Annotated in this window: 48 protein-coding genes (1 of these 48 running past the window's edge); 27 read left to right on the top strand and 21 right to left on the bottom strand. The window is 72.6% G+C overall.

The genetic code is table 11. The features are described 5' to 3' along the window. Positions 1–53 precede the first annotated feature (53 nt). Positions 54–1,361 carry an Ig-like domain-containing protein gene (locus tag ACFVT2_RS26245; RefSeq protein ID WP_390021823.1) on the bottom strand — a complete coding sequence of 436 codons (1,308 nt, stop codon included), beginning with the start codon at positions 1,359–1,361 and terminating at the stop codon, positions 54–56. A 412-nt stretch (positions 1,362–1,773) separates the two neighbouring features. Then, positions 1,774–2,112 carry a hypothetical protein gene (locus ACFVT2_RS26240; RefSeq protein ID WP_390021821.1) on the bottom strand — a complete coding sequence of 113 codons (339 nt, stop codon included), beginning with the start codon at positions 2,110–2,112 and terminating at the stop codon, positions 1,774–1,776. Between the two features lie 108 nt (positions 2,113–2,220). Here ACFVT2_RS26240 and ACFVT2_RS26235 point away from each other — a divergent pair, with 108 nt between their 5' ends. Further along, entirely contained in the window at positions 2,221–2,643 is a 423-nt protein-coding gene (locus ACFVT2_RS26235) for a hypothetical protein (protein WP_390021820.1), read from the top strand. Positions 2,644–2,737: 94 nt separating this feature from the next. Here the strand turns inward: ACFVT2_RS26235 and hutH are convergent, their stop codons facing one another. The 5 genes from hutH to ACFVT2_RS26210 form a co-directional block, all read right to left on the bottom strand. Beyond that, positions 2,738–4,282, bottom strand: a complete 1,545-nt coding sequence (gene hutH, locus ACFVT2_RS26230) for a histidine ammonia-lyase (RefSeq protein ID WP_390021819.1) — start codon at positions 4,280–4,282, stop codon at positions 2,738–2,740. 130 nt (positions 4,283–4,412) lie between these two features. Continuing rightward, positions 4,413–5,525, bottom strand: a complete 1,113-nt coding sequence (locus tag ACFVT2_RS26225; protein ID WP_390021831.1) for a diguanylate cyclase domain-containing protein — start codon at positions 5,523–5,525, stop codon at positions 4,413–4,415. A 167-nt stretch (positions 5,526–5,692) separates the two neighbouring features. Next, positions 5,693–6,487, bottom strand: coding sequence for an enoyl-CoA hydratase/isomerase family protein (locus ACFVT2_RS26220; protein WP_390021817.1), 795 nt, complete (start codon positions 6,485–6,487; stop codon positions 5,693–5,695). A gap of 99 nt (positions 6,488–6,586) precedes the next feature. Further along, complete coding sequence (locus tag ACFVT2_RS26215) at positions 6,587–7,900, bottom strand: adenylate/guanylate cyclase domain-containing protein (RefSeq protein WP_390021816.1); 1,314 nt, start codon at positions 7,898–7,900, stop codon at positions 6,587–6,589. A 239-nt stretch (positions 7,901–8,139) separates the two neighbouring features. After that, positions 8,140–9,009 (bottom strand): biotin--[acetyl-CoA-carboxylase] ligase, encoded by an 870-nt coding sequence (locus ACFVT2_RS26210; protein WP_390021815.1) that lies wholly within the window; start codon positions 9,007–9,009, stop codon positions 8,140–8,142. 131 nt (positions 9,010–9,140) lie between these two features. Here ACFVT2_RS26210 and ACFVT2_RS26205 point away from each other — a divergent pair, with 131 nt between their 5' ends. From ACFVT2_RS26205 to ACFVT2_RS26175, 7 genes are all read left to right on the top strand, one after another. Then, a complete protein-coding gene (locus ACFVT2_RS26205) occupies positions 9,141–10,730 on the top strand; it encodes an acyl-CoA carboxylase subunit beta (RefSeq protein ID WP_390021813.1) in 1,590 nt (529 codons plus the stop codon). A gap of 26 nt (positions 10,731–10,756) precedes the next feature. Further along, positions 10,757–10,972 carry an acyl-CoA carboxylase epsilon subunit gene (locus tag ACFVT2_RS26200; protein WP_390021811.1) on the top strand — a complete coding sequence of 72 codons (216 nt, stop codon included), beginning with the start codon at positions 10,757–10,759 and terminating at the stop codon, positions 10,970–10,972. Between the two features lie 109 nt (positions 10,973–11,081). After that, a complete protein-coding gene (mmpB, locus tag ACFVT2_RS26195) occupies positions 11,082–11,210 on the top strand; it encodes a morphogenic membrane protein MmpB (RefSeq protein ID WP_257980847.1) in 129 nt (42 codons plus the stop codon). A 215-nt stretch (positions 11,211–11,425) separates the two neighbouring features. Continuing rightward, a complete protein-coding gene (locus ACFVT2_RS26190; protein WP_390021809.1) occupies positions 11,426–12,910 on the top strand; it encodes a peptidoglycan D,D-transpeptidase FtsI family protein in 1,485 nt (494 codons plus the stop codon). A 180-nt stretch (positions 12,911–13,090) separates the two neighbouring features. Next, on the top strand, positions 13,091–14,047 hold the full coding sequence (locus tag ACFVT2_RS26185) for a tyrosine-protein phosphatase (protein ID WP_390021807.1): 957 nt from the start codon (positions 13,091–13,093) through the stop codon (positions 14,045–14,047). A 14-nt stretch (positions 14,048–14,061) separates the two neighbouring features. Further along, on the top strand, positions 14,062–14,565 hold the full coding sequence (locus tag ACFVT2_RS26180; RefSeq protein WP_390021806.1) for a hypothetical protein: 504 nt from the start codon (positions 14,062–14,064) through the stop codon (positions 14,563–14,565). Between the two features lie 28 nt (positions 14,566–14,593). Then, positions 14,594–15,205: a Maf family protein gene (locus ACFVT2_RS26175; protein WP_390021804.1), complete on the top strand. Its 612-nt coding sequence runs from the start codon at positions 14,594–14,596 to the stop codon at positions 15,203–15,205. 33 nt (positions 15,206–15,238) lie between these two features. On the opposite strand, the gene ACFVT2_RS26170 is transcribed toward ACFVT2_RS26175, so the two are convergent. The 5 genes from ACFVT2_RS26170 to ACFVT2_RS26150 form a co-directional block, all read right to left on the bottom strand. Further along, on the bottom strand, positions 15,239–15,637 hold the full coding sequence (locus tag ACFVT2_RS26170; protein WP_390021803.1) for a hypothetical protein: 399 nt from the start codon (positions 15,635–15,637) through the stop codon (positions 15,239–15,241). 140 nt (positions 15,638–15,777) lie between these two features. After that, complete coding sequence (locus ACFVT2_RS26165; RefSeq protein WP_390021802.1) at positions 15,778–17,910, bottom strand: PQQ-binding-like beta-propeller repeat protein; 2,133 nt, start codon at positions 17,908–17,910, stop codon at positions 15,778–15,780. A 43-nt stretch (positions 17,911–17,953) separates the two neighbouring features. Continuing rightward, the gene (locus ACFVT2_RS26160) at positions 17,954–20,191 is read right to left on the bottom strand and encodes a protein kinase (RefSeq protein WP_390021801.1); all 2,238 of its coding nucleotides are present in this window, start codon (positions 20,189–20,191) and stop codon (positions 17,954–17,956) included. A gap of 5 nt (positions 20,192–20,196) precedes the next feature. Continuing rightward, complete coding sequence (locus ACFVT2_RS26155) at positions 20,197–21,279, bottom strand: serine/threonine protein kinase (RefSeq protein WP_390021799.1); 1,083 nt, start codon at positions 21,277–21,279, stop codon at positions 20,197–20,199. Positions 21,280–21,440: 161 nt separating this feature from the next. After that, positions 21,441–21,887: a hypothetical protein gene (locus ACFVT2_RS26150; protein ID WP_390021830.1), complete on the bottom strand. Its 447-nt coding sequence runs from the start codon at positions 21,885–21,887 to the stop codon at positions 21,441–21,443. Positions 21,888–22,344: 457 nt separating this feature from the next. Here ACFVT2_RS26150 and ACFVT2_RS26145 point away from each other — a divergent pair, with 457 nt between their 5' ends. Next, positions 22,345–24,114 (top strand): acetyl/propionyl/methylcrotonyl-CoA carboxylase subunit alpha, encoded by a 1,770-nt coding sequence (locus ACFVT2_RS26145; RefSeq protein WP_390021798.1) that lies wholly within the window; start codon positions 22,345–22,347, stop codon positions 24,112–24,114. A 78-nt stretch (positions 24,115–24,192) separates the two neighbouring features. Here ACFVT2_RS26145 and ACFVT2_RS26140 read toward each other — a convergent pair whose 3' ends face one another. Beyond that, on the bottom strand, positions 24,193–25,377 hold the full coding sequence (locus ACFVT2_RS26140; RefSeq protein ID WP_390021797.1) for an alpha/beta hydrolase: 1,185 nt from the start codon (positions 25,375–25,377) through the stop codon (positions 24,193–24,195). A 500-nt stretch (positions 25,378–25,877) separates the two neighbouring features. Here ACFVT2_RS26140 and ACFVT2_RS26135 point away from each other — a divergent pair, with 500 nt between their 5' ends. Next, positions 25,878–26,447 (top strand): TetR/AcrR family transcriptional regulator, encoded by a 570-nt coding sequence (locus ACFVT2_RS26135; protein WP_390021828.1) that lies wholly within the window; start codon positions 25,878–25,880, stop codon positions 26,445–26,447. A gap of 119 nt (positions 26,448–26,566) precedes the next feature. Here the strand turns inward: ACFVT2_RS26135 and ACFVT2_RS26130 are convergent, their stop codons facing one another. Further along, positions 26,567–27,541 carry a DeoR/GlpR family DNA-binding transcription regulator gene (locus ACFVT2_RS26130; RefSeq protein ID WP_390021796.1) on the bottom strand — a complete coding sequence of 325 codons (975 nt, stop codon included), beginning with the start codon at positions 27,539–27,541 and terminating at the stop codon, positions 26,567–26,569. A gap of 282 nt (positions 27,542–27,823) precedes the next feature. After that, complete coding sequence (locus tag ACFVT2_RS26125) at positions 27,824–29,269, bottom strand: NAD(P)H-quinone dehydrogenase (protein ID WP_390021795.1); 1,446 nt, start codon at positions 29,267–29,269, stop codon at positions 27,824–27,826. A gap of 140 nt (positions 29,270–29,409) precedes the next feature. Between ACFVT2_RS26125 and ACFVT2_RS26120 the strand changes: the two genes are divergently transcribed. The 3 genes from ACFVT2_RS26120 (at position 29,410) to ACFVT2_RS26110 (ending at position 32,627) form a co-directional block, all read left to right on the top strand. Further along, complete coding sequence (locus ACFVT2_RS26120) at positions 29,410–29,847, top strand: gamma-glutamylcyclotransferase (RefSeq protein ID WP_390021794.1); 438 nt, start codon at positions 29,410–29,412, stop codon at positions 29,845–29,847. A 129-nt stretch (positions 29,848–29,976) separates the two neighbouring features. Then, positions 29,977–30,792, top strand: coding sequence for a purine-nucleoside phosphorylase (locus tag ACFVT2_RS26115; protein ID WP_390021792.1), 816 nt, complete (start codon positions 29,977–29,979; stop codon positions 30,790–30,792). Positions 30,793–30,944: 152 nt separating this feature from the next. Next, on the top strand, positions 30,945–32,627 hold the full coding sequence (locus ACFVT2_RS26110) for a phospho-sugar mutase (protein WP_390021791.1): 1,683 nt from the start codon (positions 30,945–30,947) through the stop codon (positions 32,625–32,627). Between the two features lie 140 nt (positions 32,628–32,767). Here the strand turns inward: ACFVT2_RS26110 and ACFVT2_RS26105 are convergent, their stop codons facing one another. Beyond that, complete coding sequence (locus ACFVT2_RS26105) at positions 32,768–33,397, bottom strand: PH domain-containing protein (protein WP_390021790.1); 630 nt, start codon at positions 33,395–33,397, stop codon at positions 32,768–32,770. 155 nt (positions 33,398–33,552) lie between these two features. Here ACFVT2_RS26105 and deoC point away from each other — a divergent pair, with 155 nt between their 5' ends. From deoC to ACFVT2_RS26090, 3 genes are read left to right on the top strand one after another with little or no spacing between them, the layout of a single operon-like run. Further along, positions 33,553–34,548, top strand: a complete 996-nt coding sequence (deoC, locus tag ACFVT2_RS26100; protein ID WP_390021788.1) for a deoxyribose-phosphate aldolase — start codon at positions 33,553–33,555, stop codon at positions 34,546–34,548. 2 nt (positions 34,549–34,550) lie between these two features. Beyond that, positions 34,551–35,981, top strand: coding sequence for an aldehyde dehydrogenase family protein (locus ACFVT2_RS26095; protein ID WP_390021786.1), 1,431 nt, complete (start codon positions 34,551–34,553; stop codon positions 35,979–35,981). Further along, positions 35,974–36,834: an aldehyde dehydrogenase family protein gene (locus ACFVT2_RS26090; protein ID WP_390021785.1), complete on the top strand. Its 861-nt coding sequence runs from the start codon at positions 35,974–35,976 to the stop codon at positions 36,832–36,834. The genes ACFVT2_RS26095 and ACFVT2_RS26090 overlap by 8 nt, the downstream gene beginning before the upstream one ends. 129 nt (positions 36,835–36,963) lie before the next feature. Here ACFVT2_RS26090 and ACFVT2_RS26085 read toward each other — a convergent pair whose 3' ends face one another. Then, positions 36,964–37,392 carry a hypothetical protein gene (locus ACFVT2_RS26085; protein WP_390021784.1) on the bottom strand — a complete coding sequence of 143 codons (429 nt, stop codon included), beginning with the start codon at positions 37,390–37,392 and terminating at the stop codon, positions 36,964–36,966. Positions 37,393–37,574: 182 nt separating this feature from the next. Between ACFVT2_RS26085 and ACFVT2_RS26080 the strand changes: the two genes are divergently transcribed. Next, a complete protein-coding gene (locus tag ACFVT2_RS26080; protein ID WP_390021782.1) occupies positions 37,575–38,258 on the top strand; it encodes a uridine kinase in 684 nt (227 codons plus the stop codon). Between the two features lie 180 nt (positions 38,259–38,438). Here the strand turns inward: ACFVT2_RS26080 and ACFVT2_RS26075 are convergent, their stop codons facing one another. Continuing rightward, on the bottom strand, positions 38,439–39,221 hold the full coding sequence (locus ACFVT2_RS26075) for a SigE family RNA polymerase sigma factor (RefSeq protein ID WP_390021781.1): 783 nt from the start codon (positions 39,219–39,221) through the stop codon (positions 38,439–38,441). A 270-nt stretch (positions 39,222–39,491) separates the two neighbouring features. On the opposite strand from ACFVT2_RS26075, the gene afsQ1 reads away from it, so the two are divergent. The 5 genes from afsQ1 to ACFVT2_RS26050 all read left to right on the top strand — a co-directional run bounded on the left by afsQ1 (position 39,492) and on the right by ACFVT2_RS26050 (position 43,418). After that, the gene (gene afsQ1, locus ACFVT2_RS26070; RefSeq protein WP_383421165.1) at positions 39,492–40,169 is read left to right on the top strand and encodes a two-component system response regulator AfsQ1; all 678 of its coding nucleotides are present in this window, start codon (positions 39,492–39,494) and stop codon (positions 40,167–40,169) included. Further along, on the top strand, positions 40,166–41,914 hold the full coding sequence (locus tag ACFVT2_RS26065; RefSeq protein ID WP_390021779.1) for a sensor histidine kinase: 1,749 nt from the start codon (positions 40,166–40,168) through the stop codon (positions 41,912–41,914). The genes afsQ1 and ACFVT2_RS26065 overlap by 4 nt, the downstream gene beginning before the upstream one ends. Further along, a complete protein-coding gene (locus ACFVT2_RS26060; protein WP_390021778.1) occupies positions 41,911–42,543 on the top strand; it encodes a hypothetical protein in 633 nt (210 codons plus the stop codon). The genes ACFVT2_RS26065 and ACFVT2_RS26060 overlap by 4 nt, the downstream gene beginning before the upstream one ends. Positions 42,544–42,649: 106 nt before the next feature. Continuing rightward, positions 42,650–43,162, top strand: a complete 513-nt coding sequence (locus ACFVT2_RS26055) for a VanZ family protein (RefSeq protein WP_390021776.1) — start codon at positions 42,650–42,652, stop codon at positions 43,160–43,162. 46 nt (positions 43,163–43,208) lie between these two features. After that, positions 43,209–43,418 carry a PspC domain-containing protein gene (locus tag ACFVT2_RS26050; RefSeq protein WP_100605028.1) on the top strand — a complete coding sequence of 70 codons (210 nt, stop codon included), beginning with the start codon at positions 43,209–43,211 and terminating at the stop codon, positions 43,416–43,418. 104 nt (positions 43,419–43,522) lie between these two features. On the opposite strand, the gene ACFVT2_RS26045 is transcribed toward ACFVT2_RS26050, so the two are convergent. Together ACFVT2_RS26045 and ACFVT2_RS26040 are read right to left on the bottom strand one after the other, a co-directional pair. Beyond that, positions 43,523–43,807 carry a hypothetical protein gene (locus ACFVT2_RS26045; RefSeq protein WP_390021774.1) on the bottom strand — a complete coding sequence of 95 codons (285 nt, stop codon included), beginning with the start codon at positions 43,805–43,807 and terminating at the stop codon, positions 43,523–43,525. Between the two features lie 141 nt (positions 43,808–43,948). Beyond that, positions 43,949–45,109 (bottom strand): adenosine deaminase, encoded by a 1,161-nt coding sequence (locus ACFVT2_RS26040; RefSeq protein WP_390021773.1) that lies wholly within the window; start codon positions 45,107–45,109, stop codon positions 43,949–43,951. Between the two features lie 103 nt (positions 45,110–45,212). On the opposite strand from ACFVT2_RS26040, the gene ACFVT2_RS26035 reads away from it, so the two are divergent. The 4 genes from ACFVT2_RS26035 (at position 45,213) to ACFVT2_RS26020 (ending at position 50,622) form a co-directional block, all read left to right on the top strand. After that, a complete protein-coding gene (locus ACFVT2_RS26035; RefSeq protein WP_390021772.1) occupies positions 45,213–45,980 on the top strand; it encodes an alpha/beta hydrolase in 768 nt (255 codons plus the stop codon). A gap of 106 nt (positions 45,981–46,086) precedes the next feature. Further along, positions 46,087–48,549 carry a hypothetical protein gene (locus tag ACFVT2_RS26030; protein ID WP_390021771.1) on the top strand — a complete coding sequence of 821 codons (2,463 nt, stop codon included), beginning with the start codon at positions 46,087–46,089 and terminating at the stop codon, positions 48,547–48,549. Next, positions 48,546–49,553, top strand: coding sequence for a phosphotransferase family protein (locus tag ACFVT2_RS26025; RefSeq protein WP_390021770.1), 1,008 nt, complete (start codon positions 48,546–48,548; stop codon positions 49,551–49,553). The genes ACFVT2_RS26030 and ACFVT2_RS26025 overlap by 4 nt, the downstream gene beginning before the upstream one ends. Before the next feature lie 7 nt (positions 49,554–49,560). Further along, entirely contained in the window at positions 49,561–50,622 is a 1,062-nt protein-coding gene (locus ACFVT2_RS26020) for a phosphotransferase family protein (RefSeq protein ID WP_390021768.1), read from the top strand. Here ACFVT2_RS26020 and ACFVT2_RS26015 read toward each other — a convergent pair. Further along, positions 50,579–51,595 carry a LysR family transcriptional regulator gene (locus ACFVT2_RS26015; RefSeq protein ID WP_390021767.1) on the bottom strand — a complete coding sequence of 339 codons (1,017 nt, stop codon included), beginning with the start codon at positions 51,593–51,595 and terminating at the stop codon, positions 50,579–50,581. The genes ACFVT2_RS26020 and ACFVT2_RS26015 overlap by 44 nt on opposite strands. A 63-nt stretch (positions 51,596–51,658) precedes the next feature. Between ACFVT2_RS26015 and ACFVT2_RS26010 the strand changes: the two genes are divergently transcribed. After that, positions 51,659–51,997 carry the beginning of an MFS transporter gene (locus ACFVT2_RS26010; RefSeq protein ID WP_390021765.1) on the top strand. Its footprint extends 984 nt past the window's final position, so only the first 339 of its 1,323 coding nucleotides appear in the window; it begins with the start codon at positions 51,659–51,661; its stop codon lies beyond the right edge, outside the window.

The raw sequence follows: 51,997 nt of genomic DNA, 5'->3' as shown, positions 1-51,997 counted from the left end.
GCCTCGCGTTCACCGCGAGGCACCGGGCGCCGTCGTGCCGGAGTCGTGCCGGGTCAGACCGCGCTGCCGGCGACCCACTGGGTCCACGACATGTTCCAGCCGTTGAGCCCGTTGTCCGGCTTGATGGTCTTGTCCGGGGAGTTGATCACCGTGACGACGTCGCCGATCTGCGAGTTGTTGAAGAACCACGCGCCGTCGGTGGACGCGTCCTTGGCGCCCTTGACGTCCTTCAGACCGATGCAGCCGTGGCTGGTGTTGGTCTTGCCGAAGATGCCCTTGCCCCAGTAGTTGCCGTGGATGAAGGTGCCGGAGTTCGACAGCCGCATGGCGTGCGGGACGTCGGGGATGTCGTACTCGCCCTTGCCGTCGTTGTTGGTGAAGCCGACGGTGGAGCCGTCCATCCGGGTCTGCTGGAACTTCTCGGAGATGACCATCTGACCGTTGTAGGTCGGGTGGTCGTCGCTGCCCGAGGAAATCGGGATGGTCTTGATCGTCTTGCCGTCGCGCACCACGGTCATCAGGTGGGTCTTGGTGTTCACGGTGCTGACCTGGGAGTGACCGACGGTGAAGCGGACGGTCTTGTTCTGGATGCCCTGCACGCCCGGCGACGCCTCGACGCCGTCCAGGGCGAGCTTCAGGGTGACCTGGGAGTTCGGCTTCCAGTAGCCCTGGGGGCGGAAGTCCAGCCGCTTGTTGCCGAACCAGTGTCCGACGACCTGCTGGTTGCTGCTGGAGGCGACCTTGATCGCGGACTGGACGGCCTGGCGGTTCTTGACCGGCTTGTCGAAGTTGATCGACACCGGCATGCCGACGCCGACCGTCGAGCCGTCCTCGGGGGTGAAGCTGCCGAGGAAGCTGTTGGTCGGGGAGACCGTGGTGAAGGTGGAGTTCTCCACCGCGGTGCGGCCCTGGGCGTCCACGCCGTGCGCGGTGATCTTGTAGGTGGTCGCGCGGGACAGTGCCTGCCGGGGCTTCCAGGAGGTGCCGTCGGCGGACAGGGTGCCCTTGACGGTCTTCTGCTGGGTCTGCTGGGTCTGGTGCGCGGCGACCGTGGTCATGGTGACGTCGGTGAGCTTGCCGCCGCTGGCGGTCACCCCGACGTCGTTGAGGCCGGTGTCCGTCGAGCCGTCCCTCGGCGAGATGGTGATCTTCGCCTGTGAGGCGTCCTGGGCCGCCGCCTCGTCCACCTGCTGGGTGCTCTCGTGCTGGGTGCCCTCCTGGCGTCCGGTGTTCGCACCGCCGCCGTGACCGGTGGCACTGCTGGCACCACACGCGGCGACCGTGAGAACGCCCCCGAGCAGCGCGGCACTGGCTATGAGGCCCTTGCGGCGCTTGCGGTCCGTCATCACACGCTTCTCCATTGCTACCGATTGTGGGAAAAATCCCCGAGCGAGCCGCCAACTGAACGCAGGCATATCTGGACGCAGGCATTCCGGCCGACTTCATTGGTACGCCTTATCCCTTTCATCCGCTTCATTCCTGGCGGAATTGTGGGGAAGGACACGCAATGGCACCAAAACGCCCATCGGCCAAATAATGATGCAGATCACGCATATGGCTGCGGAGTGCTGCATGACGTACGGCTTACGTCATGACGGGTGGCGAACGGCCTGAATCCGGCCGCCCGGCGGGCGTCGCGGCCTTTTCCCCGCGTCGTCCGAGAAAGCGACCCGGCTGCATAAACGACCCGGCGTCGTAGACGTATCGGCCCCCGTGCGGCACTGATCCGCACGGGGGCCTCGATGGGGGTGAGTGGGGGCGACGGGACCGCGGTCAGCCCTCCTCGGCCGCGTCGTCCGCCAGGTCCCACTCCGCCGCGTCCCACTCGGCGTCCGGGTCGTAGTCGGTCATCTCCTCGCTGCTCCAGGACGCCTGGGCGAGTTCGGTGCCGGGTACCTCGGCGACCAGGTCGAAGGGGTCGATGAGGTGGGCCAGTGCCTCCGCCGGATCATCTCTGACCGTTTCCAGGGACTGCCTGCGTTCGTCGTCGGGGAGCGCGGGGTCGCCGTTGATACGGCCGACGGCGGCGCCGGTCAGCTCGTCGGCGTCGGTGACCTCCATGACCAGTTCGACGTGAAGCCGTACAAAGCGTGATGTCTCGCCATTGCTCATGGACGGAGGGTAAGCACCTCCGGGTCCCGACTACCGCGCGACCCGCGGCGGTCACTAACATCTGCGGTCAACGGCCAATTCGCCGAACCCACAAGGGGGATAGCTTTCGTGACCGCACGACGACCACTACTGACCGCCGCTGCCGCGGGATCGGTGCTGTTCGCCCTGTGGTTCGTGCCCTCCGCGAATGCGATCGTGGGAGAGGGCGGAGCGCCGCATTCCGGCCTCGGGGCGGATTCCGCACCGGTCAGTCCGGGGCGGGCGAATGTGTCGGACGCGGCCCACACCGACGGTCACGCCGGCGGCCCGGCCGCCGAAAAGCACAACTCCGGTGCGCGCGGCTCCGACAGCGGTTCCACCACGACCCGGCCCGGCGGCGATCCGGCCGAGGGCAGCGGGGCGACCCACTACCTCGCCGACACCGGCAGCCTGGACACCACGCCCTACGTGGTCGGCGGCGCGGCCTGCCTCGCGCTCGGCGCCGCACTGGTCGGCTACTCCGTACGCCGCACCCGCGACGAGACCGCCTGAGCCCGGGACGCACCCGCGACGGGGACGGCGGGCCGGGCGTCGAACAGCGCCGGCCGCCACCGATACGGGGCGGCCGGCGCCGATTGACGAGGCGTCAGGCCAGTTCGCCGGTGACCGACTCCGCCGCCGCCACCAACTTCCCGTCCCGGACGAAGGCGTACGCCGCCTCCAGGTCCGGCGCCAGGAAGCGGTCCTCGCCCGGGCCCTGGACGCCCGAGGCGCGCAGGGCGTCCAGCACCGCGCGGGTCGCCGGGGCCGGCGTCAGGCCCTCGCGCAGTTCGACGGCGCGGGTCGCGGCGTAGAGCTCGACGGCGACGACCCGGGTGAGGTTGTCCACCGCGGTGCGCAGCTTGCGCGCCGCCGACCAGCCCATCGAGACGTGGTCCTCCTGCATGGCGGAGGACGGGATGGAGTCCACCGATGCCGGGGCGGCCAGCCGCTTCAGCTCGCTGACCAGCGCGGCCTGGGTGTACTGGGCGATCATCAGGCCGGAGTCGACGCCCGGGTCCCCGGCGAGGAAGGCGGGCAGCCCGTGCGAACGGTTCTTGTCCAGGAGGCGGTCGGTGCGACGCTCGGCGATCGAGCCCAGGTCGGCCGCGGCGATGGCCAGGAAGTCCAGGGCGTAGGCGACCGGCGCGCCGTGGAAGTTGCCGTTGGACTCCACCCGGCCGTCGGGCAGTACGACGGGGTTGTCGACGGCGGCGGCCAGCTCCCGCTCGGCGACCAGGCGGGCGTGCGCGAGGGTGTCCCGGCCGGCGCCGGCGACCTGTGGGGCGCAGCGGATGGAGTAGGCGTCCTGGACGCGCGGGGCGTCGTCCTGGTGGTGGCCGGTGAAGCCGGAACCGGCCAGGAACGCCAGCATGTTGGCGGCCGACGCGGCCTGGCCCGGGTGCGGCCGGATGGCGTGCAGCTCGGGTGCGAGGACCTTGTCGGTGCCGAGCAGCGCCTCCATGGAGAGCGCGGCGGTGATGTCCGCGGAGGTGAACAGCCGGGCCAGGTCGGCGCAGGCCATCACCAGCATGCCGAGCATGCCGTCGGTGCCGTTGAGGAGCGCCAGCCCCTCCTTCTCGCGCAGCTCGACGGGCTCGATGCCGTGCGCGGCCAGCAGCTCGCCGGACGGCCGGACGACGCCGTCGGGGCCCTCCGCCTCGCCCTCGCCCATCAGCGTCAGCGCGCAGTGCGAGAGCGGCGCCAGGTCGCCGGAGCAGCCGAGCGAGCCGTACTCGTGGACGACCGGGGTGATGCCGGCGTTCAGGAGGGCGGCCATGGTCTCGACGACCAGCGGGCGGACCCCGGTGTGCCCGGAGGCGAGGGTCTTCAGCCGCAGGAACATCAGGGCGCGGACCACCTCGCGCTCGACCCGCGGGCCCATACCGGCCGCGTGCGAACGCACGATGTTGCGCTGGAGCTGGGCGCGCAGCTCGGGACTGATGTGGCGTACGGCGAGGGCGCCGAAGCCGGTGGAGACGCCGTAGACCGGGTCCGGTTTGGCGGCGAGCTCGTCGATGAAGGCGCGGGCGGTGGCAACGGCCGCGCGGGCCTCCTCGGACAGCTCGATCCGGGCCGCGCCGCGGGCCACCGCGATGACGTCCTGTGCGGTGGTGCCGGACGTCCTCAGCACCACAGTGTGCATATCCATATTCAGGCACCCTAGAGACTGAATCGCCAGATGTCACCACCGGATTTCGGGATCACCCCTTACCGATCGTCACCGCCTCCGCTACCGATCATCGCCCGAGCCGGCCGCACCCGGCACCCGGCGCCCGTGCTCACCTCCGGAACTTCCGCCGCTCCGGCCCCGGCGGCGGCTCCGGCTCATCCGCCAACCGCACGACCGGATCGTCCGCACCACCGTGCCGCCCGGCCACCACCGGTTCGCCCGACTTCGCCGCCTTGGCCCGGTACTGGGCGGCGTCCGCCAGCCGGAACAGCCGCCGGGCGCTGTGCACCGGGCCGATCGGATCGCCGGTCGAGGCCACCCCCACCGCGACCCCCTCGCCGAGGTCCAGCTCCGCGGCCCGCCCACACAGCTCACCGGCCACCTTGACCACCTCGTCGGACACCGGGCCGACCGCCAGCAGACAGAACTCGTCCCCGCCCAACCGCGCCGCGAGCGTCCCCGGCAGCATCGCGCCGCACAGCGAAAGCACCGACCCGAAGCGCTCCAGCAGTCGGTCGCCGACCGCGTGCCCGCGCGAGTCGTTCACCTGCTTCAGCCCGTTCAGATCGCACACCACCAGGCTGACCACCGCCCCGTCGGCACGGTGCTGCTCCAGCGCCTCGTCCAGCCGCATATCGACGGCCCGGCGGTTGGCCAGACCGGTCAGCGCATCGGTGAACGCCAGCCGACGGGCCTGGGCCAGCCGCTCGGTCTGGGCGATCCCGGCGGCCGTGACCGCGGCGAGCACGGTCGCGAAATCGGCGTCCGCCCGCCCGAACACCGGCTCCCCGGGCCGCCGCGCCACATACAGCTCGCCCCACGCCCGGCCGTGCAGCACCAGCGGCGCCACCACACAGCAACCCCGCCCCCGCCGCCGCAGCGCGGCCACCCGCCCCCGGCGGCCGGGCGGCACCTCCGGGCCGTCGGAAGGTTCGCCGCCCGGCTCCCCCTCCGCCACGTCCACCCAGGCGCTCGGCGCCCCGCCGCCCGCCCACTGCTCGTGCAGGAACCCGACGATCTCCGAGAACTCGTGCACCGGATACGCCTCGTCGTCCGGGAACTCCCGCTCCCCCGGGGCGAGTTCGCCGACGTTCACCAGTACCCGCAGCTGCCCCCGCTCGCGCTCCCACTTGGAGATCGCCGCGAACGAGCCCCCCAACGCCTTCCGCACCCCCTGCGCCGCGGCCCGGGCCGAGTCGCGCAGCGCCGGCGCGGCCGCCATCGCCTGCGCCAGCTCCACTACGGCCCGCAGCCTCGCGTCACCCTCGCCCGTCACCGGATCCTCACATTCCGTAGCCGTGCGCACGCTCCGTATTACAGCGTAGGAATGATGGGCCCAATGTGCCCCTTCCGCCGGTCGACCACCACCGGAAGGAGCGGATGGGGCGGTCACTCCCCCGGCCAGTCCGGGTCCCGCTTCTCGTTGAACGCCGCGACCCCCTCGGCCCGGTCCCCGGAGAACGCCACGCTCCGCCACGCACCGTCCTCAAGATCCAGTCCGGCCCGGAGGTCCAACCCCTGCCCGAGCCGCATGGCGCGCTTGGCCGCGCGCAGCCCGACCGGCGAATTGCGGGCGATCGCGGCGGCCAGCGCCAGCGCCTCCGCCCGGTCCTGCCCGTCCGCCACGACCCGGTCCACCAACCCCAGCTCGCCCGCCTCGGCCGCCGGCACCCGGCGCGCGGTGAACACCAACTCGGCGGCCCGCGCCGCCCCCACCCGGCGCGGCAGCAGCTGCGTGCCGCCCCCGCCGGGAATGACGCCCACCGACACCTCCGGCAGCCCGACCACCGCGGTCCCGTCCGCGACGATCAGATCGCAGGCCAGCGCCAACTCGTAGCCGCCACCGAGCGCGAAACCGTGCACGGCGGCGACGGTCGGCATCGGCAACTCCAGCACACCGGTGTACGCGGCCCGGGTGCGCGGCCGCTGCCGCATCAGATCCGCATCGGTGAAGGAGTTCCGCTCCTTGAGGTCGGCGCCCACGCAGAACGCCCGCTCATGGGTGGAGGTGAGCACCACCGCCCGCACGGAGCGGTCGGCGGCCAGCGCGGCACACGCCTCCGCCAGCGCGTCGGCCATCTCCGTCGACACCGCGTTCATCGCCTTCGGCCGGTCCAGGACCAGCTCCGCCACGAAGCCGTGGCGCGCCACGCCGACCCATTCCTGTGCACCGAACCGCTGCATGCCGCCCTCCCGATCGCCGGTTAACGCTCGTTGACCTGACGACGAGGATCATGTCAGCTCAACGACGATTCCGGCAGGGCCACCGCGGCCGCACCCGCCTCACCTGCGGCGGGTCAACATCCACGGCTCGACGACGCCCAGCCCGCGCACCGGCCGCTGCCACATCGGCTGCAACGCGAAGCGGTACGGGGGCGGCGGGCTACCGGTGCCCTCCTGGGCGGCCTTCTCCGCGGCCGCGGCGTCCGCCTCGGAGACCGGTGCGTCGCCGGTACGCCCCAGCTCCACCGCGAACGCCTCGTCCACCAGCACGGTGTCCTTCGGCGCTATCGAGGTCAGCCGGCTGGCCAGATTGACCGTCGTCCCGAAGACATCGCCCATCCGGGTCGTGACCGTGCCGAACGCGATGCCGACCCGCAGCTCGGGCATCGTCTCGTCGTGGCCCATGGTCTCGATCAGCCGCAGCCCGATCTCGGCCGCGATGCCCGCGTCGTCCGCCGAGAAGAGCACCTCGTCGCCCAGCGTCTTGATGAGCCGGCCGCCGTGCGCGGCGACCAGGTCGGCGGCGGTGGTCTCGAACGCCTCGACCAGCTCGCCCAGTTCCTCCTCCTCCAGCCGCCGCGTCAGCCGGGTGAACCCGACCAGGTCGGCGAACCCGACGGCCAGCCGCCGGTCCACCATCTCCACGTCGTCCTGCGCCTGGACAACCCGCCCGGTGGCCGCGGCGAGCTGCCGCCGCCAGACGTAGACCAGGAACTCCTCCAGCTCCGGGAGCAGCAGCTCGACCAGCGGATAGGTGATCTCCGTACGGGTCAGGCCGGAGTCCTGGGGCTCGGTCAGCCCCTCCAGGAAGGAGTCGATCTGCCAGTCGGCGAGCCGGGCCGTGGTCTGACCGGTGGAACGGGCGACCTGCACGGCCATCGCCTCGCTCAGCAGCCCCGCCTCGACGAGGCCGGCGAGGCGGCGCAGGGCCAGCACGTCGGCCTCGGTCAGGGCCTTGACCTGGCCGATGTCCGCAAAGCCCATGGCCCGCCAGAAGCGGGCCGCGAGATCCATGGAGACGCCGGCGCTGCGGGCCGCCTGGAACGGTGTGTAGCGGCGGTCGGCACCGAGGATGAGCTGTTCGAGCTTGACGGCGATGTTGTTCTCGCCGTTCTCCCCGCCGCTCTCGTTGCCGCCGTCGCTCTCGTCGCCGCCGTCGCTCTCGCCGTCGTCGTTGCTCTCGCCGCTGGCCTTGTTCTCGCCGCTGCCGTCGGAGTGCTCGTTGCCGCGCTCGACGCTGCCGCCGTCTGCCCCCTCGGGGCCGCCGTCGCTCCTTGCGGGGTCGCCGGTGGGCTCGCCCGCAGGCGCCTCGCCCACCGCCTCACCCTCGGCGTCCGCGCCGCGCGGGGTGGCCCCCGGCTCGTCGACGGTCACCGACCGCTCCCTGTCCGTTCCCTGCGCACGGCCCTTCCGATCTTGCTGCTCGCCCATGATCCGCTGCCTGCCGACGGACCGCCTCAACGATACGGCAGGTGTGCTCTGCCTCACGTAGTCGCTGCGCTCGGCTCGTGGCCCGCGGTGGGGTTCCGGTCGGTGGCGCATGCCGCCGGGCCCGGCCGGCGGGTGGGTCCGGCGGAAGGGCTCCCGCCGGAACCGCAACGGGTGAGGCGCGACTACGACGCCGGTCGGAGGTGGACGATGTCGCCCGCGTCCACCGCCTGTTGGGTGCCGTCCGGGGTGGCCAGGACGAGGCGGCCGTCGGCGTCGAGGGCGACCGCTTCGCCCTCGATGGAGCGGTCGCCCGGGAGGTCCGCCCGCACGTTCCGCCCCAGGGTGGCGCAGCCCGCCGCGTACGCCTCCTGGAGGCGGCAGGTGGCCGGGTCGCCGTTGGTCGCCTGCCAGGCGCCGTACCAGTCCTCCAGCGAGCGGAGCACGGCCCGTAGCAGGGGGTCCCGGTCGGTGTGCTCGGCGCCGGCGAGGGCGAGGGAGCCGGCGGTGGTGACGGGGAGTTCGTCGGCGGTGAGCGAGACGTTGAGGCCGATGCCGACGACGACGCCGTCACCGGCGCGTTCGGCGAGGATGCCGCCCGTCTTGCGTTCGTCGCCGTCGACCGTGACCAGCAGGTCGTTGGGCCACTTGAGTGCGGTGTCGACGCCGGCGAAGCGGGCGATCGCGGCGGCCGTGGCCACCCCGGTGAGGAGCGGGAGCCAGCCCCAGCGGGCGGGCGGCACGGTCGGCGTGAGGTAGACGGAGAAGAAGAGGCCGGAGCGCGGCGGCGCCGACCAGCGGCGGTCCAGGCGGCCGCGGCCGGCGGACTGTTCCTCGGCGACGAGGACGGTCCCCTCGCGCAGGCCGCCGGCGGCCGCGCGCTCGGCGAGGTCGGTGTTGGTGGAGCCGGTGGCGGGGACGACGTCCAGTGCGGACCAGAGCGAGTCGGGTCGGATCAGGGCCCGGCGCAGCGCGTTGGCATTCAACGGCGGGCGGCTCAGATCACTCCAGCGACCGGCGTCTTTGTCCCGGTTTTCCGGTGGTTGAGGCGTCATGGCCCCAGCCTAGGTGTGGTCAACGACGCAGTGCCGGAGAGCAGTCCCGCCGATACGCTACGAGTCGGTAGCCACACCCGTACTCCCCTCCGTACGAGTGCCAGTCCAGGACGAGCAGGAGCCGCATCCCGATGTCCGAACCGGAAGCAAACATCCACACCACCGCGGGCAAATTGGCGGATCTACAGCGACGGGTCGAGGAAGCCACTCATGCCGGCTCCGCCCGTGCGGTGGAAAAGCAGCACGCCAAAGGGAAGTTGACGGCGCGTGAGCGTATCGATCTCCTTTTGGACGAGGGCTCGTTCGTCGAGCTCGACGAGTTCGCCCGGCACCGGTCGACGAATTTCGGGATCGAGAAGAACCGGCCCTACGGAGATGGCGTCGTCACGGGCTACGGGACCGTCGACGGCCGTCCGGTGTGCGTGTACTCGCAGGACTTCACGATCTTCGGCGGGTCGCTCGGCGAGGTCTACGGCGAGAAGATCGTCAAGGTGATGGACTTCGCGCTGAAGAACGGCTGCCCGGTCATCGGGATCAATGACGGCGGCGGTGCCCGGATTCAGGAGGGGGTGGCCGCACTCGGGCTGTTCGCGGAGATTTTCCGGCGCAATGTGCATGCGTCGGGAGTGGTGCCGCAGATTTCCCTGATCGTGGGTCCGTGCGCGGGCGGCGCGGTGTATTCGCCGGCCATAACGGATTTCACGGTGATGGTCGACCAGACGTCACACATGTTCATCACCGGACCGGACGTCATCAAGACGGTGACGGGCGAGGACGTCGGCTTCGAGGAGCTGGGCGGGGCCCGTACGCACAACACGACCTCGGGCGTGGCGCACCACATGGCGGGTGACGAGAAGGACGCCATCGAGTACGTCAAGGGGCTGCTGTCCTACCTGCCGTCCAACAACCTCTCGGATCCGCCGGCCTTCCCGGAGGAGGCGGACCTGACGGTCTCCGACGCGGACCACGAGCTGGACGTGCTGATCCCGGACTCGGCCAACCAGCCGTACGACATGCACACGGCGATCGAGCATGTGCTGGACGACGGCGAATTCCTGGAGACCCAGGCGCTGTTCGCGCCGAACATGCTCACCGGGTTCGGACGGGTCGAGGGGCATCCGGTCGGCGTGGTGGCCAATCAGCCGATGCAGTTCGCCGGGTGTCTGGACATCAACGCGAGCGAGAAGGCCGCGCGGTTCGTGCGCACCTGCGACGCGTTCAACGTCCCGGTGTTGACGTTCGTCGACGTCCCGGGCTTCCTGCCGGGGACGGACCAGGAGTACGACGGGATCATCCGGCGCGGCGCCAAGCTGATCTACGCCTATGCGGAGGCGACGGTTCCGCTGATCACGGTGATCACCCGGAAGGCGTTCGGCGGGGCGTACGACGTCATGGGTTCCAAGCACCTGGGTGCGGATCTGAACCTCGCGTGGCCGACCGCGCAGATCGCGGTGATGGGCGCGCAGGGCGCGGTGAACATCCTGCACCGCCGGACGCTGGCCGCGATCGAGGACCCGGCCCAGCAGGAGTCCCGGCGCCAGGAGCTGATCCAGGAGTACGAGGACGCCCTGCTGAATCCTTACGTCGCGGCCGAGCGGGGCTATGTCGACGCGGTGATCATGCCGTCCGAGACCCGGCGGCACATCGTCCGCGGACTGCGCACGCTGCGCAACAAGCGGGAGGCGCTGCCGCCGAAGAAGCACGGCAACATCCCGCTGTAGTCCCCGCCGTAGGAGGTCGGTCGACGATGATCAAGGTCGTACGGGGCAATCCCACCCCTGAGGAGTTGGCCGCCGCACTGGCGGTGGTGCAGGCCCGGGCGGCGGCGGTGGCCGCCGGTGCCGCCCCGAAGGAGGGTGGGCACGGTAGCGAGTGGTCGGATCCGGCGGCGACGGTTCCGGCCCGGTCCCGGCTGCCCCATCCGGGACCGCGGGCCTGGCGGACCAGCTTCTGGCCGCGGTGACCTGGCGAAATCCGGTCGGTGCATAGTGCACTGACTAGTCCTTCGTGGTGCGGCGCCTGAGTACGCGTACTCAGGCGCCGTTGCCGTGGGGGACGGGAGGATCGACGCCATGCTGTGGTCCGATCCGCCCGATGAACCGCCCGAGGAGCTGCACGAGGTGCAGGCGAAGCTCCGTCGGATGGGCTTCGTGCTCGCCACGGCGATCATGGTGGGGACCCTGGTACTCCTGGTGAGGTGACGCCCCTTCCGGGGGCTCCGGTTCCCGGAACCCGGATGGGATGCGGCGCCCCCTCGCCCCTCCACCCCCTCACCCCGGGAACCTCTTCCACCCCCCGCAACTTCACCCCCTGCAACCGCAGGGCCCTAAATTGCATCTTTCTCTCTCGACAGTGCAATTCGGGCATGCGGCGGTGCGGTGACCGGCCGGCCGCCTGCCGGGCTGGAGGGGAGACCATGAACAGGCCGCTCAGACACATAGCCGTCTTCTGCGGGGTGTTGGTGCTCGCCCTGCTGGTCCGGGTGACCTGGGTGCAGTTCGTGCAGGCTGATCAGCTCGCGAACGACGACCACAACCGACGGGTCAAGATCGAGGCGTACTCGTACCCGCTCGGCAACATCATCGTGGACGGCAAGCCGGTCACCGGGTCGGTGGAGACCAGCGGCGACTTCAGGTACAAGCGGACCTACACCGACGGTGCGATGTACGCCCCGGTCACCGGATACGCCCGGCAGGCGGCGGGCGAGACCATGCTGGAGGGCGTCTACAAGAAGGTGCTCAGCGGCAAGGACGACCGGCTGTTCTTCAACCGGGCGCGGGGGATGCTGACGGGTGAGAAGCCGCGCGGCGGCGACGTCCTGACGACCATCAGCGAGAAGGCACAGAAGGCCGCGTACAAGGGGCTGACCGATCTGCACGCCAACGGCGCGGTGGTCGCCCTCGACCCGCGGTCCGGCAAGATCCTGGCGATGGCCAGCACGCCGTCGTACGACCCGTCGGCCTTCGCGGGGCTGTCGGACGCGGAGGGCAAGAAGTACCTGGCGCTCGACGCCGACAAGAGCAAGCCGATGAACAACCGGGCGCTGCGCGAGATCTACCCGCCGGGGTCCACCTTCAAGGTGCTCACCGCGGCCGCGGCCCTGGAGCACGGCACCGTCACCGACATCAACGCCTCCTCCGGCGCCCCGGCCCCGTACACCCTTCCGCAGACCCGTACCCAGGTGGGCAACGACGTCGTGGGGGCGCCGTGCGACAAGGCGTCGCTGAAGACCGGTATGCAGTGGTCCTGCAACAACGTCTTCCTGGATGCCGCGCACAAGCTGGGCACGGACAAAATGCGGGAGACCGCGGAGAAATTCGGATTCAACGCGGAGCAGTTCATTCCGGTGCGTTCCGCGGTGAGTGGATATCCGAGCAAGTTGGACCAGCCGCAGACCGCGCTGACCGGTATGGGGCAGGGCAGTGTGACCAGCACGCCGTTGCAGATGGCGATGGTCGCCGCCGGTATCGCCAACAACGGCAAGGTGATGAAGCCGTATCTGGTCGAGGAGTTGCGCGGTCCGGATCTGTCCACGATCGAGAAGTTCGATCCGACGCCGCTGAACCCGAAGGATCCGCAGGCGGTATCGGAGGACACCGCGAAGAAGGTGCAGGAAATGATGGAGTACACCGCTTCGGACGGCACCGCCTCGAAGGCGAAGATCGACGGGGTGACGGTCGGCGGCAAGACCGGTACCGCGCAGCACGGTGCGAATGTGAACGATGAGCGGCCGTACGCCTGGTTCGTCTCCTACGCGAAGTCGCCCGACGGGAGTTCGCCGGTGGCGGTGGCGGTCTTCGTCGATCCGAAGGACATGGACATCCCGCGGTCGGAGATCGCCGGCGGGAAGTTGGGCGGGCCGATCGCGAAGTCGGTGATGGAGGCCGTGCTCAAGAAGTAGGGAATTCCGGGACGCGGAATGCGACGGGCCGGGCGGCCGGGAAAAAGGGGAAATGATCTCCCTTGAGTACCGGGGCCCGGCCCGTTTCCTGTGGGTTTCCTGTGGCGCCGGCTGTGCGTTCGCTGTGACCGCCGGCAATGCTTACGGAGGATTTACTGAGGGCGCCCCTACCTTCGCCTAATGGTCACCATTAATACGTTCCCGGTGCGGCGGCCCGCGCTCCGGCTCCTCGTCGCGGCCACCGGTCTCGGTGTCCTCGCCACCGGCGCCGTCGGCTGCTCCGCCCGGCCCGCGCAGGACTCCCCCGGCGGCCGGTCGAGCAGCGCCGCACGGGCCGCCGCCCCCACTCCCCGCTCGATGGGCCTGCGGGACGCCCCCAACGCCCGCGACCTCGGCGGATACCGGACCGCCGACGGCCACCAGGTCCGCCACGGCGTGGTCTACCGCGCCGACGCCCTGAACCACCTCACCCCCGCCGAGCAGCAGACCCTCACCAGGGACGGCATCACCCAGGACCTCGACTTCCGCTCCCCGGCGGAGGTGGCGACCGCCCGGGACGCACTGCCGGCCGGCGTCCGGCGCACCGCCCTGCCCGTCTACGACCCCGGCGCCGACCTCTCCCGGACCATGGGCACGCTCCTCGCGGGCGGCCCGGCGGCCCAGCAGCAGGCGCTCGGTGCCGGCAAGGCGGTGCGGATGATGGACGCGTACTACGCCTGGCTGGTCAAGGACCCGGCGGCCGGCAAGGCGTTCGGGGCGGCGGCCCGGGCGGTCGCCGACGGCCGGACGCCGGTGCTCTACCACTGCACCCAGGGCAAGGACCGCACGGGCTGGATGAGCGCCGTCCTGCTGACCGCGGCGGGCGTGCCGCGGGCCACCGTCGACCAGGACTACCTGGCGTCCAACCACTACCTCCAGGCATCCAACGACCGTCAGCTGGCGCAGCTCCGGGCGGCCGGCAAGGTCAAGGACCCGGCGCTGCTGGAGCCGGTGCTCGGGGTGCGGGAGAGCTATCTGAACGCGGCGTTCAACGAGGTCACGACCGCGTACGGGTCGTTCGACGGCTATCTGAGAAAGGGGCTCGGGCTGGACCGGGCCACGGAGCAAAAGCTCCGGCAGCGGCTGACCAGCGCGTGAGGGGGGCCTCGTAGATGTCCCCGAAGCTGCACGCCTTCGTCATGGCCGCCCTGTGTGCGGTGCTGGTCCTGCTCGGACTGTGGGCGTGGCGCCCGCTCGTCCGGCGGCGCGGATGGCCGTCCGTGCCGACCCTGCTCTTCCTGGTGACCTGCGGTCTGTGCGTCGGGATCACGCTCCCCGACCAGATCGCGCCGGGCGTCCTCGCGCGGCTGCACGAGTGCGTCGTCGAGGACGGGGCCGGGGTGCGGACGCTGGGTGTGGGCGCCGGGCACCAGGCGGTCAACGTCCTGTTGTGGATCCCGCCGGCGCTCTGCGGGGTGCTGGCGACCCGGCGGGCGCTGCTGGTGCCGCTCGGCATCTCCGCCACCTGGGCCGCCGTCGAACTGTTGCAGACCCTCGACCCGGTGCGGGACTGCCAGCCCGCGGACTGGGCGCACAACACCCTGGGGGCCGCGCTCGGTGCGCTCGCGGGATGGCTGGCGCTGTGGGTCGCCCGGCACCGGGCCCCGGCCCGCTGACCGCCGCCGGCTCCGTACGATGGCGGGCATGACCGAAGCTCCCCGCCCCCGCCGTCTCGTCCTCGCGTCCCAGTCCCCGGCCCGTCTCGGCCTGCTCCGGCAGGCCGGGTTGGCGCCCGAGGTCCTGGTCAGCGGGGTCGACGAGGACGCGCTGACCGCCGCCACCCCGAAGGAGCTGGCCCGGGTGCTGGCCGAGGCGAAGGCCGCCGCGGTCGCGGCCCGGCCGGAGGCCGCGGGGGCGCTGGTCGTCGGCTGCGACTCGGTCCTGGAGCTGGACGGGCGGGCGCTCGGCAAGCCGGCGGACGCCGAGGACGCCACGGCCCGCTGGAAGTCCATGCGCGGCCGGTCCGGGGTCCTGCGGACCGGCCACTGCGTGATCGACACCGCGACCGGCCGGCAGGTGTCGGCCACCGCGTCCACCACGGTCCGCTTCGGCGAGCCCAGCGACGCCGAGATCGCCGCGTACGTGGCCAGTGGTGAACCGCTGTACGTGGCGGGCGCGTTCACCCTCGACGGCCGCTCGGCGCCGTTCATCGACGGGATCGACGGCGACCCGGGCAACGTCATCGGCCTCTCGCTTCCGCTGTTCCGACGCCTGCTGGCCGACCTGGGCATCGCGATCACGGAGTTGTGGGCCTGAGCCCGACCGGCCCTCGGAACGGCCCGGTGGTGCTCAGCCGAAGCCCAGCATGCCGGTCGAGTCGATGTCGACGGTGACCACCCCGGGCGGGTAGGCGCTCTCCTCCCCGGTCAGCAGGATGGGCATGCCGGTGAACTCGGGGCGCGGCAGTGCGCAGTACAGCGCATGGCAGGTGTCCGGGCCGCCGTAGCCGTCGCGGATCATCGTTCCGACGCTCACGGCGGCGGTCGTGTCGAGGCTGTCGACGGCGACGGCGGAGAAGGCGAGCACCCGGCGGGAGAGGTCCTCGTCGGCGGCCTCGGCCCGGAGCAGGCACAGTGCGGGGATGATCAGCCGGTCGCCGGGTGTCCTCGCCATGTTGCCGGCCAGCAGGTTCAGCGTCCTGTGACCGCCGGCGAGGGCGGTGACGGCACTGGTGTCGAGGATGATCACGCAGCGGCACCCCGGGCGGCGCGGACCTTCTCGGCGGCGATCTTGTAGATGTTGCCGAGCACGTCAGGGGCCTGTTCGAACTCCTCGTCCGCGATGTCCACGCCCATCAGGCGACGGACCACCTCCCGGTCCGCGGCCGGTCAGAACACCGGCAGCGCCCACAGGTTGCCGTCGTTCATCACGAAGACGCGGTTGCCGTCGGCGGACAGCCACTGGCGGCCCTGCGAGTCGGGCAGTTTGTAGCTCCAGATCGGCATGCCGCTGTTCTTGTCCATGGTCTGCACCTCGGCCTGCATGCCGACACCGACGGTGTAGACGGTCCAGATGCCGCCGCCCTGGACCACGATCGGTGTGGTGATGCCGGCGGCGCCGCGGACCTGGAAGATCTCCTTGCCGTTGTCGGGCCGGCGCTTGAGCGGCAGCGTGGACTCGGTCCCGTCGTCGTGTTCGAGGTTCTCGAAGGCCGCGTAGACGGCGTCGGGGTAGGCGGTGACCACGCCGTAGCGGGAGGGGCGGTTGAGGTAGTCCTTCTCCTTGACGTGCCACAGTTCCTTGCCGTCGGTGATCCGGCGGGCGGTGAGTGTGTGGCCGCCGAAGTAGACGGTGGAGCCGGAGAGGGCCGGGCGGACGTAGCGGTCGGACTGGTTGCGGATGTCCCAGACCCGGCGGCCGGTGGCGGTGTCCACGGCCAGGACGTGCCCGTCGAGGGTGGCCAGGACCAGTCGGCCCTCGGCGATCACCCCGGGCGGATTGGCCTTGGCGCGGAACGGCGGGTCGATCGGCGCGGTCCAGCGGATCTTGGCGTCGGACCGGCCGATGGCGCGCAGCCGGTGGTCCTTGGTGAGCGCGTAGACGGTGTGCTCGTCGGCGGCGAGCAGGGACTCGGCCTCGGCGGGCGCGGTCCAGCGGGGCTCGCCGGTGGCGGCGACGAAGGTGCGCAGGGTGCCCCCGGCATCGACCGCGGCGATCAGCCGGTCGGAGAGCGAGAGGTAGCGGCCGGTGGCGCGGACGTCGGGCGCGGCCCAGCGGCGTTTGCCGTCGACGACGTTGTGGGCCGCGATACCGCCGCCGCGGGCGCCGAAGACTAGGACGTCGCGGACCGGCAGAGGCGCGGGGGTGTCGTCGGCGAGGACGTCGAGCGGGCCCCAGAGTGCCTTGGGGGAGCCGCCGACGAGGTAGTCGCCGTCGTCGGCGGAGAGCGGGTGGGCCTTTGGGGTCTGCGCGGCCGGCGGGACGGCGAACGGGTCGGCCTTCCGCACCGGTGGGCGCGTACGGGGCCACCAGAGTGCGGCCGCGCCGCCGCCCGCGGCGAGCACCGCCCCGCCGGCGGCGGCACCGAGCAGCAGCCGGCGCCGCGAGACCGGAGTGCCGGACTCCGGCGCCGCGGTCAGCGTGGTGAGTGCGTGGATGCCGCTCTCCCGCTCCTTGATCTCCTGGGCGACCGGGCCGCGCCGCCAGGCCCGGTCGGCGCCCCGGGGCGGTGCGCAGGCGGCCGCGAGGGCCGCCGGGGTGGGGCGGGCCGCGGCGTCCTTGGCCAGCAGCGGTTCGATCAGCGGGCGGAGCGGTGCGGGGACGCCGCTGAGGTCGGCGGCGTCGTGCACGACGCTGTACTGGACGGCGGCGATATGGCCGCCGTCGAAGGCGCGCCGGCCGCTCGCCGCGTACACCAGGACGGCGCCCAGCGAGAAGAGGTCGGCGGGCGGCGCGACCCGGCGGCCCAGGACCTGTTCGGGGGCGCCGTAGCCGGGGGTGACCGGGATCTGGCCGGTGGTGGTGAGGGTCAGGCCGTGCTCGGGGCGGGCGATGCCGAAGTCGATGATGCGCGGACCGGACGAGGTCAGGACGATGTTCGGCGGTTTGAGGTCGCGGTGGATCAGGCCGGTGGCGTGGATGTCGGCGAGGGTGCGCGCGAGGGCCGCGCCCAGCGCCCGTACCGCCGCTTCGTCGAACGGGCCGTGTGCCTCGACGGCCTGGTCGAGCGTCGGCCCGGCGAGGAACTCGGTGGCGATCCAGGGGCGGCCGCCTTCGGTCCGGGCGCCGAGGACGTTCGCGACGCCGGTGCCGGTGACCGCCCGGGCGGTCTGTGCCTCGCGGACGAAACGCTGGGCGAGTTGGGTGTCGCCGGCGAGTTCGGGCCGCAGCACCTTGACCGCGGCGACCGTGCCGGCCGCGTCCTGGCCTACGTAGACCTTGCCCATGCCGCCTTCGCCGAGCACGCCGAGCAGGCGGTACGGGCCGAGCCGGAGCGGGTCTCCGGTGTCGAGAGGTGTCATGGGGCGGGAGCTTTCTGACGGAGGGCCGGCGGGGTGCGCCGGGTCACTGGAGCGGGAACCCGGCGAGGAAGCGGCCGCCGAGCGCGAGGACCACCTTGCTCGCGTCGTGGGCGGCGAAGCGGTCCGCGGTGGTCGTGTAGGTGTGGGCGGTGAGGTGGGAGGTGAGGCTCACGGCGCGCAGGACGCCCTCGCTCTTGCTGTGGACGTAGACGTGGCCGGGGCCGACGACCGGCGGGTCGTAGACGGCGGACTGTCCGGCGTCGCCGCCCTGTTGGGCCCAGCGCACCTTCCCGGTGGCCGCGTCGAACGCGACGGCGCCGAGGCCCTTCTCCACGGCGTAGAGCACGCCGTCCTTGAGGGTCGGCGGCCCGTAGGTCTTTCCGGCGCGGGCGGTGGAGGTGTCCCAGGCCGGGGTGCCGTCGGTCAGGCGGTGGGCGCGCAGGGGCCCGTTGCCCAGATAGACGTGGCGGGCGTCGGTGGCCAGTTGGGGGCGTACGAGGTCGCGGGAGGCGGGGAACGGCCGGTCCCAGGCGAGGGCGCCGGTGCGGGTGTCCCGGGCCTGGGCGCGGATGGTCCCGTCGTTGGCCTCGAAGAGCAGGACCAGGCGGTCGCCGACGGCCTTGGCGGCCAGGTAGTACAGGCGGGTGGAGCCGACGTACTTGACCTTGGGCGGGCGGTCCGGCAGCGGCTGCCGCCAGCGCACCGTGCCGTGGGTGCGGTCGACGGCGGTGACGTACCAGCTCTGGCCCTGCTGGAAGTAGATGTCGGTGCTCCGCCCGACGCAGCCCACCAGGTAGAACGTGTCGGCGGTGACGCAGAGCAGCTGGTTGAGCCACATGCAGCCGTTGAAGTCGGCGAGTTCGACGGCGGTTTTGCCCGCCTTGCCGGTGACCGGGTCGAGCGGCACGATCCGCAGCGGGGCGCTGGCGCCGTGCTCGACGGGGAGGCGGTAGAGGTGGGTGGCGTCCCAGGCCGTCTGCCAGCTGCCGTGCTCGGCGTCGGTCGTCCAGGCGACGCTGCCGGTCGGCGGGTCGATACCGGCCAGGCCCGCGCCGGCGAACACCAGCCCCAGGTCCTCGAAGGCGGCCGGCGGGGCGGGGTTGCCGGGCGTGACGTCGGTCTCCGGCTCGCCGACCTGCTGCTGCCAGAGCGAGTCCAGTTTCTTCTTCGCCAGCGGGGGGACGGTGGGGCCGGCGGTGGGCTTTGGGTACGGGGGTGTGCCGGGGCCGGCGTCGCCGGAGGAGAGCCAGGCCCACAGTCCGGTGCCGGCGCCCGCCACGCCGAGGGCGGCGCCAGCCCCGGCGGTCAGCAGGCCGCGGCGGGACAGCCGGCCCTTGGCGGGGGTGTCGGTGGGGGGCGGCAGCGTCGGGGTGCCCTCCGGGGCGGGCAGCCGCTCGGGCGTGAGCTGCCAGACCTCGCTCGCCCGGGCGCCGATCTGGGCCAGCAGCGGGTCCGGCAGGTGGTCGGCGAACTCCCCGCCGCCGTCGTGCAGTTGGCCGGCCAGTTCGGTCGTGGTGGGGCGGGCGGCCGGATCCTTGGCCAGGCAGCGGGACAGCAGCGGGACCAGGGCGTCCGGGGTGCCGGTGAGGTCGGGGTCGGCGTAGCGGACCCGGTAGAGCAGGTCGGCGGGTTGTCCGCCGCCGAACGGGCCGCGGCCGGTGGCGGCGAAGACCAGGACGCCGGCGAGCGCGAAGACGTCGCCGGCCGGGGCGTGCTCCTGTCCGGACGCCTGCTCCGGCGACATGAAGGCCGGGGTGCCGACGGCGGAGCCGGTGTGGGTGAGTCGTTCGTCGCCGAGGGCACGGGCGATGCCGAAGTCGATGACCTTCGGGCCGTGCGCGGTGACCATGATGTTGGACGGTTTGAGGTCGCGGTGGACGACGTCGGACCGGTGCAGCTGGCCGAGCGCCCCGCACAGCGCCGCCCCCAGGGCCCGTACCGCGGCTTCGGGCAGTGGGCCGCACTGCTCCACCGCGTCGTCGAGCGGCGGGCCGAGGACGTACTCGGTGGCCAGGTAGGGGGTTTCGGCGGCCGGGTCGGCGGCGACGACCTGGGCGCCGTAGCGGCCGCCGATGACCCGCGCGGCGTCCGCCTCCAGCCGGAACCGGGTGCGGAACTCCGCGTCCCGGGCGATCCGGGCGTGCATCGTCTTCAGCGCCAGAGTGCGGCCGCCCGGTGAGCGGGCCAGGTAGACGGTGCCCATACCGCCGCTGCCCAGCCGGGCGATCAGGCGGTACGGGCCGAAGCCGGACGGGTCGTCGTGGGTGAGCGGGAGGGGCACGGGCGTCAGTCCTGGCGACGGGTGGGGGCTATCGGGAGGGTGGCGCCGGCCGGCACCGGGGTGGGCGGCGCGGCGTCCGCGGGCGTGGCGGGGGCCGGGGTGGCCGGGGCGCCGGCCGGGCGCTTGCCGGCGGGGACGTCGGCGGCCAGCAGTGACGCCGATTGGCGGGCCAGCGCCGCGATCACCCGGCCGGGCAGCCAGCCGGGGCCGAGCCCGGCGGTGCCGCGGCCGGCGGTGCCGCGGCCGGCGGGCCCGAAGGCGGCGTCCGGCTCGGTCGGTACGGGGGCGGCGGCGGGCGACGGCGCCGGCGTGCCGTCCGCGGCCGGGGCGAGCGCGTCGAGGAGTGCGGCGGGCTGCGGGCGGGCGGCCGGGTCCCTGGCCAGGCACGCGGAGATCAGGGTCCGCAGCCCGGCGGGCAGTTCCTCCCGTTCGGGCACGGTGTACCCGGTGGCCGCGTACGCCAGCGTCGCGCCCAGTGCGTAGACGTCGCCGGCCGGTTGCGCGGGCCCGCCGGCGGCCTGCTCCGGCGGCAGGCTGCCGGACTCCAGGCCGGGCAGCCCGGAGCGCGGGGTGCCGTCCGCGGCCGCGGCCCGGACCGCGCCGAAGCAGCTCAGCCGGGGCCCGTCGGCGGCCAGCAGCACCGCGGCCGGGGAGACCCCGGCGTGGCTGAGGCCCTGTCCGTGCCCGATGATCAGGGTTTCCGCGAGGGCCGCGCCCAGGGCGCGTACGGTGCGCTCGGGCAGCGGGCCGCCGTGCGCGTCGAGGGCGGCGGGCAGCGGCAGCACCGGCAGGTAGGGGCGGGCGTGCCAGGGGGTGTCACCCCTTGCGGAGACCTCGGTGGCCGGGGCCGCCCACGGTCCGAGCAGGTAGCGGGAGGTCTCCGCCTCGGCGCGGAAGCGTCCGGGGTCGGCGTCGGGCAGCGGCAGGCCGAGCAGTACCGTCCGGTCGCCGTCCGCGCTGCGCGCCACGTAGCGGCGCTCGGGTACGGGTACGGGGGACGCCGGGTCGTCCAGTCGACTCAGTACGAGGTAGGGACCGACCGGATCGAATCGTTCCGGTTCGCTGGCCCCTGTGGCGTGCGCCCGCATGGGCCCCTCCCCCGTGTCTTCTCCTGTCGGACGCCGTCCCGCCACCCCGGCCCCGGTGGCGTACGGCCCGACGAGCCTACAAGGGTGCTCCCGGCGCCCCCGGAGCGGTGTCCAACGGGGGTCGCGGCGGCCGGAGTTCAGACCGCGCCGGGTCGCGGGGCTCAGGCGGCGGCGCCGCCCGGGGCGGTGTCCGGGGCCGGGCGCGCCTCGCCGTAGGCCACCAGCGTCAGCACGAGCAGGGCCAGCACCACCATCGCGGCGCCGAACGCCGGCCAGCCGACCAGTCCGACGGCGAGCGCCCCGAGGACGCCGTGCACCACGGCGCAGCAGATCAGCGCGATGCGCGGGAGGCGGCCGGGGGCCCGGTCCCGTAGGGCGCCGCGCAGCAGTACCGCGGCGCAGAAGAGGAGGAAGAGCGCGAAGACCGCGCCGCCGGCCCAGGTGCCGGCGGACATGGCGCCCGGCCGCAGCCCGGCCAGGGACATCTGCTGCCGGTCGACCACGATGCTCAGGATCCAGTTCAGCAACAGGATCCCGGCCGCTTCGAGGACCAGGACCACCGCTGCCGCCAGGGCCACCGGTCTGCGTGCCGTCACCACCCCACCCACCCCACTTCCACCGTCATGCACGTCGCGCGCTGTCCGCGCCATCATGCGCCGCCGTCACGAGCCGTTACCAGGAGTACGGAAGGCATCTCGCACGCTACTAATGGGTAACACCTACGGCAAGGGGTCTGCACCACCTCATGCAACCCCCCTCCGGCATGCCCCCGCCCGCCGCGCTCACCCGAAAACTTTCACTCGCCCATTCGTAGGGACTCCACAAAGAATTGACGGTCCGCCGGACGTCCACAGTTCGAGACCTAGGCCACACCGTGCCGCGAGCCGGAGCCCCGGAATCCGGGCCTACCCTGGGATTCCAACGGACTTTGGTCCCTCACCACCGCCGCGTGCACGCTCTGTGTGGGCAAGCTCACCCCAGGGAACGGGTCGGCACGCGGTGTCGCCAGTCCCTAAACTTGCTGCGTTCATTGTGTTGCGGCGTAGCGCCCAGGAAGGACCCATCGTGCGCAAGGTGCTCATCGCCAACCGTGGCGAAATCGCTGTCCGCGTTGCCCGTGCATGCCGGGACGCCGGGATCGGGAGCGTAGCCGTCTACGCCGCCCCGGACCGGGACGCCCTGCACGTGCGTGCCGCGGACGAGGCATACGCCCTGGGCGGTGACACCCCTGCCACGAGTTACCTGGACATCGCCAAGGTCCTCCAGGCGGCCGCCGATTCCGGTGCCGACGCGATCCACCCCGGCTACGGCTTCCTCTCCGAGAACGCCGAGTTCGCCCAGGCCGTCCTGGACGCGGGCCTGACCTGGATCGGCCCGCCCCCGCACGCCATCCGCGACCTCGGCGACAAGGTCGCGGCCCGGCACATCGCCCAGCGTGCCGGCGCCCCGCTGGTCGCCGGCACCCCGGACCCGGTCTCCGGCTCCGACGAGGTCGTCGCCTTCGCCCGGGAGCACGGTCTGCCGATCGCCATCAAGGCGGCGTTCGGCGGCGGCGGCCGCGGCCTGAAGGTCGCCCGCACCCTGGAAGAGATCCCCGAGCTCTACGACTCCGCCGTCCGCGAGGCGGTCGCCGCCTTCGGCCGCGGCGAGTGCTTCGTCGAGCGCTACCTGGACCGTCCGCGCCACGTCGAGACCCAGTGCCTCGCCGACAAGCACGGCAACGTGGTCGTCGTCTCCACCCGTGACTGCTCGCTCCAGCGCCGCCACCAGAAGCTCGTCGAGGAGGCCCCCGCGCCGTTCCTGAGCGACGAGCAGAACGCCGAGCTGTACCGCGCCTCCAAGGCCATCCTCAAGGAGGCCGGCTACGAGGGCGCCGGCACCTGCGAGTTCCTCGTGGGCCAGGACGGCACCATCTCCTTCCTGGAGGTCAACACCCGCCTCCAGGTGGAACACCCGGTCACCGAGGAGGTCACCGGCCTGGACCTGGTCCGCGAGATGTTCCGGATCGCCGACGGCGAGGAACTGGGCTACGACGACCCGGCGGTGCGCGGCCACTCCTTCGAGTTCCGGATCAACGGCGAGGACCCGGGCCGCAACTTCCTCCCCGCGCCCGGCACGGTCACCACGTTCGCCGCGCCGTCCGGTCCGGGCGTCCGCCTGGACGCGGGCGTGGAGGCCGGCTCGGTCATCGGCCCGGCCTGGGACTCCCTGCTGGCCAAGCTGATCGTCACCGGCGCCACCCGCGAGCAGGCCCTCCAGCGGGCCGCCCGCGCGCTGAACGAGTTCCAGGTGGAGGGCATGGCCACCGCCATCCCGTTCCACCGCACGGTCGTCAAGGACCCGGCGTTCGCTCCCGAACTCACCGGCTCCGCCGCGCCGTTCACCATCCACACCCGCTGGATCGAGACCGAGTTCGTCAACGAGATCACGCCGTTCGCCGCGCCCGGCGGCGAGGAGACCGAGGCGGACAGCCGCGAGACGGTCGTGGTCGAGGTCGGCGGCAAGCGCCTGGAGGTCTCGCTGCCGGCGTCGCTGGGCATGCCGCTGGCCCGCGCCGCGGTCGCCGGGGGCGCCAAGCCCAAGCGCAAGGCCACCAAGAAGACCGGCAGCGCGGCCTCCGGTGACACCCTGGCCTCCCCGATGCAGGGCACCATCGTCAAGGTCGCCGTCGAGGAGGGCCAGCAGGTCGCCGAGGGCGAACTGGTCGTCGTCCTGGAGGCGATGAAGATGGAGCAGCCGATCAACGCGCACCGCTCGGGCACCGTCAAGGGCCTGACCGCCGAGGTGGGCGCGGCCCTCACCTCCGGCGCGGTGATCTGCGAGATCAAGGACTGACCGGTCCCCGGACCGGCATAAGGGGCGGGCTCCCGGTACGCGACGTACCGGAAGCCCGCCCCTTTTTCCGTCCGTCGGCTACGACTTCCCCACGACCTCCTCCGGGAACACCAGCGTCCGGCTCATCCACTGGAGGGCGGCGGGCAGTTCGCGGCGCCAGGTGGCGAAGTTGTGGCTGCCGTGGTCGAGCACGATCGAGTCCGCCTTCATGGGCGGGCGGACGGCGGCCAGGAACGCCTGCGCCGCCGGATAGTTCTTCTCCCCGCTGCGGCTGGTGCCGATCAGGACGTTGACGTCGGGCGCCGGCAGGTTCTTCAGCCGCCACATCAGGTCGTGCTCCGCACGGCGCGCGCCGCGGTCCTTGCCGTCGCCGAAGAGGTTGCCCGTGGTGGGGTCGGTGGAGACCTTGTAGTCGGGCGAGAGGGCGGCCGCGGCGGCGTACGTGCGCGGGTGGCGCATGGCGAGCTGGAGGGCGCAACTACCGCCCGAGGAGTAGCCGAGCACGCCCCAGGCGCCCGGGTCGTGGCCCACCCGGTAGTGCGACTTCAGGGCCTCCGGAACGTCCTGCGCGAAGAAGGTCTCGGCCTGCGGGCCACCGGGGACGTCGACGCACTCGGTGTCCCGCGGCGGCGCGATGGTGGGCCGCAGCATCACGATGACGGACGGCTGGAGGGTGCCGCCGCGGACCAGCTTCGCGGCGGTCTCCGGCAGCCGGAGGTGCTGGCCCAGCAGGAATATCCCGCCCGGATAGCCGCTGAGCGCGACGATGACCGGGAACCGCTGGCGGGCGTACTGCTTCTGGAAGTACTGCGGCGGCAGGTAGACGTACGCCGGGTCCACCACCCGGGTCCGCTTGCCCACGATCCGTACCGTCTCGACCTTGCCGTTCTTCTCCGGCGGCCCCTTGGGCAGCCCGTGCACCTTGTCCAGGCCCTCCGGGCCGGACGCCTGCACCAGGCCCTTCGACGGGTCACCGGCGGGCCCGGCGGCGCCCTCGTCGCCCCACTTGCCGACCGCGGCGGGCGCCCCGTCGTACAGCCCGAGCAGCTCGTGCCAGGAGGCGTAGAACTGGAAGTTGGTGTTCACCACCAGACCGAGCGCGGCCACGACGGCCAACTGCGTCGCGGCGATCACGCCCAACCGCCCCAGCACCGCCCGCGGCCCGCGCCCGGCGAACCGCGGCCAGAGCCACACGGTGAGCCCCACACAGGCCACGGAAAGAGCGATCATGGCATACAGCAGTGGCCGGCTGGTCAGTCCCATCGATGTTCCCCAGACTTCCTGGACGGCCCCCGGACGTCCCCGGAAGCCCTCTTTGCGCCTGGTTTGATGACCCTTGGACGGGTGACGTTGCCGCCTTCCCGAGGTGTTCGCCGCCCTGACGGACTCGGTACGCCGCCCCGTCACCAACCGGCCGCCGCCCGTCCACCTCCGACACCGGCCGGCCTCCGCAGGAACTGCCGACCCGCTCCTGGTGGCGGGCGCCCCGCGGCTGGTACAGCGGGTGCTCGACGTGGTGGAACGTTGTTTGCCGAGGACGACCTGCCGGGGCGGGGAGCGCCCCCGGTAGATCGTTGCGCACCGCACCGGGACGCCCCCTGACCGGGCAATGGCATCCTGGAGCCACCGGCCGCAACCGGCCGGTGTGAGGAAGGACGGCGATGGCGACCGAGACGGCAGGGCAGCGGCGGGCGGAGCGGGCCGCTGCGGCGCACGCACCGGCGGGGGCGCCCGCGTCCGTGGGAACGCCCGCGGCACGCCCCATGCGGGCCGACGCCCGTCGGAATTACGAGCGGCTGCTGACCGAGGCGCGGACGGCCTTCACGGAGCACGGCACGGACACCTCGCTGGAGGACATCGCGCGTCGGGCCGGCGTCGGCATCGGCACCCTCTACCGGCACTTCCCCAACCGCACCGCCCTGATGGGCGCGGTCTTCCAGGGTGAGGTGCACGCCCTGGTCGGCTACGCACGGGAGTTGGCCGACGCGCCGCAGCCGTGCACCGCACTGGTCGACTGGCTGCGTGCGCTCATCACGCACGCCAGCACCTACCGGGGCCTGTCGCGGGCCCTGATGACCGCGTCGGCGGACGAGAGTTCGGGGATGGCGCGGTGCAGTGTGCCGCTGGGCGAGGCCGGCGCCACGCTGCTGGCCCGGGCCCAGCAGACCGGGGCGGTGCGCCGGGGCATCGTCATCGGCGATCTGCTCCAGCTCACCAACGGCATCGCGCTGGCCGCCGAGGAGTCCCCGGACGATCCGGAGCTGGCCGACCGGCTGCTGACGCTGACCCTGCGCGGGCTGAAGGCGGGCGCGCGGGACCAGGCGGGGGCGTAGGTCCGGCGGGCCGGTGCGGGCCCCGACGACCGGGATGGGCGGCACCGGCCCCGGGTCCGGGGCGGGCGGCACCGGGCCGGACTCTCCGGCCCGCCCGACGCCCGCTCTCCCGTCCCGGCTCAGCGCCGCCGGGGCGCCAGGTCGGCCACCCGGCCGTCCCCGAGTCCGCCGGCCGAGCGCAGTTGCGGCGCCCCGGGCGCGGCGCCCGGGTGGCTGCGTCGCTGGCCCGGCAGCGGCACGTCCCGCCGTGGGCCCCGGCGCTCCGGCGGGGCGGCTTCCAGGCCCGGCTGGGCCGGTCCCTGCCCGGGGAGTGCGTTGCTGGCGACGGCGATCTGGACGCCCTGGTCGGCCAGCGCCTGGAGTTCCGTGGCGGCCCGGTCGTCGTGGGCGGGCGGTTCGTCCGTGACGAGTCGGGTGATGACGTCCGTCGGCACGGTCTGGAACATGGTGTCGGAGCCGAGCTTGGTGTGGTCGGCGAGCACCACCACCTCCCCCGCCGCCTGTACCAACGCCCGGTCGACGCTGGCGGAGAGCATGTTGGAGGTGGACAGCCCGCGCTCGGCGGTCAGGCCGCTGCCCGACAGGAAGGCGCGGGAGACCCGTAGGCCCTGGAGCGACTGTTCGGCACCGCTGCCGACCAGCGCGTAGTTGGAACCGCGCAGGGTCCCGCCGGTCATCACCACCTCGACGCGGTTGGCGTGGGCCAGCGCCTGGGCGACCAGCAGGGAGTTGGTGACGACGGTCAGGCCGGGGACCCGGGCGAGCCGGCGGGCCAGCTCCTGGGTGGTGGTCCCGGCGCCGACGACGATGGCCTCGCCCTCCTCGACGAAGCCGGCGGCGAGGTCGGCGATGGCCGTCTTCTCCGCGGTGGCGAGGTGGGACTTCTGCGGGAAGCCGGACTCGCGGGTGAAACCTCCTGGTAGGACCGCACCGCCGTGCCGGCGGTCGAGCAGTCCCTCTGCCTCCAGCGCCCGCACGTCGCGCCGTACGGTCACTTCGGAGGTCTGGACGACACGGGCGAGCTCCCGGAGCGATACCGCTCCGTTCGCACGCACCATTTCTAGGATCAATTGGCGACGTTCTGCAGCGAACACGAAACTGACAGTAACGCCAACGACCGTCTGCTTTCAGCAGGTTGCACCAATTAACGGAAGTTGTTCACACCGCGTCACTTCTCGTGGTAGGCGGCATGCACATGCCCCGATCCTCGTCACCGTGCGTGCCCAAATCCGCTCGATGCCTGGTCAGTTGCGCTCTTCGGCAACCCGCCGCCGACCCATGGGACGAGGCGCCCGGTCCCGACCATGCAGGACCGTTTCACCCCAAGTGCCCATCGTGGGCACAAATATTCCATGGGCCCGCTTCCGGGGCGGCGCTCAGTCGCCGGCCGCCTTCCGGGTGTGCAGCTGGCGGGCGACCTCGGCGATCGAGCCGGACAGCGACGGGTAGACGGTGAAGGCGCTGGCGATCTGTTCGACCGTCAGGTTGTTGTCGACCGCGATCGAGATCGGGTGGATCAGTTCGCTGGCCCGCGGCGAGACCACCACACCGCCGACGACGATGCCCGTGCCGGGGCGGCAGAACAGCTTCACGAAGCCGTCCCGGATGCCCTGCATCTTGGCGCGCGGGTTGCGCAGCAACGGGAGCTTGACCGCCCGGGCGTCGATCACGCCGTTGTCGACGTCGGCCTGGGAGTAGCCGACGGTGGCGATCTCGGGGTCGGTGAAGACGTTGGCGGAGACCGTCTTGAGGTTGAGCGGGGTGACCGCGTCGCCGAGGAAGTGGTACATCGCGATCCGGCCCTGCATGGCGGCGACCGACGCCAGCGCGAACACGCCGGTGCAGTCACCGGCCGCGTAGACACCGGGGGCGGTGGTCCGGGAGACCTTGTCGGTCCAGACGTGCCCGGAGTCCTTGAGCTTGACCCCGGCGCCCTCCAGGCCGATCCCCTCGGTGTTCGGGATGGAGCCGACCGCCATCAGGCAGTGCGTGCCGGAGATGGTCCGGCCGTCGGCGAGGGTGACCTCGACCCGGTCGCCCACCCGCTTGGCGGACTGCGCCCGGGACCGCGCCATGACGTTCATCCCGCGGCGCCGGAAGACGTCCTCCAGCACGGCGGCCGCGTCCGGGTCCTCGCCCGGCAGCACCCGGTCCCGCGAGGAGACCAGGGTGACCCGGGACCCCAGCGCCTGGTACGCGCCGGCGAACTCGGCACCGGTGACGCCGGAACCGACGACGATGAGTTCCTCGGGCAGTTCGGTGAGGTCGTAGACCTGCGTCCAGTTCAGGATCCGCTCGCCGTCCGGCTCGGCGTCCGGGATCTCGCGCGGGTGGGCGCCGGTGGCGATCAGCACGGCGTCGGCGATCAGGCCCTCGGTCGAGCCGTCGGCGGCGGTGACGGTGACCTTGCGCGAGCCGTCGGGTGCCTGGCCCGGCTCCAGTCGGCCGCGGCCGCGCATCACCCGGCCGCCGGCACGGGTGACCGACGCGGTGATGTCGTGGGACTGCGCCAGCGCCAGCCGCTTGACCCGTCGGTTGACCTTGCCGAGGTCGACCCCGACCACCCGCGCGGGACGCTCGTTGTAGGGGGTGTCGTCCTCGACGATGATGCCGAGCTCTTCGTAGGAGGAGTCGAAGGTGGTCATCACCTCGGCCGTGGCGATGAGGGTCTTCGACGGGACGCAGTCGGTCAGCACCGACGCTCCCCCTAGACCGTCGCAGTCGACGACGGTCACCTCCGCGCCGAGCGAGGCGCCCACCAGGGCCGCTTCGTATCCGCCGGGTCCGCCACCGATGATCACGATCCGAGTCACGTACTCCATTGTCCCGCACGCCCGACCGTGCCTCTCCCCCGGGGGCGTGGAGTAGGCCGGGCGGGCGCCGGGCGTGTGCTCTCGACAGCCGGTTGTACGAATCTCCGGTACCACGAGCCCAACGGTGAACCTCCCGTACCCTCGGAAGCATGTCGCTCTACGCCGCGTACGCCGGCAACCTCGACGCGCGGCTGATGTCCCGCCGCGCACCGCACTCACCGCTGCGCGGCACCGGCTGGCTGAACGGCTGGCGGCTCACGTTCGGCGGCGAGCAGATGGGGTGGGAGGGCGCCCTGGCGACGGTCGTCGAGGACCCCGGCTCCCAGCTCTTCGTCGCGCTCTACGACATCGCTCCGATGGACGAGGAGTCCATGGACCGCTGGGAGGGCGTCGGCCTGGAGATCTACCGGCGGATGCGGGTCCGGGTGCACACCCTCGACGGCGACGAGACCGCCTGGATCTACGTCCTCAACGGCTACGAGGGCGGCCTCCCCTCGGCCCGCTATCTGGGCGAGATCGCCGATGCGGCCGAGTCCGCCGGCGCCCCGCACGACTACGTGATGGAGATCCGTAAGCGCCCCTGCTGACCGGACCGCTCCCGCCCGGTCCGCCGCCGCACCCGGGGATTCCTTTGGCAGAAGCCACAAACCGGTACCCGCAGGCCCGTGGGCAGCGACATCTACGCGCGTAGGGCATTACCGGCTACCCTCGTCCGCGTGAACGCATCTGTTACCCCGGACATCGACCCGAAGGGCGCTGCGGACGCCGCGGCCGCCCGCCTGCGCGAGCTCACCGGCGCCGAGAACCACGACGTCGCCCTGGTCATGGGCTCCGGCTGGGCCCCGGCCGCCGAGGCCCTGGGCGCGCCCGAGCACGAGTTCCCCGTCACCGAGCTGCCCGGCTTCCCGGCGCCGGCCGTCGCCGGCCACGGCGGCAAGATCCGCTCGTACCGGATCGGCGAGAAGCGCGCCCTGGTCTTCCTCGGCCGCACCCACTACTACGAGGGCCGCGGCGTCGCCTCGGTCTCGCACGGCGTCCGCACCGCCGTCGCCGCCGGTTGCCAGACCGTGGTGCTCACCAACGGCTGCGGCGGCCTGCGCGACGGTATGCGCCCCGGCCAGCCGGTCCTCATCGGCGACCACCTCAACCTCACCGCCACCTCCCCCATCGTCGGCGCCAACTTCGTCGACCTGACCGACCTGTACTCGCCGCGGCTGCGCGCGCTGTGCAAGGAGGTCGACGCGACCCTGGAGGAGGGCGTCTACGCCCAGCTCCCCGGCCCGCACTACGAGACCCCGGCCGAGATCCGGATGCTCCGGACCATGGGCGCCGACCTGGTCGGCATGTCCACCGTCCTGGAGGCGATCGCCGCCCGCGAGGCCGGCGCCGAGGTGCTGGGCATCTCGCTGGTGACCAACCTCGCCGCCGGCATGACGGGCGAGCCGCTCAACCACGAGGAGGTGCTCCAGGCGGGCCGCGACTCGGCGACCCGGATGGGCGCGCTCCTCGGCCAGGTCCTCAGCAAGATCTAGCCGGCACCGGCCCCGGGCGGGCCGGGCCGCCGTACCGGACGGCAGGATCCCGTCGCCGACGCGGACCGGCGACGGGACCGGCGGCCGCCGCGCGCCCGGCCCGCCGGCCCGTTGCGCATCCCCCACATCGCATCCACAGGCAGGAGCATCACGTGGCTACCGTTCCCGCGGAGCTGATCAGCCGGGCACAGGCGTGGCTGGCCGAGGACCCCGACCCGGACACCCGGGATGAGCTGGCCAAGCTCATCGAGACGGACCAGCACGACGAGCTGGCGGTGCGGTTCGCCGGCACCCTCCAGTTCGGCACCGCCGGGCTGCGCGGCGAGCTGGGCGCCGGCCCGATGCGGATGAACCGGTCGGTGGTCATCCGGGCCGCGGCCGGGCTCGCCGCGTACCTGAAGGACAGCGGGCAGGGGGACGGCCTGGTGGTCGTCGGCTACGACGCCCGCTACAAGAGCGCCGACTTCGCGCGGGACACCGCGGCCGTCATGGTCGGCGCGGGCCTGCGCGCCGCGCTCCTGCCGCGTCCGCTGCCGACCCCCGTCCTGGCCTTCGCCATCCGGCACCTGGGCGCGGTGGCCGGCGTCGAGGTGACCGCCAGCCACAATCCGCCGCGGGACAACGGCTACAAGGTCTACCTGGGCGACGGCTCGCAGATCGTGCCGCCCGCGGACGGCGAGATCGCCGACCGGATCGCCGCGGTCCGGTCGCTGGCCGACGTGCCCCGCCCCGAGGCCGGCTGGGAAATCCTGGACGACGCCGTCCTGGCCGCCTACCTGGAGCGCACCGACGCGGTGCTGACCCCCGGTTCCGCCCGGGACGTGGGCGTGGTCTACACCCCGATGCACGGCGTCGGCCGGGACACCCTCGTCGCCGCCTTCGCGCGGGCCGGCTTCCCGGCCCCGACGGTCGTCGCCGAACAGGCAGAGCCGGACCCCGACTTCCCGACGGTCGCCTTCCCCAACCCGGAGGAGCCGGGCGCGATGGACCTCGCGTTCGCCACCGCCCGGTCCGCGGCCCCCGGCAGCGTCGACATCGTCGTCGCCAACGACCCGGACGCGGACCGTTGCGCCGTCGCCGTCCCGGCCCCCGGCACGCCGGAGGGCTGGCGGATGCTGCGCGGCGACGAGGTCGGCGCCCTGCTCGCCGCGCACCTCGTCCGCAAGGGCGCCGCCGGGACGTTCGCGACGACGATCGTCTCCTCCCAGCTGATGTCCCGGATCGCGGCCGGCGCCACGCTCCCCTACGAGGAGACGCTGACCGGCTTCAAGTGGCTGGCCCGCGTCGACGGCCTGCGCTACGCCTACGAGGAGGCGCTGGGCTACTGCGTGGACCCCGAGGGCGTCCGCGACAAGGACGGCATCACCGCCGCGCTGCTGATCACCGAGCTGGCCGCCGAGCTGAAGCAGGCCGGGCGCGGCCTGGCCGACCTCCTCGACGACCTGGCCGTGGAGTTCGGCCTGCACGCCACCGACCAGCTCTCGGTGCGGGTGGAGGACCTGTCGCTGATCGCCGACGCGATGGGCCGGCTGCGCGCCCAACCGCCGACGACCCTCGCGGGCCTGGCGGTGACCCGGGCGGACGACCTGAACGCGGGCAGCGCCGCCCTCCCGCCGACCGACGGGCTGCGCTACTACCTGGCGGGCGCGCCGGAGGACGGCATCGAGGCGGCCCGGGTCGTGGTCCGCCCCAGCGGCACCGAGCCCAAGCTCAAGTGCTACCTGGAGGTCGTGGTGCCGGTGGCCGACCGGGACGGACTGCCGGACGCACGGGCCAAGGCGACGGCCACCCTGACGGCGATCAAGAAGGACCTGTCGGCGGCGGCCGGAATCTGACGGCCGGTGCGGCGGGCCGGGCGCGGGTGACGCGCTCCGGGCCGCCGCACGGCGTGCCACCCGCGAAGGGGCCGGGCTCTCGTCGAGAGCCCGGCCCCTTGGCGCATACGGGTGGCAGCCGCACGGGCGTCGGCCGTCCCCTACAGCGCCAGCATCACCGCCAGCCCCACCGCGCCCACCACGGCGGGCGCGAGGACCGCGTACGACCAGCGCACCTCCGGCTCGCCCTTGGCGCCCGGCCGGTCCGTCGCGCGTTCCTTGATCTCGCGCAGTTCGGCGAGGGTCTGGTCGGCCATCGCCTTCGGGACCGGTCCGGAGTCCGCGTTGAGGCCGAAGCGGGGCCGGGCGCCGCGCGGGCCGCGGGTGGCCTGCCGGGCCACCTTCTTGCGCTGCCGGAGCGAGACCGGGACGGCCCAGAGTTGGTACTTGCCGCCGCCGCTCACGAAAACCTCCGCCGAGAACGTCGCGCGCAGTTCCTCGACGGCGGCCCAGGGCAGCGAGATGGTGCGGAACGGGTTGCGCACCACCAGTCGGTCCTCGTTCGCCCGGACCAGCGGCCGCAGCGAGAAGGCGGCGACCAGCGGCACCCCGAGGAGCAGCACGAAGAGCGCGGTGAGCTTGGTGTGGACGGTGCCGCGCAGCAGGGCGTCGGCGCCGAGCCAGAGGCCGAGCAGGATGAGCAGCGCGCCGCCGACCAGGGCCGCCGGCGAGCGGTAGCTGCGTTCCGCGTACTGCTGCGGGGGCGAGGTGGACCGTTCCGGGCTCGTCATGTGGCCGATTCTGCCTGACCGTCCGGATGCCGGACATTGCGTTACGGCATCGATGCGGATGTCGCACGCAGCCGGCCGTTCCCGGGTGTCCGGGAAGTGGATTCGGCCGGGGGCTGGCATGTCGCTACGCGCGTAGATATGCTCCCCTCGTGACCATGCCCACCACTGTTCCCGCATACGGCAAGGAAGCCGCGGGGCGCCTGGCGTCGATGGCGGACGTGACCGCCTCGGACGGAGCGCTGCGCCGCTTCCTGCACGGACTCCCCGGCGTCGACGCGGTAGGGCTCCAGGCCCGCGCCGCGACGCTCGGCACCCGCTCGATCAAGACCACGGCGAAGGCGTACGCCATCGACCTGGCCATCTCGATGATCGACCTGACGACGCTCGAAGGCGCGGACACCCCCGGCAAGGTCCGGGCGTTGTGCGCCAAGGGCGTCCATCCCGACCCCACGGACCGCACCGCCCCCAAGGTCGCCGCGATCTGCGTCTACCCGGACATGGTCGGAGTCGCCAAGGAGGCGCTCGGCGACTCCGGCATCCACGTCGCGTCCGTCGCCACCGCCTTCCCGGCGGGCCGGGCCGCGCTCCCGGTCAAGCTGGCCGACACCCGGGACGCGGTGGCCGCCGGCGCCGACGAGATCGACATGGTGATCGACCGGGGCGCCTTCCTCTCCGGCCGCTACCTGGACGTCTTCGAGGAGATCAAGGCCGTGAAGGAGGCGTGCGCGCGTCCCGATGGATCGGCCGCCCACCTGAAGGTCATCTTCGAGACCGGCGAGCTCCAGACCTACGACAACGTCCGCCGGGTCTCCTGGCTGGCGATGCTGGCCGGCGCGGACTTCATCAAGACCTCGACGGGCAAGGTGGCGGTGAACGCCACACCCCCGGTCACGCTGCTGATGCTGGAGGCGGTGCGGGACTTCCACGCGGCGACCGGCGTCCAGGTCGGCGTCAAGCCGGCCGGCGGCATCCGGACGACCAAGGACGCGACCAAGTACCTGGTGATGGTCAACGAGACGCTGGGCGACGCGTGGCTGACCGCCGACTGGTTCCGGTTCGGCGCGTCCAGCCTCCTCAACGACCTGCTGATGCAGCGTCAGAAGCTCAGCACCGGCCGCTACTCCGGCCCCGACTACGTCACGGTGGACTGACCATGACCTTTGACTACGCACCGGCGCCCGAGTCGCGTTCCGTCGTGGATCTCGCGTCCTCCTACGGGCTCTTCATCGACGGCGAGTTCACCGAGGGGACGGGCGGCGGTCTGCGCAAGACCGTCTCGCCGGCCACCGAGGAGGTGCTGGCCGAGTACACCCAGGGCACCGCCGACGACGTCGACCGCGCCGTCAAGGCGGCCCGCGCGGCGTTCGAGAAGTGGTCGGCGCTGCCCGGCGCCGAGCGCGCCAAGTACCTCTTCCGGATCGCCCGGATCATCCAGGAGCGCTCGCGCGAACTCGCCGTCCTGGAGACGCTGGACAACGGCAAGCCGATCCGCGAGTCGCGGGACGCCGATCTGCCGCTGGTGGCCGCGCACTTCTTCTACTACGCGGGCTGGGCCGACAAGCTCGACCACGCGGGCTACGGGCCGAACCCGCGCCCCCTGGGCGTGGCCGGCCAGGTCATCCCGTGGAACTTCCCGCTCCTGATGCTGGCGTGGAAGATCGCCCCGGCGCTGGCCTGCGGCAACACCGTCGTCCTCAAGCCCGCCGAGACCACCCCGCTGTCCGCCCTGTTCTTCGCGGACATCTGCCGGCAGGCCGGGCTCCCCAAGGGCGTCGTCAACATCGTCACCGGTGACGGCTCGACCGGCGCGGCGCTGGTGGCCCACCCCGGCATCGACAAGGTCGCCTTCACCGGTTCCACCGAGGTCGGCAAGGCCATCGCCCGTACGGTCGCCGGCACGGACAAGAAGCTCACCCTCGAACTGGGCGGCAAGGCGGCCAACATCGTCTTCGACGACGCAGCCGTGGACCAGGCCGTCGAGGGCATCGTCAACGGCATCTTCTTCAACCAGGGCCACGTGTGCTGCGCGGGCTCCCGGCTGCTGGTCCAGGAGTCGATCCAGGACGAGCTGCTGGACGCGCTCAAGCGGCGGATGGCCACCCTCCGGGTCGGCGACCCGCTGGACAAGAACACCGACATCGGCGCGATCAACTCCGCCGAGCAGCTGGCCCGGATCACCGAGCTCGCCGACGCGGGCGAGGCCGAGGGCGCCGAGCGCTGGTCCCCGGCCTGCGACCTGCCCGGCTCCGGCTACTGGTTCGCGCCGACGCTGTTCACCGGCGTCACCCAGGCCCACCGGATCGCCCGCGAGGAGGTGTTCGGCCCGGTGCTGTCCGTGCTGACCTTCCGCACGCCGGAGGAGGCGGTGGCCAAGGCCAACAACACGCCGTACGGCCTGTCGGCGGGCATCTGGACCGAGAAGGGCTCGCGGATGCTGTGGATGGCGAGCAAGCTGCGGGCCGGCGTCATCTGGTCCAACACGTTCAACAAGTTCGACCCGACCTCGCCGTTCGGCGGCTACAAGGAGTCGGGCTTCGGCCGCGAGGGCGGCCGGCACGGTCTGGAGGCGTACCTCAATGTCTGAGCGGCTGGCTGTCTTCAAGACCTACAAGCTGTACGTCGGGGGCAAGTTCCCCCGGTCCGAGAGCGGGCGGGTGTACGAGGTGACCGACTCGAAGGACAGGTGGCTGGCCAACGCCCCGCTGGCCTCCCGCAAGGACGCGCGGGACGCGGTGGTCGCGGCCCGCAAGGCGTTCGGCGGCTGGTCGGGCGCCACGGCGTACAACCGCGGGCAGATCCTCTACCGCATCGCGGAGATGCTGGAGGGCCGCCGGGACCAGTTCGTCGCCGAAGTGGCGGACGCCGAGGGGCAGTCGAAGGCCAAGGCCGCGGCGCAGGTGGACGCGGCGATCGACCGCTGGGTCTGGTACGCGGGCTGGTCCGACAAGGTCGCCCAGATCGCCGGGTCGTCGAACCCGGTGGCGGGTCCGTACTTCAACCTCTCCGCCCCGGAGCCGACCGGTGTGGTGGCCGTGGTGGCGCCGCAGGAGTCGTCGTTCCTGGGTCTGGTCTCGGTGCTCGCCCCGGTGATCGTCACCGGCAACACCGCCGTGGTCGTCGCCTCGGAGCGGGCCCCGCTGCCGGCGCTGTCGCTGGCCGAGGTGCTCGCCACCTCCGACCTGCCGGGCGGGGTGGTCAACCTCCTCTCGGGCCGGACCGCGGAACTGTCCGCTCCGCTCGCCGCCCACCAGGACGTCAACGCCCTCGACCTGACCGGCGCCGACGCCGAGTTGGCGACGGAGCTGCAGACCGCGGCGGCCGACAACCTCAAGCGGGTGCTGCGCCCGCGGGCCGCGGACTGGTCCGCCGACCCGGGCACCGACCGGCTGCTGGCCTTCCTGGAGACCAAGACGGTGTGGCACCCGATGGGTGTCTGACCCGGCTCCGGCACGGACGAACGGCGCGGGACCTCGCCCTGGTGGGCGGGGTCCCGCGCCGTTGTGCGGGAACGGGGCGGCGGTACGGGGGGCGGCGGGCGGTGCTGGTTCCCGTCGGCCGACGGCCGGTCAGCCCGGCAGCAACCGCATCGCGGTGCCGGTCACCGGCAGGTCCCCCAGCGCGCCGCCCTTGGTCACCGGGTCCGTCACCTGCGTGGTGCTCACCGGCTTGAAGTCGGCGACCCGGGTGCCGACGCCGTTGGCCAGCGGGTCGACGCCGGTGTTGGCCATCGGGTCCAGCTTGAGGTTCTTGACGGGACCGAGGCCCCGGCCGGTGGAGTCCGTCATCGCGTGGACCAGTGCGTGGCCCACGACACCGTCGTCGGACACGGGCTGCCGCGGGGTCGTACCGCCTGCGGTGCCGCCGGGCGCGGGGGCGGCCGCGCCCGCCGCCGCCGCGCCGCCCGTGAGCGCGACGCCGGCCGCGGAGATCACCAAACCGGCGCGCAGCAGACCGCGGGGCACGCGGCTGGGCTTGGGACGTGCGTGGGAGGGCATGTGTGCCACCTGCCTGTGGATCGGAGCGGAGCGGAATTGCGGGTTTCGCCACCGGCTGCGCTAGGGAAATGCGGACCCTCTGCGTAATCGGTTGACTGCGTAGCGTAGTTGAGCGGTGGCGGGGGTTCCACCTCGCGCGCCAGGGGTACCCCCCACGGCGCAATGCCCGACAATGAGTGCCCGTGAACTCCCATTCGCCCATCCGGCCACCGTCCGCCCGCGTCCTGTTGCTGACCGGCCCCTCCGGCTCCGGAAAGACGTCCCTGGCCGCCGCGACCGGTCTGCCCGTCCTCAACCTCGACGACTTCTACAAGGAGGGCACGGACCCGTCACTGCCGCAGTTGCCGGACGGCGGCGGCGCGGACTGGGACTCGCCGCTCTCCTGGGACGCGGGCGCCGCGGTCGCGGCCATCGAGGAGCTGTGCCGTACGGGGCGGACCGCGGTCCCGGTGTACGACATCGCGACCAGCGCCCGGACCGGTTCCTCGGCGCTGGCGCTCGACGGGGCACCGCTGTTCGTCGCGGAGGGCATCTTCGCCGCCGACGTCATCGACCGGTGCCGGGCGGCGGGGCTGCTGGCCGATGCGCTGTGCCTGCGCGGGCGGCGCGCCACCACCTTCCGCCGGCGCCTGGCCCGGGATCTGCGCGAGGGCCGCAAACCGGCGGTGTACCTGGTGCGGCGGGGCCTGCGACTGCTGCGCAGCGAGCGGACGATCGTGGCCCGGCACACCGCGCTCGGCGCCCACCCGTGCGCCGGACCGGAGGCGCTGGCCCGGATAGCGGCGGCGCGGGTGGGGGCACCTCCCTGCTCGAACGGGGTCGAGAGCTCGGGAGAGTGCCCGGTGGAGACCGCGGCTCGGCCCTGACGCACACCTGCCGTCACGCGTGACCGGCACAACCGGCGCACCCGGCACAAACGGAAGAGCGGGTTCGGGCAGACCCCCCGGCCACCCGAACCCGCTCGCTTCCCCCGTGTTCCCCTGCTATCCCCCGTGTCCCCCCTCGGGCTCTCCCCCCCGGATCCCCCTCGGGCCTTACCCCCGTCCTCAGGCGACCAGTGCGCCGAAGGACTCCTGCTCGTCACGGCCGAAGCTGAGGACCTCGTCCTCCCGCAGCCGGCGCAGCGAGCGCCAGATGCTGGACTTCACCGTGCCGACACTGATGTTGAGGATGTCCGCGATCTCCGGGTCCGTGCGGCCCTCGTAGTAGCGCAGCACCAGCATGGTGCGCTGCGCCTCGGGCAGCCGGGCCAGCGCCTGCCACAGGACGGCGCGCAGTTCGGTGCCGCGCATGGCGTCCGCGTCGGCGGCGGTCTCGGGCAGTTCCTCGGTCGGGTACTCGTTGAGCCTGCGCCGGCGCCAGGCGCTGATGTGCAGGTTCGTCATGGTGCGGCGCAGGTAGCCGCCGAGCGCCGCCTTGTCGCTGATCCGGTCCCAGGCCCGGTAGGTCGAGAACAGTGCGCTCTGGAGCAGGTCCTCGGCCTCGTAGCGGTCGCCGGTCAGGTGGTAGGCGGTGGCGTACAGGGAGGCGCGGCGCTCCTGGACGTAGGCGGTGAAGGCCGCTTCGGCCTCGGCCGCTTCCGCCGCGGTGCGCCGGTCCCCCGTCTCCCGGTACTCCGTGCCCCCGTCGGTGCTCTCCTGGCCCCCGTTCCCCCCGTTGAGCCCCTGGGGCACCACCATCGCGTCGATGGCCACCATGTACGGCGGCCGCTGACGCCCGGTGCCGCGAGCGCACCCCCGCGGGCCCACGGCACCGGACTTCTCACGCCCGATGTCGTGGAGGCGCGTGACGACTGCTCCGGAAGTCGTGCCGTGCAGTGTGTTCTTCATCGTGCTGCCCCCCGTCGGTCGAGCCAGTTCGTTCGGTGTGTCACCGGTCGGGATCCCACCTCGGCGGTGTTGATCTCTCCCGGCTGACCCAAAGACTGCCAACCCAGTTTCATCGCGTTGTCCGCCGTCTGTCACAGACGTGTCACAGGCGAGATCGCGGTGCGGCGTGGCTCCGTAACGACGGTCGATCGGGCCCGGCGGGCGCCACCGGTCGGCCACCGGGCGGCCACCGGTCGATCTATCGGCATCCCATGCGCCAGAATGGCGGACGTGCCTTTCCTGTTGCTGATCGAGGACGACGACGCCATCCGCACGGCCCTCGAACTCTCGCTGTCTCGCCAGGGTCACCGTGTGATGACCGCTGCGACGGGCGAGGACGGCCTGAAGTTGCTGCGCGAGCAGCGGCCGGACCTGATCGTGCTGGACGTGATGCTGCCCGGCATCGACGGTTTCGAAGTGTGCCGACGGATCCGGCGGACGGACCAACTGCCGATCATCCTGCTCACCGCGCGCAGCGATGACATCGACGTGGTGGTGGGGCTGGAGTCCGGTGCGGACGACTATGTGGTCAAGCCCGTACAGGGCCGGGTGCTGGACGCCCGGATCCGGGCGGTGCTGCGGCGCGGGGAGCGGGAGTCCAGCGATTCGGCGACGTTCGGCTCGTTGGTGATCGACCGGTCTGCGATGACCGTCACCAAGAACGGCCAGGATCTGCAACTGACCCCGACCGAGCTGCGGTTGCTGCTGGAGCTGAGCCGGCGCCCCGGACAGGCTCTGTCCCGGCAGCAGCTGCTGCGGCTGGTGTGGGAGCACGACTACCTCGGTGACTCGCGGCTGGTGGACGCCTGTGTGCAGCGGCTGCGCGCGAAGGTGGAGGACATCCCGTCCTCGCCGACGCTGATCCGCACCGTCCGCGGCGTCGGCTACCGACTGGACGCACCGCAGTGACGGCAGGCACCCCGCACGGCGGTGGGTCCGGGGAGGGCGAGCAGGGGACCGGGGACGGCGGCGTGTCCGGCGGTCGGCTGGTGCGGCTGCTGCGCCGGGCCGCGGGCCTGCTGCGGCTGACGAGCCTGCGGCTGCGGCTGGTCGTGGTGTTCGCGCTGGTGGCGCTGACCGCGGCGGTCTCGGCGTCCGGGATCGCGTACTGGCTCAACCGCAACACGGTCCTGGACCGGACGCAGAACGCCGCCCTGAAGGACTTCCGCAAGTCGCTGGAGGACAGCACCCACTCGCTGCCGCTGCGTCCGCGCTGCTCCGAACTCCAGGACGCGGCCCGCCAGATGGCGGCCGGCCCGCAGAACTACACGGTGCTGCTGATCGGAGTGGACAGCGCGGGCAAGGAGTGCGCGGCCACCACCGACAAGACCCTGCTGACGCTGCAGACCATCCCGCAGTCGCTGCGCAACGCCGTCGACCAGGTGCGCCCGGTCGACGAGAACAACCTGTCCGCACACCACCTGTACTGGCAGCGCAACGAGGTCCGGGGCGTCCCGTACCTGGTCGCCGGGGCGAAGGTGATCGGCGGCGGGCCCACCGGATACATGATGAAGTCGCTGGCCACCGAGCGGCAGGACCTGACGTCGCTGGGCTGGTCGCTGGGGATCGCCACGGCGCTGGCGCTGGTCGGTTCGGCGCTGCTGGCGCAGGCCGCCGCGACGACCGTGCTGCGGCCGGTGCAGCGGCTCGGGTACGCGGCGCGGCAGCTGGGCGAGGGGCGGCTGGACACCCGGCTGCGGGTCACCGGCACCGACGAACTGGCCGATCTGTCGCGGACCTTCAACCGCACCGCGGAGCGGCTCCAGCAGCGCGTCGAGGAGCTGAGCGGCCGGGAGGCGGCGTCCCGCCGGTTCGTCGCCGACATGTCGCACGAGCTGCGGACGCCGCTGACCGCGATCACCGCGGTCACCGAGGTGCTGGAGGAGGAGGCGGACTCCCTCGACCCGATGATCGCGCCGGCCGTGCAGCTGGTGGTCAGCGAGACCCGGCGGCTGAACGACCTGGTGGAGAACTTGATGGAGGTCACCCGGTTCGACGCGGGGACGGCCCGGCTGGTGCTGGACTACGTCGACGTCGCCGACCAGGTGACCGCCTGCATCGACGCCCGGGCCTGGCTGGACGCAGTGGAGCTGGACGCCGACCGCGGCACCATGGCCCGTCTGGACCCGCGGCGGCTGGACGTGATCCTGGCGAACCTGATCGGCAACGCCCTCAAGCACGGCGGTTCGCCGGTGCGGGTGTCGGTCCGTACGGAGCCGGCGGAGCCCGCGGCGGCGGAGCCGGCCGCGGACGGTGCGGAGTCGGCGCAGCAGGTGGCAGTGGCGGAGGAGGCCGGGCCCGGCGGGGATGCCGACCCGTTCGAACAGGGTCGGGAACTCGCGGGCGGGCAGCTGGTCATCCGGGTGCGGGACCACGGTCCGGGCATCCCGGAGGAGGTACTGCCGCACGTCTTCGACCGCTTCTACAAGGCGAGCGCGTCCCGGCCCCGGTCGGAGGGCAGCGGTCTGGGCCTGTCGATCGCGCAGGAGAACGCGCACATCCACGGCGGCCGGATCAGCGCCGCCAATCACCCCGAGGGCGGCGCGGTGTTCACCCTGCGACTGCCGATGGACGCCTCCCGGCTGACCGACAGCGACGAGCCGGCGGACCGCGGCGGGCGGCCGACGGGCGAGGGCCCGGAGGGCCGGCGATGACCCGACGCGTCCGGCCCGGGGCGGGGCGGTACGCCGCGGCGGTGGCGGTGCTGGCACTGGCCGCCGCGGGCTGCGGGATCCGCGGCACGTCCGTACCTGTCGACGCGGGCGGCGCCCCGTCGCGGGTGAGCTGCCACCCGCCGGAGTCCCCTACTCCCACGGCGGCGGCGGGGACGGCGCAGGTCCCGGTGTATCTGGTGTGCGGGTCGACGCTGGTCCCGGTGGAGCGGGCGGTGGAGCGGCCGCAGGGCACCCCGGGGGCCGCGGTCCGGCTGCCGGCGGCCCGTGCGCTGCTGGCCGAGTTGCAGCGGCCGCCGACGCCCGACGAGGCCCGGGCCGGCTTCAGCACCGCGCTGCCCACGACGCTGCGGGTGGCGGGGCCGCGCGCCGGGGACGCGCCGGAGGCGCTGCGGCTGTCCGTCGAGCCGGACGACCTGCCGTCGTTCGCGCTGGCGCAGTTGGTGTGCACCTACGGCAGGAGCGGCGCGCTGGGGCGTACCGGGGGCGCGCTGCTGGGCGGCCCGGGCCCGGCGGCGGCGCACCGCTACGACTGTTCGCCGGACGTGCAGGCCAACCCGGCCGTCGCCCAGCACGCGGGCTGGGGCGACCCGCAGTCCGAGGAGAGCTGAGCGCTTCCGGCCAAGACGGGCGCAACGGGGCGGAACCGCGGCCCCCGCTAGCGGCGTCCTGGCCTGTGTGCAGCGTCATGGCCCCGGCAACACCGTCGCCCCCCGTTTGCGCGCCACCGGGTTTCTCCTCCTTGTGGCGCATCTGCTGATCGTCGGCTGGCTGATGTTGCGTCCGCGTACGGTGCCGTGGGTGCCGGCCGCGAATCTGGAGCCGCTGGCGTCGATCCACGCCGAGCTGGTGCGGGGCGGCTGGTCGGCGGTGTGGCATCTGGGCGCGCCGGTGTTGTTGCTGGCGCCGCTGGGGGTGCTGCTGCCGTTGGCCGGAGGGCGCCTGAACGTCTCCCCCTTGGGCTCGATGGCCCGTACCGTCTTCGCCGGGGCGATGATCTCGCTGACGATCGAGCTGCTGCAGACCGCGGTGCCGGGCCAGGTCCCGGACGTCGACACGGTGCTGCTGAATACGCTCGGGGTCGCACTGACGCATCTGGTGGTCGTTCCTGGGGCCCGGTCCCGGCTCCGCCGTCGGGACGAGCGGTGTGCGGGTACGACCCCGAGAATCTCCAGGGTCGGCCTGACCCCGCAGGCTGACGTTTTCTCCGGTGGCCGGACCTACTTTTGAGGCATCGGGGCAGCCGCCCCGGATCGTCGAGAAGGAGTAGCCCGTCATGGCCGCCGCACTGGTCCGTCCCGCCAACAACCGCATGATCGCCGGTGTCTGCGCCGGCCTCGCCCGCCGCTTCGGGACGTCCCCGGCGACGATGCGGGTGATCTTCCTGGTCTCCTGCCTGCTGCCCGGTCCGCAGTTCCTGGTCTACCTGGCGCTGTGGGTCCTCCTCCCCTCGGAGGACAAGGCGCGCGACGCCGCGGCCTGGTAGCCCGGCACGCCCCGGACACGACGGCGCCCCGGCCCGTACGGGATACCGCGTACGGACCGGGGCGGTCCTGGGGAGGCGTCCCCTGGGGGACGGCAGGGGCCGGATCAGCCGCCGATGGGGAGGTTCTTGGTGACCGCGCCGGCGGGGATGCCGCCGAGCAGCGGGTTGCCCTTGTTGTTCAGGTGGGTCTTGACGTCGCTGCCGCCGCCCTTGGTGTTGGTGGCCCCCGAGAGGGTGTTGGTGGCGTCCTTCACCGGCAGGCTGTGCAGCACACCGTTGGTGTCGATCGAGTTGCCCGCCGGGGCTGCGGAGGCCGCTCCCGCGGCGGTGGCTGCGATGGCGGCGCCGAGCGCGACGGCACCAAGAGTCTTGACCGTTCCCTGCTTCATTGCTTTACGTCCTCGTGATGGGGGCTAGACCGGCTAGGAAACCTAGTGATTCCGCCGGCACCGCCGCAAACACCCTTGACACGCGGAAAAACGGCCGGTGGACAATCCACCGGCCGTTGCGCTAGACGCCTCGCACGGCGCTCACTCAGCGTCAGACTCCCTGCTGGGGGCGGGAGTTGTGGCCGACTGACGGAAGAGCCATTCCGAGCGCAATTCCGCGTATCCGGGCTTGATGACGTCATTGATCATGGCCAGACGTTCATCGAAAGGAAGGAAAGCAGACTTCATACCATTGACCGTGAACCACTGAAGGTCGTCGAGCGTGTAGCGGAATGTCCTGACCAGGTGCTCGAATTCCCGGGACATGCTGGTGTCGCTCATGAGGCGGTTGTCGGTGTTGACCGTGCAGCGGAACTGCAGCCGGCGCAGCAGGCCGATGGGGTGCTCCGCGTAGGAAGTGGCGGCCCCGGTCTGGAGGTTGGAGGTCGGGCACAGCTCCAGCGGGATGCGCTTGTCCCGGACGTAGGAGGCGAGCCGGCCGAGGGTGACGGAGCCGTCGTCGGCGACCTCGATGTCGTCGATGATGCGGACGCCGTGGCCGAGCCGGTCGGCGCCGCACCACTGGAGCGCCTGCCAGATGGACGGCAGGCCGAAGGCTTCGCCGGCGTGGATGGTGAAGTGGTTGTTCTCCCGCTTGAGGTACTCGAAGGCGTCGAGGTGACGGGTGGGCGGGAAGCCGGCCTCGGCGCCCGCGATGTCGAAGCCGACCACGCCCAGGTCGCGGTAGCGGTTGGCGAGTTCGGCGATCTCCAGCGCCCGGGCGGCGTGCCGCATGGCGGTCAGCAGGGCGCCGACGCGGATCCGCTGGCCGCGCTCGCGGGCCCGTCGTTCGCCTTCCCGGAAGCCCTCGTTGACGATCTCGACCACCTCTTCGAGGCGGAGCCCGCTCTCCAGGTGCTGCTCCGGCGCGTAGCGGACCTCGGCGTAGACGACGCCGTCCGCGGCCAGGTCCTCGGCACACTCGGCGGCGACCCGGAACAGCCCCTCGCGGGTCTGCATGACGGCGCAGGTGTGCGCGAAGGTCTCCAGATAGCGTTCCAGCGAACCGGAGTCGGCGGCCTCGCGGAACCAGATCCCGAGCTTCTCGGGGTCGGTCTCGGGGAGTCCGGTATAGCCGATCTCGCGGGCCAGGTCGACGACGGTGCCGGGGCGCAGCCCGCCGTCGAGGTGGTCGTGGAGCAGCACCTTGGGGGCTCGGCGGATCTGTTCGGCGGTCGGGAGGTTGCTGAGCTCGCTCGTCATTTCGGCACTGTAGCCCCTACGCGCGTAGATCTCGCCGAACGATACGTAACAGTGACCCGTCCACAGGGTGGACAGGGCGCCGCCTTCTGCCATCGTTCTCGTCATGGCTCAGCAAGCACTGCCGGTGCGCGAGGCCCGGCTGGGAAAACCGCTGGGAGCGGGCGGCACGGACCGGACGGTGAACGCCGTCGCCCTCCTCCTGCCCGGGTGCGGACCGAACGGACTGCGCCGGCCGTCGCCGGTGCCGGCCCTGACCGTCCGCCCGCTGGCCGCCCGGCTGGCCCGGGCCGGCCGCCCCGAGGGACTGACCGCCCACGTGGTCCACTACCGCTGCCGCGGCTGGAACGGCTCCGCGGCGCACCCGGCGCAGGACGCCACCTGGGCGCTGGACGAGGTGGTCCGGCGCTACGGCGACGTCCCGGTCGCGCTGGTCGGCACCGGCATGGGCGCCCGCGCGGCCCTGCACGCCGCCGGCCACCCGGCCGTACAAGCGGTCCTGGCCCTCGCCCCCTGGCTGTCCGATCCGCGCCAGTACGGCAGCGACCCCGACCCGGTGAAGCAACTGATCGGCCGCCAGGTCCTCCTGGTGCACGGCACCAACGACGAACGCGTCGACCCCGACCTCTCCTACCGCTACGCCCAACGCGCCAAGAAGATCAACCGCGACACCTGCCGCTTCGAGGTCCACTCCGACGGCCACTCCCTGCACCAGCACCGCTCCGAGGTGCACGCCCTCGCCACCGACTTCCTCCTCGGCTCCCTCTTCACCCAGGCCTACGCCCGCCCCGTCAAGGACGCCCTGGCCGCTCCCCCACCCCTGGGCCTCCGCATGCCCCTGGCATCGGGCTTCGGGGCGTCACTGCGGCACTGATCGCGCGGTCAACTGCGGTGCGGGGGTGGGGTGTCGGGGGTAGCCTCCGTGGGAGCTGAGAGCAACGGGGGGATTCGGTATGCCCATTGGGCCGCGATACCGGCGGGTGTCTGCGCTACAGCGCCAGTTCTTCGACCGGGAGACCGCGCTGTCCGCCTACGGCGAGGCACTGCGCCGCCTACCGCCGTCCGACGGCCCGCACCTCCTCAACATCGTGGGCATCGGCGGCATCGGCAAGTCCCGCCTGCTACAAGAGCTCCGCAACCGCACCGGGGAGGAGTACCGCACCGCCCACTTGGACCTCCAGATCCCCGCCCTGCGGCAGCAGGAGGACGCCCTCGCCGTGTTGCGCACCGGGTTCGGCGCGCAGGGCGTGAAGTTCGACCGCTTCGACATCGCGTACGCCGTGCTGTGGCAGCGCGTCCATCCGCAGCTGCGGATGGACCGCTCCAGCACCCCCTTCGCGGAGGAGAGCGATGTGCTCTCGAAGATCCTCGACGACGCCATGGGGTTCCCGGTCTTCGGCACCGCGGCCGGTCTGGTGCGGCTGACCGACCGGGCGCTGACCAGCCGGCAGCGCAAACAGCGCATCAAGAACGACCCGACGCTCCAGGACCTCGACAACCTCTCCAATGCGGAACTGGGATACGCGGTCTCCTACCTGCTCGCCGAGGAACTGCGTGAGGCCAGTCGCGAACGGCCGTTCGTGCTGTTCGTGGACGCGTACGAGGCGCTCGTTCCCACCCCGTTGCCCGGTGGGAAGAGCTTCGGCGCGGACGCCTGGTTGCGGGACCTGCTGGGGCAGTTACAGGGCGGGCTGACCGTGGTGGCGAGCCGGGAGCCGTTGCAGTGGGCGGCGTACGACGAGGACTGGGCGACGGTGATCCGCCAGGTGTCCGTGGAGGGGCTGCCGATGGCGGCCCGGCTCGACCTGCTCTCCGCGGCGGGCATCACCGAGGGCGGCCGGCAACGGTCGATCGCGGAGGCCAGCGCCGGGGTGCCGTTCTACCTCCACCTGGCCATCGACACGTACCACCAGAATCCGGCCCGGCTGGAGACGACGATCACCTCCGAGCACATCGTCCAGCGGTTCCTCCAACACGTTCCGCCGGACGAGGTCCGGATCCTGGAACTGCTCAGCGTGGCGCGTACCTTCGACTTCGGGGCGTTCCGGGCGCTGGGCCGGGCCTTCAACCTCCCCGCGCACCTGCTGACCTGGGAGTCGCTGACCGCGTACTCCTTCGCCTACCCGCTGGCCCAGGGGTGGTACCGACTGCACCAACTCATGGTCGCCGCCCTGCAGTCCCACCTCTCCCCCACCGTGCGACGGGACGTGCACGCCCAGCTGCGGGAGTACTGGGAAGGTGTCGTGGACCGCTCGGGGGACCTTCCCGAGCGAGGCGGGGTGTCCCGTTCGGCACCGCTGCGGGAGGCGGTCCACCACGGTCTGCACGCGGAGGAGATCACCGCCGAACAGATCCACGCCTGTGCCGACCGCGGGCTGGCGATGGGCGGGCGCCAGGCGGTGGACGGGATCCTGCGGGACCTGCGGGACTACCTGGCCACCCGGCCCGGCGCGGACCGTTCGCTACGGGAGGCCGCGGACTGCCTGGAGGCGGAGTCGCTGCTCGCCCTGGGCAACGCCCGGGCGGTGATCGACCTGGCGCCGGAGGTGGAACGGGAGGCCGGCACCGCGGTCTCCGCCCGGCTCGCCCTGGCCGCCGCCAACGCCCGCCGGATCGCCGGCGAGAGCCGCACCGCGGCCCGGATCTTCCAGCAGGTCTGGGACGAGCAGTCCGGTCCGGTGCGGATCTCCGCGGGCTTCTGCCTGGCCGACATCAGGATGTGGCAGGGCGACTTCGCGGCCGCGTTCGACCTGGCCGCCTCGGTGTACGACATGTGCGGGACGGACCACTGCGGCATCCGGGCGGACGTCAAGCGGCTGCTCCACCTCGGCCACCGCTTCCTGCTCGACTTCGACGCGGCCGGCGCACTGCTCGCGGAGGCCGAGGAGGAGTACCGGCACACCGCCGACCCATTCGGCTCGGCGAACATCCGGACCAACCGCGCCGAACTGCTGGCTTTCACCGACCCGGAGGCCGCCGTGGCGGAGGCCGCAGCGGCGCTGGAGGTCCAGCGGGAGCTGGGTGCCCAGCACGAGATCGGCAAGGCGTACACCGCGATGGCCATGGCGCAGACCCGGCTCGGCGCGTACGAGCGGGCCGCCTCGTCCTTCCTCAGCGCCTACGCCGCCCTCGACCGGGCCGGCTACCGGTCCGGCCGCGCCCGCGCCGACATGTACCGGGCGTTCCTCCTGCTGCGGCAGGGAGACCGCGCGGAGTGTCTGACAGTGCTACGCCGGGCGGTCGCCGAGTTCGAGGCGTGCGACGTCTATCCGTCGCTGGTGCTCGCCATCCACCGGGCGGCGGTGCGGCTCGGCGTGGACGACCCGGAGCTCGCGGCGGCCGCCACCCGCGCCCGGTCCGGCCTCCGCCCGCTGGGCCCGCTGGACGCCCTGGAGCGCCGGACCGACGCGATGCTGTCGCTGTTCCTGGGGGCGGGCGCATGAACCACCAGGAGCTGTACGCGGCGGCGCTGGCGACCACCGAGACCGCGGCCGGGTACTACAACCGCAACACGGGGCTGGACACGCCCGAGGGCCGGGTCAACGTGCGGATCCCGCTGCCGGGCGCCGACGTGATGGACGTCCGGCTGTGGCGGGAGGAGGAGGTGCTGGCCGCTGTCCGCCCCTACGCGGACCACACGCCGGAACTGCGCCACGTGTCGCGGCATCCGCGCTTCCAGGTCCAGAGCTTCATCGACGGGCGGCTGCTCGACGGCTTCTCGCCACGCGGCAGCGCCGTCCCCTGCCACGTCCTGGACGATGTGGTGCGGCTGCTGGCGCAGCTGACGGCGATTCCCGCGGGGAAGCTGCCGGCGCTGCCGGACGACTGGCCCGTCCCGGGCGACTCGACGGGCTTCGGGCGGCGGCTGTCGGCGCTGACCCGCCGGATCCACGCGGACCATCTGGCGGAGTACGGCGAGGTGTTCGCCGCCTTCGGCTTCCCGGCGGATCCGCTGGCGGGCACCGAGGAGCGATGGGCCGCGCTGACGTCCCGCCCGTTCGCGGTGCTCCACGCCGACCTGCACCGGAAGAACATGATCGTGTCCGGCGAAGCGACGTGGTTCCTCGACTGGGAGCTGGCGCTGTGGGGCGACCCGGTCTACGAACTCGCCATCCACCTGCACAAGATGGACTATCCGGAGGAGCAGCGGGAGACGCTGGTGGCCCACTGGCTGCGGACGATGCCGGCCGGGTGCACCGCCGGCTGGCGGCCCGACATGGCGGCGTACCTGCGTCATGAGCGCCTGAAGTCGGCGGTGGTGGACACCGTCCGCTACTCCAAGCAGCTGGTCGCTCCTGGTGCGGATCCCGCATTCGGCGCGTTTCTTGTGTCACGTCTGGCCAAGAAGGTGAATGCCGCCCGCCGGGACTGGGGAGTGGTCTCGGACGTCACGACCGAGGACATCCGCGCCGGGCTGCGCAGGGGACCGACGCACGGGAGCCCATGAAGGGGCGGTGGACAGGCGCATGGACGCGATGGCCCTGTACGAGGAAGCGTGCCGGCGGGACGACGGCCACGCCGGCTACTACAACCACAACGTGCGGGTGACATCCGGCCACACCCCGGTGATGGTCCGCATTCCGACCGCCGGGGCGGAGTCGATGGACCTGGCGGTGTGGCCGGAGCCGGAGCTGCTGGAGGCGATCCGCCCGTACGTCGGGGCGGCACCGCAGCTGCTCCACGCCCAGGCGGAACCGCCGTTCCAGATCCATGAGTTCATCGCGGGCCGGTCCCTGGACGAGGTGTGCCCGGCCGGGACGGCGCTGCCGGGTCGGGTGCTGGACGACATCGGGGAGCTGTTCGGGCAGCTGCTGCGCGTGCCGTCCGGCAAACTCCCCGCCGCGCCGGCCGGCTGGCCCGGGGACGGCGACTGCGCCGGCTTCGCGGCAGCGCTGCTGGCGCTCGTCCGCACCATCCGCGCCGCCGGCGACCCGCCGACCCAGCGGCTCTACACGGAGCTGGGCGTCCCCCACGACCCTTGTGCCCTGCTGGAGCGGCAGGCGGGCGAGCTGCACCGCCGCCCGTTCCGACTGCTCCACGCGGACCTGCACCGCGGCAACATGATCACCGACGGTCGGCGGACCGTCTTCCTCGACTGGGAACTGGCACTTTGGGGCGACCCGGTCTACGACCTGGCGGACCACCTGCACAAGATGTCCTACCTCCCCCGCGAGGACGCCCGGGTGCGGAATCTGTGGCGGCAAGCCGCCCCCGCCGACTGCCGCACCGACTGGGTCGACGGGCTCGGCTTCTACCTCGGCTACGAGCGGATGAAGTCGGCCGTGGTGGACACCGTGCGCTGGGCCCGGCGGATCGCGGTCGCGGACAGTGCCGCGACCCGACGGTCCCTCGCCGGCGCGCTCGCCGCCAAGTACGCCGCGGCGCGTCCCCATTGGGAACCAGTCGCCGCCGTCCCCACCCTCGACGCCGTCGAGCGGGCCGCCGTCCGCTGGGCCCGGGCCACCGGGCAGGTCACGACAGCAACGCCCCCCGGCGGCTCAGGAGGAACTTTTTGAAGGCGGCTACCGGGGGTGTGTCCATCCGGCCGTCGAGCCAGGCGACGCCGATCTCGCGGACCGCGCGGGGGGCGGTGACGGTCAGTTCGGCGACGCCGGGGCGGGGGACGGCGGGTGGGGGGAGGAGGGCGACGCCCAGGCCGGCGGCCACCAGGCCGCGGAGGGTTTCGGCTTCTTCGCCCTCGAAGGCGACGCGCGGGGTGAAGCCGGCCTCGGCGCACAGTGCGTCGGTGATCCGGCGGAGGCCGTAGCCCGGTTCGAGGGTGACGAAGAGTTCGCCGGCCGCCTCCGCGAGGCGGATCCGCTTGCGGCCGGCCAGCGGGTGGTCGTCCGGGACGACCAGGCGGAGCTTCTGCTCGTCGAGGCGGCGCGCCGCCAGGTCCGGGTAGTCGGGGACCGGGGAGGTCAGGCAGAGGTCGAGGTCGCCGGCGCGGAGGCGTTCGATCATCGCCTCGCCGTAGTTCTGGACGAGCTGGAAGCGGATGCCCGGGTGGTCGGCGCGGAAGCTGCGGATCAGGCCGGGGACGGTCTCGGAGCCGAGGGTGTGCAGGAAGCCGAAGGCGACCTTGCCGGCGGTCGGGTCGGCGTCGGCGCGGACGGATTCGGTGGCGCGTTCCAGGTCGGTCAGGGCGCGTTCGGCGGCGGCGCGGAAGGCGCGGCCGGCCGGGGTGAGGGAGAGGGTGCGGCCGTGCCGGGCGAAGAGGGCGACGCCGAGGTCGTCCTCCAACCGGACCAGGGCGCGGCTGAGGGTCGGCTGCGGCATGCCGAGTTCGTGGGCGGCGCGGGTGACGTGCTCGTGGCGGGCGACGGCGGCGAACTGGGCGAGCCGCGGGGCGAGGGTCAGCGCCCAGGAGTCGGGGCCCAGCTCGGCGGCCTCGGGGGCGGTCGGCGGGACCGAGTGAGGGTGTTCCGAAATGTCTTTTCTGTTGCGAGCTTGCGACAGAGACGGTTGTGAGCTGCGATCATGTGTCACAGCATCGATTATCGCGTTTTGATGCATTGGACGCATGAGATGTCGTCCTTCTACCTTCGGGGCATGCCTCCCGCTGATACCGGGGCGTCCGTCACCGACCGTGCGGCCGCCTCTCCCCAGTCGTCCACCGACTCCCCTTCTCCTTCCGCCGCGGCGACCGACCCCGAGTCGGACAAGCTGCGGCCGGGCGGCCCCGGCTACCGCCGGATGAGCTTCGCCCTGTTCGCCGCCGGAGTGGCCACCTTCGCCCTGCTGTACTCCACGCAGGCGCTGCTGCCGGCCATCTCCGCTGACCTCGACGTCGCGCCGGACCAGGCGAGTTGGACCGTCTCCGCGGCCACCTTCGGGCTGGCCCTCGGGGTGATCCCGCTCAGCGCGCTCTCCGAGCGGTTCGGCCGCCGC

The organism is Streptomyces sp. NPDC058000 (genome assembly GCF_042886435.1).
GTDB lineage: Bacteria > Actinomycetota > Actinomycetes > Streptomycetales > Streptomycetaceae > Streptomyces.
The sequence above is the reverse complement of the archived record's forward strand: the minus strand, read 5'-3'. Positions and strand labels throughout refer to the sequence as shown.

What these genes read in the sequence shown, in the direction of transcription:
- ACFVT2_RS26120 (WP_390021794.1), top strand. Translation starts at nt 29,410, where the DNA reads ATGTCGCTCTACGCCGCGTACGCCGGCAACCTCGACGCGCGGCTGATG.
- ACFVT2_RS26135 (WP_390021828.1), top strand. Translation starts at nt 25,878, where the DNA reads ATGCGGGCCGACGCCCGTCGGAATTACGAGCGGCTGCTGACCGAGGCG.
- ACFVT2_RS26225 (WP_390021831.1), bottom strand. Translation starts at nt 5,525, where the DNA reads ATGGCGGCCGCGCCGGCGCTGCGCGACTCGGCCCGGGCCGCGGCGCAG.
- ACFVT2_RS26035 (WP_390021772.1), top strand. Translation starts at nt 45,213, where the DNA reads ATGGCTCAGCAAGCACTGCCGGTGCGCGAGGCCCGGCTGGGAAAACCG.
- ACFVT2_RS26175 (WP_390021804.1), top strand. Translation starts at nt 14,594, where the DNA reads ATGACCGAAGCTCCCCGCCCCCGCCGTCTCGTCCTCGCGTCCCAGTCC.
- ACFVT2_RS26025 (WP_390021770.1), top strand. Translation starts at nt 48,546, where the DNA reads ATGAACCACCAGGAGCTGTACGCGGCGGCGCTGGCGACCACCGAGACC.
- ACFVT2_RS26210 (WP_390021815.1), bottom strand. Translation starts at nt 9,009, where the DNA reads ATGACGCCTCAACCACCGGAAAACCGGGACAAAGACGCCGGTCGCTGG.
- ACFVT2_RS26085 (WP_390021784.1), bottom strand. Translation starts at nt 37,392, where the DNA reads ATGCCCTCCCACGCACGTCCCAAGCCCAGCCGCGTGCCCCGCGGTCTG.
- hutH (WP_390021819.1), bottom strand. Translation starts at nt 4,282, where the DNA reads ATGGATATGCACACTGTGGTGCTGAGGACGTCCGGCACCACCGCACAG.
- ACFVT2_RS26220 (WP_390021817.1), bottom strand. Translation starts at nt 6,487, where the DNA reads ATGCAGCGGTTCGGTGCACAGGAATGGGTCGGCGTGGCGCGCCACGGC.
- ACFVT2_RS26075 (WP_390021781.1), bottom strand. Translation starts at nt 39,221, where the DNA reads ATGAAGAACACACTGCACGGCACGACTTCCGGAGCAGTCGTCACGCGC.
- ACFVT2_RS26165 (WP_390021802.1), bottom strand. Translation starts at nt 17,910, where the DNA reads ATGACACCTCTCGACACCGGAGACCCGCTCCGGCTCGGCCCGTACCGC.
- ACFVT2_RS26245 (WP_390021823.1), bottom strand. Translation starts at nt 1,361, where the DNA reads ATGGAGAAGCGTGTGATGACGGACCGCAAGCGCCGCAAGGGCCTCATA.
- ACFVT2_RS26125 (WP_390021795.1), bottom strand. Translation starts at nt 29,269, where the DNA reads ATGGAGTACGTGACTCGGATCGTGATCATCGGTGGCGGACCCGGCGGA.
- ACFVT2_RS26060 (WP_390021778.1), top strand. Translation starts at nt 41,911, where the DNA reads ATGACCCGACGCGTCCGGCCCGGGGCGGGGCGGTACGCCGCGGCGGTG.
- ACFVT2_RS26140 (WP_390021797.1), bottom strand. Translation starts at nt 25,377, where the DNA reads ATGGGACTGACCAGCCGGCCACTGCTGTATGCCATGATCGCTCTTTCC.
- ACFVT2_RS26180 (WP_390021806.1), top strand. Translation starts at nt 14,062, where the DNA reads ATGTCCCCGAAGCTGCACGCCTTCGTCATGGCCGCCCTGTGTGCGGTG.
- ACFVT2_RS26045 (WP_390021774.1), bottom strand. Translation starts at nt 43,807, where the DNA reads ATGAAGCAGGGAACGGTCAAGACTCTTGGTGCCGTCGCGCTCGGCGCC.
- ACFVT2_RS26050 (WP_100605028.1), top strand. Translation starts at nt 43,209, where the DNA reads ATGGCCGCCGCACTGGTCCGTCCCGCCAACAACCGCATGATCGCCGGT.
- ACFVT2_RS26040 (WP_390021773.1), bottom strand. Translation starts at nt 45,109, where the DNA reads ATGACGAGCGAGCTCAGCAACCTCCCGACCGCCGAACAGATCCGCCGA.
- ACFVT2_RS26240 (WP_390021821.1), bottom strand. Translation starts at nt 2,112, where the DNA reads ATGAGCAATGGCGAGACATCACGCTTTGTACGGCTTCACGTCGAACTG.
- ACFVT2_RS26185 (WP_390021807.1), top strand. Translation starts at nt 13,091, where the DNA reads ATGGTCACCATTAATACGTTCCCGGTGCGGCGGCCCGCGCTCCGGCTC.
- ACFVT2_RS26105 (WP_390021790.1), bottom strand. Translation starts at nt 33,397, where the DNA reads ATGACGAGCCCGGAACGGTCCACCTCGCCCCCGCAGCAGTACGCGGAA.
- ACFVT2_RS26095 (WP_390021786.1), top strand. Translation starts at nt 34,551, where the DNA reads ATGACCTTTGACTACGCACCGGCGCCCGAGTCGCGTTCCGTCGTGGAT.
- ACFVT2_RS26090 (WP_390021785.1), top strand. Translation starts at nt 35,974, where the DNA reads ATGTCTGAGCGGCTGGCTGTCTTCAAGACCTACAAGCTGTACGTCGGG.
- mmpB (WP_257980847.1), top strand. Translation starts at nt 11,082, where the DNA reads ATGCTGTGGTCCGATCCGCCCGATGAACCGCCCGAGGAGCTGCACGAG.
- ACFVT2_RS26190 (WP_390021809.1), top strand. Translation starts at nt 11,426, where the DNA reads ATGAACAGGCCGCTCAGACACATAGCCGTCTTCTGCGGGGTGTTGGTG.
- deoC (WP_390021788.1), top strand. Translation starts at nt 33,553, where the DNA reads ATGCCCACCACTGTTCCCGCATACGGCAAGGAAGCCGCGGGGCGCCTG.
- ACFVT2_RS26155 (WP_390021799.1), bottom strand. Translation starts at nt 21,279, where the DNA reads ATGCGGGCGCACGCCACAGGGGCCAGCGAACCGGAACGATTCGATCCG.
- ACFVT2_RS26205 (WP_390021813.1), top strand. Translation starts at nt 9,141, where the DNA reads ATGTCCGAACCGGAAGCAAACATCCACACCACCGCGGGCAAATTGGCG.
- ACFVT2_RS26200 (WP_390021811.1), top strand. Translation starts at nt 10,757, where the DNA reads ATGATCAAGGTCGTACGGGGCAATCCCACCCCTGAGGAGTTGGCCGCC.